The following is a 57,671-nucleotide window of genomic DNA, read 5'->3' on the forward strand; positions in this document are numbered from 1 at the left end:
TAACTACTACCATATTTTATGTTTATTAATTTTTTAATAAATAAAATTTCTTTCATTATTTATTATCTTTTATATTTTTTTGTTTTTTTTAATTTCTATGAATTATCATGAAATATTCACTTAAGCGTATTTTATAGAGGGAGGAAATTTAATGACAGGTTTAACCCCTATGATAAAGCAATATTTAGATATAAAAGAAAATTATAAAGATTCTATACTATTGTTTAGATTAGGAGACTTTTATGAAACTTTTTTTGAAGATGCAAAAATTATAAGTGAAGTTCTTCAAATAGTATTAACCAACAGAAATGGTCATCCTATGGCTGGAATACCTTATCATGCATTAGATAATTATTTAAAAAAAATACTTGATAATGGATATAAAGTTGCTATATGTGAACAAATGGAAGATCCATCTCAAGCAAAAGGTATAGTTAGAAGAGAAGTAACGAGAATAATAACTCCTGGAACTATAATAGAAGATAATATGCTTGATGAATACAATAAATTTTCTTGTTTAATAGACAAAAAAGATGATAAATATATCATAGCTATATTTGATTTTTCAACAGGAGAAATATATCTTGACTCTTTAGATTTAAATGAAAATGAATTGATTGATTTTATAATAAATTATGGGTTTGTCCAAGTTTTAATATCTTTTAGAGTAGAAAATATAAACAAAAAAATAAAAGAAATAAGCAATAGGCTTTATACAGAAAAACTCGATGAATGGTATTTTTCTTCGGATTATAAAAATCATATAAAAGAAAGTTATGATATGCTTAGCATAGATCATTTAGAATACACAAAAGATGAATTAAAAGTTTTAGATGCTGTATTAAAATACCTTGAAATAACCCAATTTCAAAAAATAAAACATTTCAAAATACCAAAGAGATTAAAAAATTTAGAATATATGTTTTTAGATAGTACAACAATATATAATTTAGGTATAGTTCCAAGTCCTGATATAAAAGGAAAAACTCTTTATGATGTATTAAAATATACAAAAACTCCCATGGGAAATAGAAAACTCAGCGATATACTTATAAGGCCTTTAAAAGATAGAAAAAAAATAGAAAGAAGGCTAAATATAGTAGAATCTTTAAAAAATGATGAAATATTGATAAGAGAATTAGATGAATATTTATCATCTATAAGAGATATTGAAAGAATATCTTCAAGAATAGCATTACAAAAAGCTACGCCAAAGGATATTGCTGCTTTAAGAGATTCATTATCTATAATACCTTTTATAGATGACCTTTTAAAAACTAATAAAATATTAAAAGACTATTTTTTAAATGTAGATCTTTTACAGGATTTAAAAGATATGATCGAAAAGACAATATTTGATGAACCTTCATTAGAAATTGGAAAAGGTGAAGTTATAAAACAAGGAATATCTGAAGAACTTGATGAGTATAGAAATCTTACAAAAGATATAGATAAATATTTAAAAGAAATAGAAAATAAAGAAAAATCAAAAACTGGATTAACCTCTTTGAAAATAGGAAGAAATAAAGTTTATGGTTTTTATATAGAAATATCAAAAGCTCAGGCTAAAAATGCTCCAATAGAATATACAAGAAAACAAACTTTAACAAATTCAGAAAGATTTATAACAAAAGAATTGAATGAACTAGAAAAAAAGCTTATAATATCTGAAGAAAAAATAAAAAAAATAGAAAAAGAAATATTTGAAAAATTTATATCAAATATTTCAAGATATGTAAAAAAAATAAAACATCTATCTGAGAAAATAGCAGATGTAGATTATTTTAAATCTTTTGCTATAGCTTCTAAAAAATATAATTATGTTAGACCTATTTTTTCTGATGAAAAAACACATATAAAATCTGGTAGACATCCAATAGTAGAAAATTTTGTTTCAGAATTCACATCGAATGATTTCAGTTTAGACTTAGAAAAAACTTTTATAGTACTTACAGGTCCGAATATGAGTGGTAAATCTACTTATTTAAGACAGATGGGACTTATAAGTATTATGGCCCAATCGGGTTGCTTTGTTCCAGCTGATTATGCAGAATTAAAAATACATGATAGAGTATTTACAAGAATAGGAGCTAAAGATGATATAATAACTGGAAAATCTACATTCTTGATGGAAATGATGGAGATGTCTACAATTTTGAATCAAGCAACTGAAAAATCACTTGTTTTACTCGATGAAGTGGGAAGAGGGACTAGTACTTTAGATGGAATATCCGTTGCTTGGGCTATATCAGAATATATATTTCAAGTTTTAAAATCAACTACAATATTTGCCACACATTATACAGAATTGACTTTATTATGTGATATATATCCAGAAGTTATAACAAAAAGAGTAAAAGTTATGGAAACAAATAATGGAGTAGTATTTCTTCATAAAATAGAAGATGGAGTAAGTGATAATTCTTATGGTATAGAAGTTGCAAGATTAGCAGGATTTCCTTCAGAAATAGTAGAAAGATCAAAAGAGGTACTTGGAAAACTTACCGATAAAGTAGATATAGAAAATAAAATAAAAAGAATGAGAAACATAAGTAAAAAAAAGTATAAAAGGCCTGAAGGACAGTTAAAAATGTTTTAGTTTATGATATAATTAATAAATGAAATTACTAAATGAGGAGGGATAAAATGCCAATAAAAGAGGATAACAATTTTGGTGAAATTACAATATCAGAAAATGTTTTAAGGGATATAACATATAAAACAATAGAAAATTTTCTTATGGAAGAAAAAATATATACAAATAAAGTTCAAAAAGAACTCATGAAGAATATAAAAATAGCAAATAATGATGATGGAAGTTTAAGTGTTTTCTTAAGAATACCCGCAAAATATGGAGAAAATATAGTAGAATTTTCTAAAAAAGCACAAAAAATAATAAAAGAAGAGCTTGAAAAAATGTCTGAAATATTTATAACAAATGTTGATATAAGTATAGAAAATCTTGAATATCCTATGACAGAAGAAAATGAATCCGAGGAAGTTGTAGAAGAAAATAAAGAGAAATGGGATGAATAATATTGAACTTCGAAAAAACTAAAATAAGAGAAGCAATAATCGAAACAATTTTTCAAATAAACTTTTTAGATGTTAGCCTTGAAGAATTAGAAGATACATTTAAAAAAATATCTGATAAAAAAAATATTTCTGAAATACATAAAAAACTTGGCTTAGAATATATAGAAGATATGAATGAATCTATTGAAGAAATAGATAAGAGTATAAAAAGATATTTAAAAAATTGGAAATTTGAGAGAATAGGAAATATAGAAAAAAGTATATTGAGATTATCAATATACGAAATGTATTATAGAGATGACATACCATTTAAAGTTTCAATAGATGAGTCATTGAAGATACTTGAAAAGTATGGAGATGATAAATCCATAAAGTTTGTTAATGGAATACTCGATTCTTTTGCAAAAGAGAATATAGTCGGAGCTGATAATGATGAATGAAGAGCATCTATATCATGACCTATATAAAATGGATTATGAACAATTAGACCTTCTTGCTCAAAAAATGAGAAAATATATAATGGAAACAGTATACTCAAATAATGGGCATTTAGCTTCTAATTTCGGGGTTGTTGAGTTAACTTTGGCACTCTACAGAGTATTCAATCCAGAAGAAGATGTTGTGATATGGGATACCAGTCATCAATCGTATGTACATAAATTATTGACTGGCAGATGGGAAGAGTTTAAAACTCTAAGAAGAATGAATGGAATAAGTGGTTTTACAAATATACATGAATCAAAATATGATAAATTTGGCGCAGGGCATGCTGGAACATCAATTTCAGCTGCTCTGGGCTATTTTATTGGTGATAAGTGTAATGACAAAAAACGAAATATAATATCAATAATTGGTGATGGTGCTTTTACATGTGGCATGGCTTTGGAATCTTTAAATCAATTAAAATATATGAACAGTAATGTAAAAATAATATTAAATTCAAATGATATGTCTATATCTCCAAATGTTGGAAGTTTATCAACTATGCTATCAAAAATAAGAATGAAAAAAAATTATAAAGATATAAAAAAGAATATGAAAGATATGCTAAATGATTCTGAAATAGGTCAAGATCTTGAATTGGTTTTAAAAAGATTAAAAGATGCAGTGAAATATACTATATATAGTGAACCCATAGGTTTTTTTGAAGATCTTGGAATAAAATATTATGGACCAGTTGATGGACATAATATTAGAGATTTAGAGCTTTTTTTGAGACTTTTAAAAGATCATGAAGATGGTCCAGCTGTTCTACATGTACTCACAACAAAAGGCAAAGGTTTTGAAAATGCTGAAAAAAATCCAGATAAATTTCATGGAGTTTCAAAAAAGACTAATAATCAAAATCTTAGTTATTCTAAAATAGTTGGGCATACATTAAGTTATATTCAAAAAGAAAATTTTATTACTTTTACTGCGGCGATGAAAGATGGAACGGGATTAGACATATTAGAAAAGACGAATCCAAATAAAATAATTGATATGGGAATAACAGAACCATCAATAGTTACAACAGCAGCAGCAACTTCGCTTGCGGGAGTTTATCCAGTTGTTGATATTTATTCAACATTTATGCAAAGAGCTTTTGATTCAATAATACATGATGTTGCATTACAAGGAATTCCAGGGTTATACCTTCTGGATAGAGCTGGTTTAGTTGGAGAAGATGGCCCAACTCATCATGGAGTTTTTGATATTTCATATTTAAGATTAATTCCACAAATAGAAATATTGACTCCATTAAATGGTCAAGATCTTGCCAATATGATTTATACATCTGTAAAAGAAAAACCTTCTAAACCAAGATTTATAAGATTTCCAAAAGAATCAACTACAAAAACTGTAGATGAAATATTGTTAAATTTAAAAAATATAAATTTAAATTGGAAATACATAAAAACTTCAAATAATAATACTTATGTACTTGCAGTTGGAACTATATCAAATACTGTAAAAAAAGCTTTAAAAGATTATGATTTAAATATAATAGGTGTTAGAAGTATAAAACCTTTAGATCAATATGTAATAAATGATTTAAAAGAAAATGCTGATAAAATAATAATTTATGAAGAAAATGCTGAAAAGGGTGGTTTTAATGAAGAAATATACAAACTTTTAAAAGGCAAAGATATTTATAACTATGGAATAAAAGATGAATTTATAACTCATGGTTCAAGAAAAGAGTTATTATCATTATGTGGACTTGATGAACAAAGTATAAAAAATCAAATTGAAAGTATTATGAATATAAATAATAAGAAGGTGAAATGATGAAAAAAATAATAGTTTTCACGATACTTAGTTTATTAGCTTTAGTAACATTCTCAAATGAAATATTTTTCAATGCTGATTATTCTTTAACACATCAGGCAACATCTAGCTCTAATCAAGAATTATACCAAGGAAAATATAATTTCGACTATATGGGTGGAAGAGTATCATATCTTTTTAGCACAGATGATACAAATGAAATAAAATATGGCCCATATTTAGGACTTTTTTATAATTATAAAATTGCTGATGGATCTCCATTAAGTATTGTTAATGAAAATATAGAAATGATAGGATTAGAATTAGGTTTAAATGTAAAATATTCGGCAACATTATTTAAAGATATAAATTTTTCTATAATAGCCTATGGAGGTGTAAATTCTATAGATTATTTAAAGACCTTTTCAACTGAAATACTTGTTGGCGCAGGGTTAAATTATAAGAATTTTTATATAAGTTCTGGATATGAGACGAGATATTATAAAAACGGGAAAGATAATTCTTATACAGTAGTTAATTATTTTCCCATACAAATAGGGGTGACTTATACATTTTGAAAAAAGAATTTCTTGATTTAGAATTAAATAAAACATTAGAAAAAATATCTGAATATACTCATACAAAATATGGTAAAGATTATTTAAAAAATGAAATCAAATTTTATGATGATTATAAAATATTAAAGCGGGAAATAGAAATTTCCCGAAGTTTTTTTATATTATATCAACAAGGTTTTTTAGATTTAAGAGGTACTGATTATATAAAAGAGATAATAGAAAATATAAAAAATAATTTAAATATAGAAATAAGAGATTATAGAATAATTGCTAATTTTCATTCTAAAATAAAAATATTTATAAAAGAAAATAAAAATTATTTAGATCCGATTACAGAAGAAATATTATCGAAATTAAATCCAATGGATGAGTTTGTTAATTATATATATGGAATAATAAATGAAGATGATCAAATTGATGATAATGCTACTTCAACATTATCATCAATAAGAAAAAATCTTAATAAAACAAAATCAAGAATAATACAAAATTACAATAAATTAAAAAATCAATATTCTAAATATTTAAGTTTAGATCAACCAATATATAAAAATGGAAGACTTTGTTTATGTGTAAGTTCTACATACAGAAGAAATGTAAATGGTATAGTTGTTGGTAGGTCAGATTCTGGGAATAGTTTGTATATAGAACCATCTATAATAGCGCAATTAAATGAAGAAATAATAATACTTGAGAATGAAGAAAAAGCAGAAATATCAAGAATTTTAAGTGAATTAAGGTTTAAAATTAATAAAAAAATGAAAACGATAGAAAATAATATATTTTGGATTTCTTATATAGATTATCAAATAACTAAAACAAGATATGCTTTAGATAATTATGGCGATTTTTTCTTACCATCTGAAAAAACAAGAAATATAAAATTTAGTGAACTGAAACATCCATTAATTTCAAAAAATGATATGATACCTATAAATATAGATTTAAAAAAGAATGGAATTATAATAACTGGACCAAATACAGGTGGAAAAACAGTAACATTGAAGTCAATAGGCTTAGCATTTATAATGGCTCATATGTCTTTACCTGTTTTAAGTGTAAAAGCAGAAATGCCCTTTATAAAAAATATATTTACTGATATAGGTGATGAACAAAGTATATCTCAAAATTTATCAACTTTTTCTTCACATCTAAAAAATTTAAAAATAATACTTGAAGAAGCAGATGAAAAATCTATTGTAATAATTGATGAACTTGGAACTGGAACAGATCCTATAGAAGGTGCTGCATTAGGAATATCCATAATAAAAAACTTAATAGAAAAAAACTCACTTATATTTATAACTTCTCATTTATCTGAAATAAAAACATATTCATTAAATCAAGAAAATTTAATATCTGCCTCGATGTCTTTTGATATAAACTCATTAAAACCAACCTATGTATTACAAGTAGGTGTTCCAGGAGCTTCACATGCAATTGAAATAGCTCAAAGGATGGGTTTTCCAGATGAAGTAATAGAACAGGCTAAAAATAATCTTGGAAATGAGTACAAACAGACAGAAAATGTTTACAAAGAACTTGGAGATATATATTCTGAAATAGAACAAGCAAGAAAATTAAAAAATGAAGAATTAAAAGAATTGAGTAAATTAAAAGAAGAATATGAAGAAAAATATGAAAAAGTAAAAAATAAAGAAATAGAAAAAATTGATAAGGAAATAAAAAATTCAAAACAAATTTTAAAAGAAACAAAAAATGAAATAGAAAAAATTCTTTCTAATATAAAAAAATATAAAGAAAAAGATTATCAAGAAGTGAAAAATAAATTAAAAGAAATAGAAAAAATGAATGAAAATTTAAACAAAATAGGTAAAAAAGAAAAAATAGAAAATAAAAAATATTCTTTTAAAGAAAATATGATAGTACTTGCTCCAGGAAATAATAAGGCAAAAATAGTAAAAATAGAAAAAAACAAAGCTAGGTTAAAATTTTTTAATCTTCCTGTTGAAATGACTTATGATTTAAATGAACTAAAACCTATCAAAAAAGAAGAAAAAAGTAAAGAATATACATCATCCATAAGTACAAATGTAAAAACTTTTAAACCTGAAATAGACATAAGAGGATATACAGTATTAGATGCCATTCCAGAAATAGAAAATTTAATATCTGATTTATTAACATATAGAATGGAACATGGATATATAATACATGGAAAAGGAACTGGAAAACTTGCAGAAGGAATATGGGAATATTTAAGAAAATGCAAAGATATAAAGAGTTTTAGAATAGGTAAAGCAGGAGAAGGCGGAACAGGTGTAACTGTTGTGGAGGTGTAATAAAAATGATATTCAGTTTAGATGTCGGAACAAGAACCCTCATAGGAGTAATTGCTGAATTAGATAAAGATGAAAAACTAATAATAAAAGATAGTATAATTCAAGAACATGAAAATAGAGCTATGATGGATGGGCAGATTCATGATGTTCATAAAGTGGCTAAAGGTGTACAAAAAATAATAGAAAAATTCAAAGAAAATGGATTTACAGATCTTAAAAATGTAGCTGTAGCTCTTGCTGGAAGATTTTTAATTACATCTACTGGAGAATATACGCAAGATATTTCTACAGAAGGATATATAGAAAAAGAATTAGTTAAAAAAATGGAATTAGAAGCCGTAAAAAGAGCAACAGAAAATCTTGATTATTCAAAAGGAATGTATTGTGTTGGTTATTCTGTTTTATATTATGAATTAGATGAAGAATGGATAAAACATTTAGAAGGCCAAAAAGGAAACAAAGCTAATGTAAAAGTGATATCAGCTTTTTTACCAAAAAATGTAGTTGAAGCTATGATGTCTGTATTAGAAAAAAACAGTTTAAATCCAGTTCATATAACCCTTGAACCTATAGCAGCTATAAATCTTGTAGTTCCAGAAGATCTCAGAAATCTTAATATAGCGATGATAGATGTAGGTGCTGGTACTTCAGATATAGCAATATCTAATGAAGGAACCATAAAAGCATATGGGATGGTGCCTATAGCTGGTGATGAAATAACAGAAGCAATATCAAAAGAACTATTAATAGATTTTTCAACGGCAGAAAAAATAAAAAAAGAACTTTCAATTAATGAAGAGTTTACATATAAAGATATATTAGATTTTGAACAAAAAACAGATAAAAAAAATATAGAAAAAATAATAAATCCAATTATAGAAAATGCTGCAGTAGAAATATCTGAAAAAATAATAGAACTTAATGGTAAACCACCAGTAGCTGTAATGATAGTTGGTGGTGGTGGAAAAGTACTTGGTTTCAAAGAAAAAATAGCAGAAAAACTAGGATTGCCAGAAAATAGAGTTGCTTTAAAAGATATAGAAACAATAAAAGATATAATATATTTAAAAGAACCACTTATTGGAAGTGAATATATAACGCCAGTGGGAATTGCAAATTCTGCTTTAAAAAGAGAAGGAAATGTATTCAATCATGTAAAAATAAATGGAACTACGATAAATATGATGATGATAGGAACAGATTTAAATGTGATGCAAGTTCTTTTACAATATGGATATTCAATATCTCAATTAATAGGAGTTCCTTCAAATGCAATAACGTACGAATTAAATGGTGAATTTAAAATAAAAAAAGGTAATATGGGAAAAGAAGCATTGATAAAAATAAACAATCAAATAGCAAATTTAAAATCAAAAATTAAACCTGGAGATGAAATAGAAGTAGGAGTTCCTGAAAAGGGAGAACCTTTAGAACTCAAAATTAAAGATATAATAAACCCAATAAACATTACAATAAATGGAATAAAAAAAGAACTATATCCAAAAGTAAAAATAAATGGAAAAGATTTAAATATGAACGAAAAAATAAAAGATGGAGATAAATTAGAAACTAAAAATCCCAAAGTGTATGAAGTTTTAGATGAAAAAAGTTCAACCATTATATTCACAATAAATGGAAAAACTTATGAAACATCATCTAATATTGTTATTATAAAGAATGATGAAATTATAGATGAAAACAATGAAATAAAAAACAATGATAGTATAATATTAAAAGCTGTGGACATGCCACAGATAAAAAAATTCTTAGATATAAAACTTAAAAGTCGAAAAATTATATTCAATGAAGAATTAATAGAATTGAATGAACAAAAAATATTAATAAAAAAATCTGGAAAACAAATTTCAGAAAATTCTAAAATAGAAAATAATGCAAACTATACGGTTGATATACAAGAAATACAACCAAATATAATAAGCTTATTTTCACATCTTTCAATGGATGTAAAAAATGTAAAAAATTATCGACTCATGATAAATGGAAAAGAAGCTAAATCATTTATGACAATTCTGGAAGATGGAGATAAAGTTAGGTTTGATTATAAATGATAATTTCTATAGGAACAGACATAATAAAAATAGATAGAATGAATACAAAATTATCTGAAAAAATTCTTAGTGAAAATGAAAAAAAAATATATATTAAAATAAATTCTGAGAAAAGAAAAAAAGAATTTTTAAGTGGAAGATTCTCTTTAAAAGAGTCTATAATAAAAGCTATAGGTCATTCTTTAATTATGAAAGATATTAGTATTTTAAATGATGAAAAAGGCAAACCCTATCTTGAAAAACAATCTCAAGAAATAATAAAATTACAGGATTTTAATGTTCATTTAAGTATAAGTCATGAAAAAGAATATGCAGTAACTTTTGTAATAATAGAAAAGCAATGAGGTGAAATATGAATAAAAAAGAAAAATATGAAGAATTAAAAAATAAAATAAATTATCATAATAATAAATATTATATAGAGAATGATCCTGAAATAACAGATGAAGAATATGATAAAATATTTTCTGAACTTTTAAAAATTGAAAAAGAAAATCCTGAATATAAGACATTAGATTCACCTTCTCAAAGAGTGGGAGGCTTAAAGAATGAAAATTTTGAAAAAATACAACATACAATTCCAATGTTATCCCTTGACAATACTTATAATAGTGAAGAAATAATTGATTTTGATAGAAGAATTCAAAAAAATTTAAATGAACAATATGAGTATATATGTGAATTAAAAATAGATGGTGTATCAATATCATTAAAATATGAAAATGGTATATTAATAAGGGCATTAACAAGAGGAAATGGAAGTATAGGAGAAGATATAACTCAAAATGTAAAAACTATAATGAGTATACCATTAAAATTAAAAGAAAATATAAATATTGAAGTACGTGGCGAAATATTTATGAAAAATTTAGAATTTGAGAAAATAAATAAATTTAGAGAATCAAGAGGATTAAATATATTTGCTAATCCAAGAAATGCAACAGCTGGAACTTTAAAACTATTAGATACTTCTGAAGTTGCAAAAAGGAAAATGGATTCTTATATATATTATATAGTAAACAAAGAAGAGCTTGATATAAAAAATCAAGAATCAGCATTAAAAAAGCTCGAAGAACTTGGATTTAAAGTAAATGAAAATAATAAAAAGGCTTTAAATATACAACAAGTTATAGAATATTGGGAATTATGGAATAAAAACAGAAAAAAACTTGAATACGAAGCTGATGGTATAGTTGTAAAAATAAATAATTTTGATCAGCAAAGGAATTTAGGAGAAACAGTTAGATCACCGAGATGGGCAATAGCTTTTAAATTTCAGGCAGAAACAAAGACAACAAAAATAAATGAAATAAAATTACAAGTAGGTAGTACAGGAATAATAACTCCTGTAGCAGAATTAGAACCTATTAAACTTGAAGGTACAATAGTAAAAAGATGTTCTTTACACAACTTTGAATATATAAAATTAAAAGATATAAAAGAAAAAGATACGGTAGTAATTCAAAAAGCGGGAGGAATAATTCCTCAAATAGTTAATGTTGTAAAAGAAAAAAGAACTGGAAAAGAAATAAAAGTAGAAGAACCTTTAAGATGTCCTGTATGTAATTCCGAAACAGGAAAATTAAATCCTAGTGAAGTAGCCATAAGATGTTTAAACCCATTGTGTCCTGAAAAACTTGCAAGAAGTCTGGAAAAATTTGTATCGAGAGAAGCCATGAATATTGAAGGATTAGGTCCAAAATTAATAAAAAGAATGGTAGAAGCTAAAATAATAAAAGATATATCAGATATATATTATATAAAAGATACAGACCTCTTTTCATTGGGTGAAGGGATTGGAGAAAAAACTGTAGAAAATCTTTTAAAGGAAATAGAAAAATCAAAAAATCAATCTCTTGAATATGTTTTAAATGGTCTTGGTATACCATTAGTAGGCAAAAAAACAGCTAAAGATTTATCAAAATATTTCAAAAATATAGATAATATAAAAAATTCTAATACAGATAAATTAAAAGAAGTTGATGGTATTGGAGAAGATATTGCTAAATCTTTAAAAATATTTTTTGAAGAAGAAATAACACAAAAAATATTAAATAAATTAAAAAATGCAGGAATAAACTTTGAATACAAAAATGGACAAGAAAATGGAATACTAATAAATACAATAATTTCTCAAACTGGAACTCTAAAAAATATGTCAAGAAAAGAATTTTCAGATTATATAGAAAAAAAAGGTGGAATATTTTCATCAAGCGTAACTAAAAAAGTAGATATACTTGTGATCGGAGAAAATCCAGGTTCGAAACTTGAAAAAGCCAGAAAATATCAAATACCTGTAATGGAAGAAGATGAATTTTTTAATAAATATTAAACTCAAACTACAAAAAATGAGATTATAATATAAATAGAAAATATCAAATAAAGATGGAGGTAATAATATGATAAAAAAACAAATAATGGAAGATCTAAAAAAATACATGAAGGAAAAAAATAAAATAGCTTTAAATGCTGTAAAACTTTTAAATAATGAAATTAAAAATTTAGAAAAAGAAAGACAAGAAGAATTAAAAGAAGATGAAATAATAAAAATAGTACAAAAACAAATAAAAATGAGAAATGATTCAATAGAACAATATAATAAAGCCGGAAGATCAGAACTTGCTGAAAATGAAGAAGAAGAAATTAAATATATTTCAAAATATATGCCGGAACAATTAGATGATGAAGAACTTGAAAAAATAATAAAAAATTGTATAGAAGAACTTGGTGGAGAAATTACACCTAAAGAATTTGGAAAATTAATGGGAAAAGTAATGCCAAAAGTTAAAGGAAAGGCAGATGGAACTAGGGTAAATAAAATAGTAAAAAAGTTGGTGGGTTAATTAGATGAAAAAAACTTTAATTTTTATATTATTTATTTTATTCTATTCTATGGTTTATTCTTCAGGGGTAATAAAAGCTAATTTAGGGATTAAAACATTAACAAATACTTTTATAGAACGATCAATAATAGAAAAAATATCAAATCTAGCTCAAAAATCATATAATATAAAATTAATAAATAAAAAACAAAAAGCAAATCCAACTAAAGATGCAACAAATACCTATGAAGAAATTAAAAATGATTATTATGGAGGATATGATGCATTTATAACTCTTAGTACAGATTCTTCGATGACTTTTATAAATTATTCCATAGAAATAAAGAATAAAAATTTTCAATATATAAAATCTATAGAGGATAATAAAGAGTGGGTTGAAAAATTTAGTGTTGATATATTAGAAGAACTTGCAGTAAAAAGATTTTATTTAGATAAATCATGGAATATACTTCAACTGACATATTATGAAGGGGTGGATGAATACTCATATTTTGATGATGATAAATTATATTTTATAAGTGACAGATATATAAAAAATAGAGAAGTTTATATATGGGATTTCATGAAATCAAAAAAAGATAAAATAAAATTAGAACTTTCATCAGAATATTTTCCTCAAGCTTCTATAAATCATAAAAAAATAGTATTTCAATCGACAATGTTTGGAAAATGGGATATAGTAATATATGATTTAGAAAATGAAGAATTTAAAAGAATAACATCTGAAAATGAGAATGGATATTCTCCATATTTTTGGGATCAAAACACGATATTATACACAGCAAATGATAAAAAATCAAAATATACACAAATTTGGAAATATGATATAAATACAGGAGAAAAAACTCAAATAACAGATCAACAAAAACTTGTTATTTTTAGACCAACAAAATATGAAGAAAATAAAATACTTTTTTATGCGACAAATTTAGAAACTGCTAACTCAAGTATATATTATATAGAAAATGGTGAAATAATAAATCTATTTAAAAATGATAATAATCAATCCGATAATTGGTCAAACAAAAATGGAGAAATAGTATATTCCCAATTTACTGATGGGAATTATAAAATATTTTATCATTATGAAAACATGGAAAAAAATCTAACATATACAATAAAAGATGATTGTTATTATCCTATGATAACAGAAAATGGTGAATATGTTTTTTTTAGTTTATATTATGGCGATAGTGAACCGGACATATATATAATAAGACTATAACAAATAAAAGCCGGAATGGCGGAATTGGTAGACGCGTAAGATTCAGAATCTTATAGATAATAAAGTCTGTGCGGGTTCAAGTCCCACTTCCGGCACCAAACAATGGCAGACATCGATAAAAGTCTGCTATTTTTTATAAATTTTATATAAGAGGTGAAAATATGAGAAGTGTATTCAAAGATAAAACAAATACTTTTTTTGAAATACTCACATATAATCTTTTTGATTGGGATAAAGCATGGCAAAAATATAAAGAAAATAATTATGAAATAATAAATTATTATCAAAATAAAAATAAAATAAATGATATAGAAGCTTCAGAAAAACTAAAAAAGATGGGAAGAAGATATTTAGATAAAGCTTTTTGGTTTAGAGAACCAATAATAAATGAAATAAAATCAAATATAATAAATATGATAACTCAAAATACAGAAAAATTTGAATTAAATAGAGCTGATTATACAATAGAAATTTTGGGATTATTTGGTGAAAAACCTCATCAATTTATAGAAACCTATAAGGGAAATATAATAGTAATAGACTTTATGTATTTCTATAATCATAAAGATGAAATAACTCTCGAAGAAATAATAAAAAATGCAATAAATGATTATTTAAAAAATATAAAATATGATGAAAAAAGGAAAATATTTTGGGTTTTAATAGATAATATAAAAAAAATAATAAACGATAATCCAAAGAATATGAAAAATGCAATGGAAAAGATTTGCAAAATAATAGATAAAAAATTAGACTATTACAATTGGATAGGTTTTTACATGGTTGGAAAGCAAAAAGACATATTAGAACTGGGACCATATATTGGTGAACCAACAGAGCATTTAAATATAAAATTTGGTGAAGGGATATGTGGACAAGCTGCTTCAACAGAAAAAACATTCATAATATCTGATGTAAACAAAGAAAAAAATTATTTATCTTGTTCAGAAAAAACAAAATCAGAAATAGTTGTTCCCATATTTAATAAAAAGGGAAAAGTTGTTGGTGAAATAGATATAGATTCACACAAAATATCACCTTTCGATGAAAAAGACAAACAATTTTTGGAAGAAGTTTCTGACATGATAAAAAAACAGTATTTTTAGGTGAAAATATGAAAAAAAATGAGTTCATTAATAAAATAAATAATTTTCAATCAAAACATTTGGGAATAAAAAATAAATATGCTGTTTTAATTCCTTTGATAGAAATAAATGAACAACTTCATATAATATATGAAATAAGATCAAAAAAATTAAAAACTCAACCAGGAGAAGTATCATTTCCTGGAGGAAAAATTGAAAAAGGAGAATCTCCTTTAGAAGCAACTATTAGAGAAACTCAAGAAGAGTTGTTAATAAAAAAAGAAGATATAAGAATAATATCAGAAGGGGATATTTTAATATCGCCATATAATTTTTTATTATACTCTTATATAGGTATAATAGAAAAAGATTTAAGAGATATAAATCCATCAAAAGATGAAGTAGATCATATATTTACAGTACCAATTGATTATTTTATAAATGAAAAACCTCAAAAATATATTATAAATATAGATACAAATACTGAAAAAAATTTTCCATATCATTTAATACCAGAAGGTGAAAAATATAATTGGAGAAAAGGCATATATCCTGTATATTTTTATAAATATAAAAATTATATAATATGGGGAATGACTGCAAGATTTACAAAAGAGATGATAAAAAGAATAAAATAAACAGGAATATATTATTCCTGTTTATTTTATATATTTAATAACATAATTAAATATTTCATTTGATATATCTTCTTGAGATCTTAAATTATTGTTTTCAACACAATTTATTATATGCCAATTATATTTTTTTGCTATATATTTAGAATTATCATAAGTAATTTTCAAATAATCTAAATTTTTTTCATGGATATCTTCAACTTTAGATTTAGCTTTTCTTTCTTCTAATAATTTAAATGAAAATTCTATAGGAACATCTAAAAATATAACTAAATCTGGTATAGGAAGTTTCATTTTATTGAACTCTAAATCCCATAACCAATTTAAAAACAAATTTTTTTCATCAAGATTATCATATTTAGAACCTTGATGAACCATATTAGACGTAGTATATCTATCAGCAAGAACAAGACCTCTATTGACATAAAAAGACTCCCATTCTTTTTTAAAAGAAGCATATCTATCAACAGCAAAAAAAGTTGAAGAAGTATAAGGATCTACATCATTTGGATTTTCTCCAAATTCACCATTTAAATACATTTTTACCAAAGCTGAAGAATTACTATCATAATTTGGATATTCAACTTTCATACAATTAAAATCAAAATCCTTGAGTTTATCAAAAAGTAACTTTGTTTGAGTAGCCTTTCCACTAGAATCTGAGCCAGATTCAATAACAATTAATTTGCCTTTCAAAGAAAATTCCTCCTCCAAGATCATTTTAAAAAATAAGGTGGTTTTATATAAAAATGAGTTCCACCATTTTTTCTACATAAAATACTTATAAATTGGGCATTATTATTTTTATTACCATAAGCGGTCATCATTGAATGAGGCTCAAGTTTATTATTTTTCATCATTGAAATTACAGGAGAAAATATTGAAGGATGAATGACAAAATTTGCCATTTTTTTATTTTTTAAAGCATATTTAGTTGCATAAAAAAAACCATTTAAAGATTCTAAATCATCAAAAGTTCTTGCAGTAAATCTGCTTTTATCATCGCTTGATCTTCCACCAAAATAATGTGGAGGATTGGAAATTATTAAATCAAAAGAATCACTTTCAAAATAATTTTTAATATTCTTAACATCATCATTTATAGCTTGAATATTGTTGCAATTATTCAAATTTAAATTTATTTTTAAAGAATCAAAAATAGATTTTTGAATTTCAATACATGAAATAATAGAATTTTCAAACATTTTAGAAATAGCGATTGAAACATGTCCTGAACCGGCTCCTAATTCAAGAATTTTTAAATTATTTTTTAAAGGACTTGATTCGATTAAAAATAAAGAAGCAGAATTTGGCATATGAGTTTTCTCTACATTACTCAATTTCATATTTATATAGGTATCTTTAATTCTATTCATCATTATTCGTTACAACTCCTGAATTATTTGAAATATTCTCAGAAAAAGATTCTTCTATTCCAGTAATTAAAGAAAAATTATTTATCTGAGCATTTAAAATTTTATCATTAAAAGATTTAAAAAAACTGAAGTTATTTAAATTTAAGTTTTCAATATTTGAATTTTCAGAAGCAATTTTGCTCTTAAAATCTATATTAAAATTTTTAACAGTTAAATCTTTAATTAATCCATAAAAAAGATTTTTAATATTTAAAACTTCAAATTTAGAATCAATAGAATAAAAATCAAATAAATTTTCTAAATTAACAGTAGTATTAGAAAAATTATTATTATAAGAAATAAATCTTGAAATATTTGAAATATCTAATAAAGAATTTTCAAAATTAACATCTTCTAAAAAAATTAATTTTCCTACTTTACCAGTTATATTAATATTGTTAAAATCAGCTTTAGATATTATTAAATTTCCGCCATCCATGATGATACTTCCAGAACCAAAAAAAAGAGTTTTTGCCGCTCCAGGCATAACAAAAAGATTACCTCTTATAATAAGTCTTGAATCAGCAAAAAATCTAATACTTGTACCAGATTCAACAAAAAGTGAACGATTTTTTTCCAATAAAAGATCAGAAGAAATAATAAAAGGAGAATTTATTTGTGTTAAAAGAGTATTTTCACTTATGTCTTCAAGAATACCAGAAGCATAAGGTAAAAAAGATGATGAAAATTTAAAGACTGGAACAGAAGGAAACCCTCTTGTACCATTTTCCGAAACCTTTCTAACAAAAGTAATTTCACTATTACCAATTTCAACAAAAGAAGAACCAGTAATAATAGAACTTTTCCATCCAAAGTTCTTAGTGAAATATTCTATTTCATATTCATTAAAAAAAGGATCAAATTCCCAAGAAATAAATCCAGAATCTTTTGAAATCAATCTTGAAGAAATATCAACCATTTCAGGAATTTTGTTATCCATATTTATATCAACATTTTTTGTAGAAAAATTATTATTAGAATCATATACTAAGATTTCTGTATTAAAATTAGATGAAGGATTAATTTCATATGGAAAGAAATAATCTCCATCTTTTTTTATAAATAACTTTAATTCAGAATCCCAATCATCTGTAAAATCAAAATTAGCATCTCCAAAAATATTTATTCTAATTTTATCAGAATTTACAACTGGAGCTGAATCTTCATCTGTATTTATACTAATTTTTTTTTGAGTATAATTCATAAAATCATCATAAAATTTAAATGAAAGATTAATTATACCAGAATCTTTATATAAAGGAAATTCAATATTTTTAGAATTTGAAGTGGCTATAATGGTATCATTATTGTATAATTCTATAAAGTTGACATCATCTTCATCAAAATCAAAAGAAACTTTTAAAATTCCTTTATCTAGATAATTTTTAATTATAGAAACTTCAGGAGCATCTCCATCATAAAAAAAGTCTGTTGCATAAGAAGTAATTTCATCACCTGAATTTTTAAATAAAAGTTTCACATCATGCTTGCCAGATTTTAAATTTTTAATATAAAAATCCCCCGGTGAAATAAAATCATTCACCGGAGAATTATCAATATAAATATTTACTTCATCATAATCAAAATTTGTAATAAATTCAAAAGGAATATTCGGAGAAAAAACATTTTCTGTCAATTTTACTTCATAATCTATAGATTTATTACAAGACACAAAAAGAAAAGATATTATGAATAAAAATAAAGCGTAAATATATTTCATTAATCCACCTCATGGAAATATTTCAAAAGAGGAGAATCCTCTGGAATTGTTATTATACTATCCTTAAAAGAATTTTTATAAATATCAGTTAATTTATCGAGTTCAAAGAAAGATTCATCTAATGAATAGGCATCTGAATAAATTTTTATAGAGCTTGCATCCGCAGTTCCTCTTATTATTTCAGATTCTTTTCTTGCATCAGATAAAATTATTTTTACTTGTTTATCAGCTTCAGCTTTAATTTTTTCAGATTCTCTTTTACCTTCAGCTCTTATTTGAGCAGCTATAGAAAATCTCTCAGCATTCATTCTATTGTATACTGCTTTAGTATTTTCTTGAGGTAAATCTGTTCTTTTAACTCTAACATCTACGATATTGATACCAAATTCTTTTAATGAATTTTCACTTCTATTTTTTATTTCATCTAATAAATTAAATCTTTGTTTAGATAAAATTTCTTCAAAATTATATTTTGCAATAACATCTCTAACATGAGAGTATATGATATCATCAATTCTTGTTAAAGCAGTGGACACCGTTCTCATACTTTCAATAAAAACTTTAGGATTAGATATTTTCCATAATGCATAAGTATCAACAACTATAGTTTTTTTATCAGCTGTTATCAATCTTTCAGGATTTATATCATATATCATTATTCTCTTTTCAAATTTATCAACATTATCGATAAAAGGAGTTTTAAAATGGAGTCCTGGTTCAGTTTCAATTTTTTTAATTTCTCCAAATCTTAAGACAGCAGCTTGTTGAGTTTGATCTAAAATATAAAAAGAAGAAAATAAAATAAATATTACAGTAAATACAATAATTAAAGATAAAATCAACATTATTTTATTTTTCATTTTACATCACCACCAAGAACCTCATCGAGATTCAACAATTTTAGAGTTCCACCATTATCCGAAATTATTTTTATTTTAGATGATTCGAGCATTTCTTTTATTGAATCAAGAATTAATCTCTTTTTAGTGATATTTTCAGCAGCTTGATACTCTTTTAAAATTGATTTGAATTTTTCTGACTCACCTGTTGCGATGGCAACTTTCTCATAAGCATAAGATTCAGCTTCTCTGAGTATTTTCTGTGCTTCACCTTCGGCATTAGGAATAACATCATTAGAATATCTTTGAGCTTCATTTATGGATTTTTCTTTATCTTGTTTTGCATTGTTAACATCATTAAAAGCTGCAACAACAGGATCAGGAGGATTAACATCTTGTAAATAAACATTTTCTATTAAAATTCCAGCATCATATTCATTAAGTGTTTCTTGAACAATTTTTGCTGTTTCCATAGCAATTTCATCTCTTTCAGCAGTTAAAACATCGTCTATTTCTGATAAAGCTACTCTTTCCCTTAAAATACTTTCTGTAGTAAATTTTACAAGATCATAATCACTTGTGAGATTAAAAACAAATTTAACTGGATCATTAATTCTATATTGAACAACAGCTTCAACACTTAAAATATTTTCATCACCAGTTATCATATTTGATTCATCAACATTTGAAGAATATGATGCTTGTTTTGTAAAACCATCAGTATCAAATCCAATTTCAATCTTTTTAACAGATCTTATATCCAATATAGTTCTTGATTGTATTGGTAAAGGGAGATTATAATGAATACCAGGACCTGAAGTATAAGTATATTTTCCAAAAGTTTTTACTAAAGAAACTTCAGATGGACCAACCTGATAAATTCCTGTTAAAAAATAAATACCAATTCCAATAATAATAAGAATTATAATGAGCTTTTTAGGGTTAAAATTTTTCTTTTTCTTTTCTTCTTGTGAATATTCAGGATTATAAACTTCATAATCAGCCATATTACACCTCCTCTTTTGCAATTATAACATATATAACTCGTATAACCATAAAAAAATTCAAATAAAATATGATTTATAATCAATAAGATATTTTTTTAATTCTATCATAGAAAAATTTCTTACCCATCTTTTAATTTCTAAGTTATCATTAAAAAGAATCAAAACCGGAACAGTAAAAATTAATAATTGACCAGATATTTCTTTGTTCTTAGAAATTTCAAAAACTTCAAAATTGATTTTAAGTTCTTCAGCTATTTTTTTGATTTTAGGTTCCATAGCATGACAAACACCACAATTTTCAGAAATAAAATATTTTAAATTCATAATACCCCTCCTATGTATAATTAAAGAAATTTTACATTTAAAATATTTCTATAATATTAAAAAATATACTAAATTATTGAAAATAATTGTCCATGTGTTATTATATATAATATAAGATATAAATCAGGAGAATATATATGAAAGATCAAACGCCATTATATGAAAAAATAAGGCCAAAAAATTTAGATGAAGTTTTGTCTAATAAAATTTTAATAAATATAATAAAAAAATGGGTGGAAAATTCTACTCTAAAATCTTTTGTAATATCAGGAAAACCTGGAAGTGGAAAAACGACAATAATAAGAGCTTTATTAAATCAAATTGAAAATGATTATGAAATATATTCAATATCTGGAGCGATAGAAGGATCAAAAACTTTAAAAAAAATAATAAATATAGAAGAAAATTTATTTTCAAAACAAAAAATACTTTTTGTAGATGAAATACACAGATTAAATAGATCTGAACAAGATACCTTATTATTAGCCCTTGAAAAAGGAGATATAATATTGATGGGAGCTACAACTGAAAATCCAGCTATAAGTCTAAATCCAGCTCTTCTATCAAGATTATTACTTTTTAAAGTGCAAAATCTTTCAGATGATGATTATGAAAAAATATTCCAAAAAATAAAAGAATGTTATCCAAATTCAATAATAAGTAATGAAGTAAAGAATTTATTAAAAGATTATTTCGGAGATGATATAAGAAGATTAATAAACCTTCTCGAGGCTATTTTTGAAAGTGGTGAAAAAGAAATAAATAAAGAAATAATATCAAATTTTATATCTACTAATTTGACATATAATATTGAAGATAAATATAACTATATATCAGCATATATAAAAAGTATAAGAGGTTCAGATCCTGATGCTGCATTATTATATTTATCATATATGCTTGAAAATGGAGAAGATCCTATGTATATTGCAAGAAGAATTGTAGTACATGCCAGTGAAGATATAGGACTTGCAGATCCAAATGCTTTAAATATAGCTGTTTCAGCTATGATTGCTACAGAACATATAGGGTATCCAGAATGTTATTTAGCTCTTTCTGAAGCAACGATATATTTATGTTCAACTTCTAAGTCAAACTCAGTACTCAATGCATATAATAAAGCAAAAGAATTTATGATAAATAATAAATTTGAAATTCCAAAAAAACTATTAAATCCATTAAATAAAACTATGAAAAGCCAAGGTTTTGGCAAAGGATATAAATATCCACATGACTATGGAGGATTTTATAAATACAATTATATGCCTGATAAATATAAGGATAAAATTTTTTATGAACCTTTAAACAAAGGATTAGAAAAGAAAATAAAAATAAAATTACAAAATTTTTGGAAAGATATAAAAAAATATAACGAAGAATGATCTTCGTTATATTTTATTTAATTCTTTGATGATTTCAAATGATTTTTCATCTATGACCTTGATTAAAATTTCTTTTTTACCAAGATCGATATTGATTTCATCATTGGGTTTTACTTCATAACCTGGTTTTAAAGAATATGAATTTTTTGTTACTTTTCCATTTGAACATAAATCATGAGCTATAATTCGTCTCTTAGCTATTTTAATGTTCTTTAGATACTTATCCAATCTCATAGAATCACTCCTTATGTGAAAAATATTTCTTACAATATTAAACTTTGTAAGATATTTGAAATATATTTCAATATAACTGATTAAATCCATTTTACTAAAATTAATTTACAATACTTCAATTTTTAACACTTGACATTTAAAGTTCATATTTATTATAATATAGATTAGATGAATTTAATACATTGGGGTGAGAATATTGAACGAACCAGTTCTGATCGTAAAAGATTTAAGAACATACTTTGATATTGCCGAAGGAACAGTAAAGGCAGTAAATGGGGTTTCATTTGAATTAAACATGAATGAAGCTCTTGGAGTAGTTGGTGAAACAGGTTCTGGTAAGAGTGTTACCATGAAGTCGGTCATGGGAATGATCAGAAAACCAGGTTATATTCCTGAAGGTAGTCAAATACTCTTTAAGACAAATGAATTTAGCAAAGATGGTTCAAAAGAATACATCAACTTGGCTAAATTAAGCACCAAAGCATTTACGAGAATTAGAGGAAAACATATAGGTATGGTTTTCCAAGATCCAATGGCATCTTTAAATCCTATGTATACAGTTGCAGATCAGATGATAGAGACTATAGTATATCATCAAAATGTTTCTCTTGAAGAAGCGAGAGAAAGGGCAATAGAACTTTTAACAAAAGTAGGATTACCAAATGCAAAGGAAAGAATAGATGATTATCCTTTCCAATTTTCTGGAGGACAAAGACAAAGAATTATAATTGCTATAAGTCTTTCATGTAATCCTGAAGTATTAATAGCTGATGAACCTACAACGGCTTTAGATGTTACAATACAAGCTCAAATACTTGAATTAATGAAAGATTTGCAAAGGGATTTTGAAACAGCAATGGTTTATATAACACATGATTTATCTGTTGTTGCAGAAATAGCTGATAAAGTTATGGTTATGTATGGTGGAACTCAAATGGAAATGGCTGATGTATACACCATATTTGATAATCCAATGCATCCATATACACATGCTTTATTATCATGTATTCCAAGACATGATTTAAAGAAAGATGAATTAGAACCTATAAAAGGGCAACCACCTATAATGTTAAATCCTCCGCCATTATGTCCATTTTTACCAAGATGTCCAAGAGCAACTGAAAGGTGTAAAAAAGAATGGCCAGAATTACAAGAAGTTGAAAAAGGACACCTTTTAAGATGTTTCAATCCAGTATTAAACAAGAAAGGAAAAAAAGTTAATGATGGTGTTGAAATGGGTAAATTGGAGGATGATAAATAATGTTGCTCAGAGTTAAAAACCTAAAAAAATACTTTCCCGTAAAACAAGGATTTGTTGTAGAAAAAACTGTTGGTTATGTAAAAGCTGTTGATAATGTTTCATTTGAGCTAGAAAGAGGAGAGACTTATGGACTTGTTGGAGAATCTGGATGTGGAAAGACTACCATAGGTAAAACCATATTGAGATTACATGATCCAACTTCTGGAAGTATTTTCATAGATGATAAAGAGACATCCCATTTATTTATGAAAAGAGGAGAAGCGAAAAGATTTTTAAAATCAGAATATATAGATAAAGCTGAAAAATATATCTCTGAAATGAAAAAAGCTGACAAAGTTCTCGAATCTTTAGAACCATATGAAAGAAATTATTTTGAATATTATTATAAAAATGGAGAAAATAAGTTTTATGAATGGATGATGTCAGATCTCAATAAAAAAAGACTAAATTTCAGAAGAAATGTTCAAATTGTTTTCCAAGATCCAACATCATCTCTAAACCCAAGAATGACAGTTGGACAAACACTTATAGAACCTTTGATGTTCCATAATGTGGTTAAAACTAAGCTAGAAGCGAAAGAAATTGCACTTGAATTACTCAAAAAAGTTGGATTAAAAGCTTATCATGCTGATAGATATCCTCATCAATTTTCTGGAGGACAAAGACAAAGAGTTGCAGTTGCAAGAGCTATAGTTTTAAAACCAAAATTAATAATATTGGATGAACCAACTTCAGCTTTAGATGTTTCTGTACAGGCTCAAATAATAAAACTTTTAAAAGATTTACAGCAAGAATTAAATGCAGGATTTCTTTTTATATCGCATGATCTTGGTGTTGTAAGATATATATCTAATTATGTTGGAGTTATGTATCTTGGAAGAATGGTAGAATATGGTGATGGAGATTCAGTATTTGATAATCCTTCTCACCCATATGCAAAAGCTCTTTTAAATGCGGCACCTGTACCAGATCCTAAAATAAGAAGAGATAGAAAACAGTTTATAATAAAAGGTCAAGTACCATCTCCAATAAACAGACCTAATGGATGTTTTTTTAATCCAAGATGTAAATTTGTGATGGATGAATGTAAGAAAAATTATCCAGAATCATTCAATTTAAACAAAAATCACAGAGTTGCATGTTATTTATATAAAGATAAAGAGGGTAATAAATAAATTAAGAGTTTAAAGGTAATATTCCAAATATAAAGAGAAGAGAAGTCCGAAATTTAAAACACAGAGGGGAGGGCATATGCATGAAAAAATTTTTTGTTATCATGCTAGTTATGGCTGCAGCATTATTTATGTTTGCAGAAGAAACAGAATGGTTGATAAGAGATGTTGAAGGTGGAGTCAAGGGAGGTACGCTTTATCTTGGAACTACATCTGGACCTAAAACACTCAATGCTTACTGGTCGCAAGAATCATCTTCAAGAGATATATATAAATATATGTATGAATCATTGATGGGAAGCGACAATAAAGCACAAGTTAATCAACCAGCTTTGGCGAAGAGATTTTGGAGAGAAGAAACAGCTGATGGTGGAACAGCTTATTATTTTGAATTAAGAAAAGGTTTAAAATGGTCAGATGGTCAACCTTTAACAGTTGAAGATATTGTGTTTACATATGAAAATATCATAAAAGGTGATGGTATGACTGCTGATGGTGTTGAAACATATCAAGACACTGAAGGTAATTTGCCTGAATTAACTGTTGATGGAAATATTTTGAAGTTTAAATATCCAACAAAATATAGATTTGGATATGATTCTCTTGGTGGAATCACAATAATGCCAAAACATATTTTCAAAGATAAAGTAGATTCACCAGAATCATTTGCTCAAATGTGGACTATAGAACAAATAGGAGATATAATTTCTTCAGGTCCATATATTGTTACAGAATATAGAGAAGGTGTAAGGGTAGTATTAGAAAGAAATCCTTATTACTTTATAAAATCAAAAGATGGTGTACAATTGCCATATCTTGATAAATTAGTATTTTTAATAGTTCAAGATACAAATACTATGAGATTAAAATTTGAAGCAGGAGATATAGATCTTCTTCAAATAAGTGCAGCGGATTATCCAGCAATAAAAGCACAACAAGCTGAAAAGAATTGGAATATAATAGTTGGTGGACCAAATGCAAGTTCACAATTTATAGCTTTCAACTTCAATGCAAAGGATCCAATACATAGAGAATGGTTTAGAAATGATAATTTTAGACTTGCAATGTCATTTGCTTTTGATAGAGAAACTATAATAGATACATTGTATAACGGCCTTGGTGAACCTATGTATGGACCAAGAAATAGAACATCTGCATTCTACAATCCTGAAATAGAAAGTTTTGGATTTAGATATTCAATAGCAAAAGCAAAGAGATATTTACAACAAGCTGGTTTTACATGGAATTCACAAGGTCAACTTCTTGATTGGGATGGAAATGTTGTTGAATTTGAAATTACAACAAACTCTGGTAGTAATGCAAGAGAAGAAATAGCAAATATTTTTGTTGATTCCGTTCAAAAACTTGGAATAAATGTAAATTATAGACCTGTACAATTCAATACATTAGTTCAGAACTTATATTCAGCTAATTGGGATTCTTTAATACTTGGATTACAAGGTGGAGACGATCCAGCTTGGGGTACAAATGTTTGGTCATTAAACGGTGGACTCCATTTCTGGAACTGGTCACCAGAAGTACAAGATTGGGTAGATCCTAATGAATATTATGTATCAGATGCTGAAAAGAGAATAGATGAAATAATGAAGATAAACAGATCTATCATGGATCCTGCAAAAGTTCAAGACCTTTGGGATGAATGGCAAATGTTAGCAGCAGGTAAACAAATACTTGTTTATACAGTTTCACAGAATTATTTAGTTGCAATGAAAGATGATATAGTAATATTCAATCCAGAACCAAGTCCATTATATGGTGCGGGAGTTCTTTGGAATATAGAAGCAATATACAAGAAATAATTCAATATAGAAGGCGGGAAGGGAAGCCTTCCCGCTTTTTAAATTTTTAAGGAGGTAGAAAGAGTTGTTAAAGTACATACTCAGAAGACTCATACTGTCTTTACCTGTACTATTGGGAGTATCAATAGTAGCCTTTCTTGTTATTTCTCTTGCTCCTGGGGATTTCTTGGATACTTATAGATTAAGTCCAAGTATTTCAAAGGAACAGATAGATAATCTTGAAAAACAGTTTGGTCTTGATAAAGAACCAGTTGTTCAATACTTTATATGGTTAAAAAATATTGTACAAGGAGACTGGGGTTACTCATTTACTTATAAAGTACCTGTTTGGAATATTCTCTTTAGAAGATTGGAAGCTACTCTATTACTGAGTATTACCACATTCATTTTTACCTGGGGGATAGGTATCCCGCTGGGTATAGTAAGTGCTTTAAAACAATATACATTTACAGATCAGGCTTTATCAGTTTTTGGTTTTATAGGAATATCAATACCTAATTTCTTTTTTGCTCTTTTATGGCTTTTTATGTCGGCATCCACTGGAATATTTCCTATAGGTGGAATAATATCGAATAATTTTGATAGTTTAAATTGGTTTCAACAGATGGGAGACTATTTTTGGCATGTTATAGGACCTATGGTTACTCTTGGAACATCAGGTTTGGCAGGAACTATGAGAATTATGAGAGGACAATTACTTGATGAATTAAATAAAGATTATGTTGAATTTGCAAGGGCAAAAGGTATGCCAAATAGAGTTGTAATCTATAAACATGCTATGAGAAATGCCATAAACCCTGTTGTAACTTCATTGGGATTTTCTATATCAGGACTTTTGGGTGGAGCGGTTCTTACAGAAAGAGTTTTCTCTTGGCCTGGAATGGGAAGTCTTATAATTGAAGCTTTAACACAGCAGGATATATTCCTTGTTATGGCCAATCTTATGTTGAGTGCATTATTGTTGGTATTTGGTAATTTGATTGCCGATATATTACTCGCAGCGGTTGACCCAAGAGTTAGACTTAGATTATCATAATGGAGGGATATGAAAAATGGCTGAAGAACAGAAAAAAATAAATACTCAAGCTCAAGAAAATTCATCTAATGAAAATAATGATGATGTTTTTGAGAATGAGTTTCTCTCTATGCCACAATTGGTTTGGAGAATATTAAAAAAACATAAACTTGGCTTAATAGCAATGTGGATACTTGCAATATTATATATATTGGCTATATTTGCAGACTTTTTTTCACCTATGAATCCTTATAACAATCATATAAAATATAGATTTTTAAGTCCTCAAAAAGTATATTCAAAAAATTTGGTAACTGGAGAGAAAGTCGGTTCACATGTTTATTTATATGAACAAACGAGAGATCCTGTAACCAGAAGAGGTACGTTTTTAGAAGCAACACATCTTGATAAAATCGTAGGATTTGATGAATTTCAAGATAAAGATGTTTATTTTGAACTTGGAACTTATAATGAAACATATGATGCAACTGTAAATAATATTCAATATTATTATAAATCTATAATAAAAGCAAAAACAAAAAATGGAGAATATATACAACTTGAAAATAAAACAGATTCTCCTTCAAGTTTAATACCTGTTGACTGGCTTACTGGAGAAAATGTTAATTCTCAACCACAAAAAGATGGAGAATTATATTCAACATCATTTTCAAAACTTTTAAATGGTGAAGAAGTTGTAGAAAGATTAGATAATAGACCTTTAACTATAAATGAATTTAAAGAAAACTTTAGATATTCATCAAAATTAAAAGATAAAGAAATAGAATCGATAGATTTTTACAAAAAACTCGATTTTGTATTGATAACTATAGGAGATTTTGATGAAGTTGAATTATATCCAGAAAATTTAAAAGCAGTTAATTTTAAAGAATATAAAATAAACTGGTTCGTTAAATCATGGGAATATAAATTACTTGGATTTATTCCAGCTTCACATCATTTATTTGGAACTGAAAAAACATTATTACCAGAATACAATGATTACTTATCAGATGAAGGTCTTTTATTCCTTTGGGGTGCCGATCAATATGGAAGAGATATGATAAGTAGAATAGTTCATGCATCGAGAATATCATTATCTGTAGGTCTTGTTGGAATACTAATAACATTCACTATTGGACTTTTCCTTGGTGGTCTTGCTGGATTTTATGGAGGATGGACAGATGAAATACTTATGAGATTTACAGAAATACTAATGTCCATTCCAAGTTTTTACTTAATAATTTCTCTTGCAGCTGTTATGCCGCCTAAAATGGATCCTGCTATAAGATATTTGTTTATAATAATAATACTGTCATTTATAGGATGGCCTTCAATGACGAGGGTAATAAGAGGTATGACACTCGGAATAAAACAAACAGAATTTGTTGAAGCTGCTATTGCAATGGGATATCCAGGAAGAAAAATAATATGGGGTCATTTAATACCTAATACAGCAACTTATATAATAGTATCTGCTACATTACAAGTTCCTGGTTATATACTTGGAGAAGCCGGGTTGAGTTTCCTTGGTATAGGTATTACAGAACCATCTGCATCATGGGGACTTATGCTATCTCAGGCACAAAACATAGAGGCCTTAACAAATTACCCTTGGCTTATGTTACCAGGATTATTTATATTCATAACAGTTATTTCTTTCAATCTTTTTGGAGATGCTGTTAGAGATGCATTAGATCCAAGATCTTTGGGAAGATAATAATATAAAATACCTTTTAAGTTAGGTCTTAACAGAGGGAAGAGGCAAATATAACTTAGGAGGGTTTATATGAGAAAGTTAATTACTTTACTTGCTGTTATCACTTTATTTATAACAGCTTTTGCTGCAGAAGTTGATTGGCTAATTGAAGACACAGAGGGAGAAAAAGGTGGAACAATGTTTTGGTCTACAACTACAGATCCAAAAACATTAAATCCAGCTTGGGCTTCAGATAATAATTCTAATATGTTCATAAACATGTTCATAGCATCACTTTTGAGCAAAGATGAAGAGGCATTTTACAAAAAACCATATTTAGCAAAATCATATGAAGCAGTTAATGCTGCTGATGGTGGTATGGATTTAACCTTTAATTTGAGAAAGGGGTTAAAATGGTCAGATGGAACACCTTTAACATCTGAAGATGTTAGATTTACATTCGAAGATATATACTTTAAAAAAAATATGTCTGTTAATGGTAATGATGGATTTACCGATGAAGATGGAAATCTTCCAACAATAAAAGTTATCGATGATTACACAGTTGTTTTTCATTATAATAAACCTATGAGAGTTGCAATTGGAAGTATAGGTTCAACAGGGATTTTACCTAAACATAAACTTGGACAATATGCAGATGATCCTGTAAAATTTCCTCAAATATGGACACTTGAACAGATGGATGATTTAGTTGCTTCAGGACCTTTTATTTTCAAAGAATATAGAGAAGGGGTTAGATTAGTATTTGAAAAGAATCCTTATTTCTTTGCAAAAGATAAAAATGGAGTTCAACTACCTTATTTAGATGAACATATATGTGTAATAGTTCAAAATGCTGAAACTGAAGTATTGAAATTCCAGGCTGGAGAATTGGATTTCATATCTGTTTCTGCACCTACATATGTTTCATTGAAGGAAAAAGAAAGCTCTTTACCATATCATACAGTAATTGGAAGTTATGTACCAGGACCAACATTTGTATCATTTAATTTTAACTCTCCAAAAAAAGAACAAAGAGTATGGTTCAGAAATGTACATTTTAGAAAAGCTGTTTCTTATGCTTTAAATAGAGAAGCAATAATTGATTCTATGTTGAATGGTTTGGGAACACCTACATATGCACCAAGAGTTCCAGGAGAACCATATTATGATAAAGAATTTATAGATTCATTGGGTTATAGATATTCTTTATCTAAAGCTAAGAGAGAATTAAAAGAAGGCGGATTTACATGGGGAAATGATGGAAAATTATATGGACCTAATGGAAATCTCGTACAATTTGATATGGTTACAAATGTTTCAACTACATCTTGGGTTGAAGTAGGTAATATATTAACAGATTCATTAGCTAAATTGGGAATAGAAGTTAATTTTAGACCTTTACAGTTCAATACAGTTGTAAATAATTTAATGGGCGGAAGTTTTGAATCTGTAATATTGAGACTTTCTGGAGAAACACCAGATCCAAATGATGGATGGAACACATATCTTTTAGATGGTGGATTACATTTTTGGAATTGGTCACCTGAATATTTAAAAGATGTAAATCCAGATCTTTTAGACCCAGCTGATTATGAAGTTGCTGAATGGGAAAGAAGAATAGATGAAATATACAGATTACAAAAATCAGAATTAGATGATGAAAAATTAAGAGATATGTTTGAAGAATGGAGTAATCTTGAAGCACAATATATGCCAATGATTTATACATTTGCACAAAATAGCCTTCTCGCAGTTAGTGATTCATTACATCTAACTTCAGAGGAACTTGTTCCATATAGAGGTGTACTTTGGAATATATGGACAGTTTGGAAAGATCAATAATAAGATAATTAGTCCCCCAAATTGGGGGGCTTTATAATATAATTTTATAAGATTAATAATTTTATAAAATTATATTATAAAAATAGTATTGATAAGTATAAAAATAATTATATAAGAGGAGAGTGTTAAAAATGAAATATATTATAATAAGTGATATTCATGATCCAGATAAAGGAATAAATCATAATTTAGAAAAAATAGATTTTAAATCTTATGATGGAGTGATAATTTGTGGTGACTTAACTTCTGATACAGTGCTTTTCTATATTCAAAATTTGAATTCAAATGTTCATGCTGTATATGGTAATATGGATGAATTCTACCTTAGAAATAAGTTGCCAGAAATGAAGACCATTGAAATAAATAAAATAAAAATTGGATTATTACATGGGCATCAAACTGGTAGGGCATATACTGATAGATTGATTAAAAGATTCAATGATAAAATTGATATTATGATTTATGGTCATTCTCATATACAAAATAGAGAAAATATAGATGAAATTGATATAATAAATCCAGGTGCTTTCTGTGATGGAGAATATGCAATAATAAAATTTAATGAAAATTCTTATGAAATTGATTTTTGTAAAATTTAAAAATTGTTTTGAATTTTAAAGAATTTGGGTTATAATTTAATTGTAGAAAGATATTATTAATAGATGGAGGGGATAAAATGGCTAGTAAAGTTTTAGGAATTTTAGATTATGCTTTAGCTAAAGAAATGGAAGGAATGCAGTTTTATAGATCGAAATCAAAAACAGTTAATCACCCAGAAGTAAAAAAAGCTTTTGAAGAACTAGGAAATATGGAAAAGGACCATGTAGACTATATAAATAAACTAATAAATACCATAGAAGAAGATGAACCTATAAGGTACAATGTTGAAGATATAGGTAAGGTATTTAATGAAAGACAAAAAAATGAAATAGTTTATGGAGGAGATTTCAAAGCTTTAAGAACTGATATACCAGTTTTGAGAATGGCGTATTTAATTGAAGAAGATTTTATGAATTTTTATGAAAAAGCTGCAAATTCTATTGAAGATGAAGAAGTAAAAAAGGTATTAAACCATTTAGCAGATTGGGAAAAAGCTCATAGAGATAAGATTAAAGAACTTTATGATAAAATATCTAAAGATTATTGGGAACATATGGAAAGCGATCCTATATTCTAATAAAAAAGGTATCGATATTTAAAATATCGATACCCTTCTTTTTTCTTTGATCTATGGGTCAATTTATAGATCGAGGAATTTAAAATAATTTTAAATTTAATAATTTTTGTTTTTCATCAGATTTATTAAGATTAACAAATTTTTCATCGCCATCTAAAGATTTAATCCTTATAGTCTTTGTATCAAGATTATGAACAGTAGATATTTTTCTAATGGTAGCACTTGAACTTCTCATAGAAATTGATTCTGTTATTGCTTTTCCTTTTAAAAATTTTACGCCACTTAGAAAATCTCCTTCAGTAACACCTGTTGCAGCAAAAATTACATGTTTTCCTCCAACTAAATCATCCGTAAAATAAACTTTATTCAAATCCCAACCTTCACCTAATGCTTTTAATTTTTCATCTTCATCTCTTGGCCAAATTTTGACTTGAATTTCCCCATCAAGAGTTTTCAGTGCACCAGCTGCTAATATTGCTTCTGGAGATCCCCCTATTCCAATATAAATATTTACACCGCTATCAGGCATACAAGTTGCTATGGCGCCTGCTATATCGCCATCTCCAATTAATTTAATCCTTGCACCTATAGATCTAACATCATCTATTATATTTTTATGTCTATCTCTATTGAGTATTACCACTGTAATCTCAGAAATTGGAACACCAAGTACTGCAGCTGCAACTTTGATATTTTCTTTTATCGGAGAATTTATATCTAATTTACCTTTTAATTCTGGACCAACAACTAACTTAGATGAATAAAAAGTAGGTAAAGATAAAATTTTACCTTTTTCTGCAGCAACCATAACACTTATAGCATTTGGAAGTCCATATGCAACAAGACGAGTACCATCAATTGGATCAACTGCAATATCCATTTCATAAGAATTATCATTCCAATTTCCAACTTTTTCTCCATGATAAAGCATTGGTGCTTCATCTTTTTCACCTTCACCGATTATAACTGTACCTTTGATATCTATATAATCCAACATCCCGCGCATTGCATCAACAGCTGCACCATCAACTTTTTCTTTATTTCCAAATCCTAAATAAATACTACTCATCAATGCTGCAGCTTCTGTTACTCTCACTAAATCAAGAGTAACCTCTGGGTATAACTCTTTTTCCACTTTGACAACCCCCTATCCATGATGATATAATTTTAATATAGTTAATTTTATTAACTTTACTAACTAATTATTTTTCTGATGAAAATAATATAAGTTGCTTCTTAATTATATTATAGAATATTTTTTAAAAAAATGAAAATAATATAAAAGTTAAATAAAAACAAATAAACAAACTTATTTCTAATGGAGGTGTAAAAAATGGACTATAAAGAACTTAGTAAAAAATTAACATTGAATAGAAAAAATGTTTGGGAAAAAAATGATTTTAAAACTGTGGATGATTATACAGAAAACTATAAAAAATTTATGGATTATTCAAAAACAGAAAGAAAGGCTATAAAATATTCTAAAAAATTATTAGAAGAAAATGGTTATAAACCACTTGAATTTTTTGAAAAAGAAGGAAAATTAAAAGATGGAGATAAGGTTTACTATATAAATAGAGATAAATCATTATTTGCAATTGAAATCAAAGGAAAAATAAAAAATGGTGTAAATATAGTTGGATCACATGTTGATGCACCAAGAATAGATTTTAAACCAGAACCTTTGATAGAAGATACAGAAATAGCAATGGCAAAAACACATTATTATGGAGGTATCAAAAAATATCAATGGCTTAATATACCTCTTGAATTACATGGTGTTATTATAAATTCAAAGGGGGAAACGGTAGAAGTATCTATAGGAGATGATTTAAAAGATCCTGTATTCGTCATATCTGATCTTTTACCTCATTTAGATAGAAATAAAAAAGCGATAAGTGAAGCAATAGATCCAGAAAAAATGAATCTTTTATTGGGAACTATATCTATAAATTATGATTCAGAAGAAAAAATAAAAGACTCAGTTAAATTAAATATATTAAATATATTAAATGAAAAATATGGAATAATTGAAGAAGATCTCATAAGTGCTGAATTAGAAATAGTTCCATCGTTACCTTCACGTGATGTTGGACTTGATAGAAGTTTGATAGCAGCATATGGTCATGATGATAGAATTTGTGCATATACAAGTTTAACAGCATTGATAAATTCAAAAATTAATTCAAGATCTTCAGCTATACTTCTTGTTGATAAAGAAGAAATAGGTTCAGATGGAAATACTGGAGCAAAAAATCATTTTTGGATACCAATGTTAAAAAAATTATTGAAATTACAAAATGAAGATGTTGCTATAGCAATAGAAGATGCTATAAACAACTCAATTTTATTATCTTCTGATGTATCAGCTGCATTTGATCCGAATTATAAAGATGCACATGATATAAATAATGCTCCAAAACTAAATTATGGAATTGTTTTAACTAAATATACTGGTGCAAGAGGAAAAGCAGGAACTAATGATGCTAATGCTGAAGTAGTTGGAAAAGTTAGAAAAGTTTGGAATGAAAATAATATATTGTGGCAAACTGGAGAATTGGGAAGAACAGACTTAGGTGGAGGAGGAACTATAGCAAAATTCTTTGCTGAACAGGGTTTAGATGTAATAGATGCTGGAGTAGCATTATTAGGAATGCATGCACCTTATGAAATAGCTTCAAAGGGAGATCTTTATGAAACATATCTTGCATATAAAGCATTCATGGAAAATTATAAATAAAAATGAATATTTATGCTGGAAATCCAATAAATTCAATGGAATTTTTTAGTATAAATTTAATTTTATCAACAGAGCCGTGGTCATTAAATGACCATAGCTCTTTTAATATTATATATAGAAACAATGACTTTAAAGTTTTTAACAAAAATAATCAAATAGAAGAAAAAAATATATTAAAAGTATATGGATTTAATATCTTTATTGGAAAGTTAAAAGAAGCTCTTGATTATAATCATTATATTTTAAGTAATCTAGAACAATGTGATTTAAACATTTTTTATATAGATGTTGACTATTCAAATATTGAAAAATACTTAAATCATATTAGTTCTTGTTCAAATTTTTCTGGAATAGATTCTATAATAATTCTTTATAACAAAAAAGTTTTTTCAGGAATTTATTATTACAGTAAAGACAAAAAAGAATACATAGAAAAAAACTCAATATATACTTTTTTTGAACTCAGAAAAAACTTTAATAATAAAAGAATAAATATAAAAAAACTCAAAGAAATTGTATATAAAGATTTTTTGATAAAAAATAAAACTTTTAAAAGGATATAAAAATGAAAATATTAAAAAAATTTTATATGAGAAAAATCTATAAATATATAAAAAATAATTATTTTGATTTAAAAATAGAATCTTCAAATGGAAAATTTAAAATAATAGAAGAAAAAAATTATATAAAAATAACAGAACAGATAATAAAAGGATTAAATGAAGGTATATACCTTTATCTTTTATATTATAAAGGGAAAAAAATAGATTTAAATATTTTATTTGAGATTTCAAATATCTTTGGGATAAAAATCATCGTGTTTGAATCTGAAAAAATTATATATTTGTTTGAAAATGAATTAAAAATTTATAATAAGTATCAAGAAACTTTTAAAAGAATAATTCTATATAAAGAAATAAAATATTTTTTTGGATATTATGAAGAAATATCCAAAAATGAAAATATATTCTATTTTTTAAATAAAAAAATAGATATATTTATTTTAAATAATAAAAAAATAAACTTTGAAAATATTAAAGATTTGAGTAATATATATATATCACCTATATTTATGGATAAAATGATGTTTTTTCCAACATTATATGAAAAAGCTTTAAAAATGAATAATCATATAGATATAATCAATGTAATAGAGAATTTAAAAATTTATAAAAAAAATATACAAAATGAAAAAATAATAAAAAAAATAATAAAAAAAATAGAATAGGTTAAACCTATTCTATTTTGTATTAGCAATATCAATTTTTGTCATATTTCTTTGAATTTCAGATTTTAATTTAGTTTTTTGCATAAAATCATCAGATTTTTTTAATTGTTCTTCTGCTTTTTCAACAGCTTTTCTTGCCGATTCCACATCGATTTCATCTGGTTTGAGTGCTTCTGTTGTTAGAACAGTAAAGTTTTTACCATCCATATCCACAAGACCTCCAAGAACAGCATAAACAAGTTTCTTTTCATCTTTAGATATTATTTTTAATGGGGCAAACTTCAACTTTGCAACAATTGGAAGTCTATCTTGTAATACACCAATAGAACCATCTATTGTAGTAAATTCGACATATCTTGCATCAATATCTTCTTTAATGCCTTCAGGGGTTACTATTTTCACATTAAACATCGTTTATCCCCCCTACAAATTCTTTGCTTTTTCAACAGCCTGTTCAATAGTTCCAACCATGTAAAAAGCATTTTCTGGAAGATCATCATATTTACCTTCCAATATATCTTTAAATCCTTTAACAGTTTCTTCTACTTTTACATAAGCACCAGATATATTAGAAAATTTTTCAGCAACAAAGAAAGGCTGAGATAAGAATTTTTGAATTTTTCTGGCCCTTGAAACTGTTAATTTATCTTCTTCAGAAAGTTCTTCAATACCGAGAATAGCTATTATATCTTGTAAATCATTATATTTTTGTAAAATTGCTTGAACTTCTCTAGCAACAAAATAATGATCTTCTCCAACAACATTAGGATCTAACATTTTTGAAGTAGAATCTAAAGGATCAAGAGCTGGATATAATGCCATTTCAGCTTGTTTTCTTGATAAATTTATATTTGCATCAAGATGTGAAAATGTTGTTGCAGGTGCAGGATCAGTAAAATCATCGGCAGGAACGTATACAGCTTGTACAGAGGTTATAGAACCATCTTTTGTAGATGTTATTCTTTCCTGTAATTGTCCCATATCAGAAGCCAAAGTTGGCTGATAACCAACAGCAGAAGGCATTCTACCGAGTAAAGCAGAAACTTCAGAACCTGCTTGAACAAATCTAAAAATATTATCTATGAATAATAAAACATCTTTTTTTTGTTCATCTCTAAAATATTCAGCCATAGTTAAAGCTGTTAAAGGAATTCTAAATCTTGCTCCAGGTGGTTCATTCATTTGACCAAAAACGAGTGCAGTATTCTCTATAACTCCGGAATCATTCATATCAAGCCATAAATCATTACCTTCTCTCGTTCTTTCACCAACACCAGCAAAGACTGAAATACCTTTATGCTCTTTAGCTATATTTCTTATAAGTTCCATAACGAGAACTGTTTTACCAACACCAGCACCACCAAAAAGTCCTATCTTACCACCTTTAGGAAAAGGTGCTAATAGATCTATACACTTTATACCAGTTTCAAGAATTTCTATTTCTGTATTTTGTTCTTCAAGAGTAGGTGATTCTCTATGAATAGGCCAATGGTCTATATCAGAAACTTCACCTCTTTCATCTATAGGATCACCCAATAAATTGAACATTCTTCCCAATGATCCCATTCCAACAGGAACTTTAATAGAAGTTCCAGTGTTAATAGCATCTAATCCTCTTTTAATACCATCAGTTGAATCCATTGCTATACATCTGGCAGTATCATCACCGATTAATTGTTCTACTTCTAAAACTAATTTGGTATTTGTATAAGGATTATTAACTTCTAAAGAATCATAAATTTCAGGTAATTGACCTTCTGGAAATTTAACATCAACAACAGGTCCAATTACACTTATTATTTTACCAACCGTTTTATCCAAGTTTTTCACCCCCATTAATCATCCTGGAGTGCCTGGGCTCCATTAACTATATCTATAAGTTCTGAAGTGATTGAAGCCTGTCTCATTTTATTATATTCAAGATTTAAATCAGAAATGAGATTTTCAGCATTTTCAGTTGCATTTTTCATAGCATTCTGTCTTGCATGAAGTTCAGAAATCTTTGTTTCATAAATAAACAAGAAAATCTGAGAGAGCATATATAAATAAGATGCCTCTTCAAAAAGAACAGATGAATCAGGTTCATATTCATATCTTGGATCCAAAGAATTTTCATATTGAATAGGCAAAAGATCTACAATTTTAGGTTTTTGAATCAAAGCATTTTTAAGTTCTCCATAAATGACTTTAACCTTAGATATATCTTCTTTTTCAAGAAATTCTAATATATCATCTAAAATATATTCTGCATGTTCTTTTTTTGGTGTATCGAATAAATTCACTCTCGATAACAATATTTTATTCGTTTTCTTAAGTTCAACGGATCCTCTATTACCTATAACGAGAAAACCTTTAAAATCATCTATTTTCTCAGATTCTTTCTTTGCAAAAGTACTAATATCGGAAGCAAAGGAGCCACCAAGTCCCATATCTGGAGTAATTACAACTAATAAAGTTCCAGATCCATCTTTTACGAATGGTGAATTTATATCTGGTTCAATTTTTTCTATAATATTTTTAGCATATTTTGCATAATCTCTTATTGGTTGCATACCTTTTTTTATTTTATTTAATCTTGCGGAGGCTACCATTTGCATAGCTTTAGTTATTTGCATGGTAGATCTTGTTGAATCAATTCTCTTTTTTATAATTCTTAATTTACCTTTACTCAACTAAACCACCGCCATTAGGCTTTATACGTTTTTAAGAAAGATTCTATAATACTTTTCAATTTATTTTTTAAATCATCTGAAAGATCTTTAGTATCTTTTATTTCACTCAATACCTCTTGATTTTCTCTATGCATAAACTGTAAAAAATCCTTCTCGAAAGCCAAAATTTTGTTTGTTGGAATATCTGAAAGATATCCTTCAGTTCCAGCGAAAAGAATAACTACTTCTTCTTCAACATCCAATGGTGAATATTGTTTTTGTTTTAAAAGTTCCATTAACTTTTCACCTTTTATGAGTTGTCTCTTTGTAGCTTCATCAAGATCTGATGAAAATTGTGAAAATGATTCTAATTCTCTATACTGAGCTAAATCAAGTTTTAAACTACCTGAAACTTTCTTAATAGCTTTAGTTTGAGCTGCACCACCGACTCTTGATACAGAAAGACCAATATTAACGGCAGGTCTAATACCAGACATAAATAGAGAAGACTCAAGATATATCTGACCATCTGTTATTGAAATAACATTAGTAGGTATATAAGCAGAAATATCATTAGCTTGAGTTTCTATTATAGGTAAAGCAGTCAAAGAACCTCCACCAAAATCATCGTTTAATCTTGCAGCCCTTTCAAGCAATCTTGAATGTAAATAAAAGACATCACCAGGATATGCTTCTCTTCCAGGAGGTCTTCTAAGAAGTAAAGAAAGCTCTCTATAAGCTTGTGCATGTTTGCTCAAATCATCATATACAACGAGTGCATCTTGACTATTAAACATGAAATATTCTCCTATAGCTGCTCCAGCATAAGGTGCAAGATAAAGTAAAGATGCTGGGTCAGAAGCACTTGCAACTACAATAGTTGTATATTCCATAGCACCGTTCTTTTCAAGCTGATCAATAGATCTTGCTATAGATGATGATTTTTGACCTATAGCTACATAAATACATTTAACATTTTTCCCTTTTTGATTTATAATCGTATCTATTGCGATTGCAGTTTTACCAGTTTGTCTATCGCCTATAATTAATTCTCTCTGACCTCTTCCAATAGGTATTGTACTATCTATAACTTTTAACCCAGTTTGAAGAGGAGTATCAACAGGTTTTCTTGAAATAACTCCTGTTGCTTTTCTTTCAATTGGATAATTTTCTTCTGATTTTATCTCACCTTTACCATCAAGAGGAATTCCAAGTGGATTGACTACTCTTCCTAAAAGGGCATTTCCAACGGGAACTTCTATAATTCTATTAGTTCTTATAACCTTGTCGCCTTCTTTTATGTTTTTGTAGTCGCCTAAAGAAATAATTCCGGCATTATCTTCTTCAAGATTCATGGCAATACCATAAACTATATCGCCTTGTTGAGTATGAATTTCAACTAATTCATTAGCCATAGTTTCTTTCATCCCATAGGCTCTTACTATACCGTCACTTACCTGCATTACCCAACCTATTTCTTTAATTTCACCACTCTCGTAGCTTTTGATACGCTCCTCTATAACTTTTGTGAGCTCATCTGGATTTATGCGCAAAATTAATCACCCCCGGTTTGAGCATATGAGCGTTTTATACTGTCTAAATACCCTTTAATGGAGTAATCATAATACTTATCTTCAACATAAAGTTGAATACCACCAATTAAAGATTCATCAAGAGATGTTTTTAAAATAACATCCCTACCAGTTTTATTTTTTAAAATATTCTTTAAATCTTCTGAATTTTTTGAATCTATGGGTTTTGCTGTTATAATTTCAGCCTTTATAAGTTTTTTTAATTCAAGATTATAATTATTTAAAATTTTAACTATAAAAAACAGAAGTTCTTGTCTTGATTTTAAAACCAATGAATGAATAAATTTTTCAAACAATGTATCCTCAATTTTAGATGATTCATATATTTTTTTTGTAATATAATCTTTTGGAAGTAGAGGACTATTAATCATATCATGAAAAACGCTATCAGAATTAATCTTATCGATTATATTCTGAATAGCTTCTATATAATTTTCTAAATTACTCATTTTATCATTTTTCTGTAAAATTTCTAAAAAAGCATCGGTATATCTTGTTGCTAAAGAATATGAAAGCTTCATAACTGATCACCTTTTTCATTGAGATTAGATAAAGCTCTTCTTATTAATTCTTCGTTGGCTTTTTGATCTAATTTTTCTTTTAAAATCATAGATGAAACTGTTAAAGCCATAGTAACTACCTTAGCTTGTATATCTTTCATAGCTTCATTTTTTATTTCCACCGCAGAAGTTTCAGCTTTTTCAATTATTTTATCTTTTTGAATTTCAGCTTCATCCTTAGCTTCAGAAATAATTTTTTTTGCTTGTTCTTCAGCATCTTTTAAAATTTCACTTTTCTGATTTTTGATATCTTCATATTCTTTTTCAGCTTTTTCTTTAGCTTCTTGAGCATTAATTCTAAGTCTTTCAGCTTCGTTTAAGTTTTTTTCAACCTCATTTTTTCTTTTATCAGTCATATCAAAATAAGGTTTATAAAGTAACTTATACAAAAAAAGCATAAAAACTAAAAACCCGATTAAATTTACAATAGAAGTCAAATTAAACGAAAGCACTCTTTTACCCCCTTTCCGGGTTAAAGTGTAAAATGTTTCATTATGGTAACACGAAAATCATTACAAGAGAAATAACCAAAGAATAAAGACCAGTAGATTCAGTAACGGCCATAGCTAATAACATTCTTGTGGTTATAGTTCCTGACATCTCAGGTTGTCTTGCTATTGAATCCATAGCATGAGCACCAACTTGACCTTCTCCAACACCCGGTCCGATAGCACCGATACCCATTGCAAGACCTGCACCTAAAAGTTTACCTAAATAATATAAACCCCATCCTAAAGCTCCACCGTTTGAAACTAACTGTTGTAACATCTCTTTTAAATCCATATAACTTCATCCTCCTTTATTATAGAAGATAATTTTTATTCTAACAATGAACCAATATAGGCTATTGAGAGTAAAGCGAAAACGAAAGCCTGAATAAGGCCTACAAACCATCCAAAAAATCCCCATAAGAAAATAGGGATAACAAAGTACTTCAACATATAACTAATTATTAAAACAAGAATTCCACCACCCATTATATTACCAAAAAGCCTCAAAGAATGTGAAACAGGTTTAGCAATTTCACTTATGAGGTTCAACGGAAGCATAATAGGATTAGGTTCTATAAAACTTTTGAGCCATTTTCCAACACCTTTAGATTTTGCAGCAAAAACATGACTTATTATAAATACCATTAATGCAAAAGTCAAATTTGTATTCAAATCAGATGTAGGCGTATACCAAGTATCAGTAAAAAGTTGTACAGACAAACCTGAATCAGTAGGAAGTACACTTATACCAGGCATGCCACTCAAAATATTTGCAAAGCCAATGAATAAAAATAAGCTCATTGAAATCACAAATGTAGGTTTTCTATACTTTTGGTCAGGTACAGAATCTTCAACTAATTCCCAAAAATAATCAAGCATTAATTCAACAATACTTTGTTTTCTTCCAGGAATTCTTTCAAACTTTACAGATTTTGCGAATAAAATAATAATTAATATTATTAGACCTGACATCAATACAGTCATAGGATTTATCTGACCAAGAAAACCGCCGTTCCCAAACTCTACAATCCATCTCTGGCCAACACCTTCAAGTTCAGACTTAGAAGTAAATACATTTACTATTCCAAGTATCACATAAAGGGCAAAAAAAAGGATTATAGTGTTCTTAAGCTTTTTTTCTTTCAGCATTAAAACACCCCCACTAAATCATTTTTGTGAGATGAAAGGTACTATTTTCAAATTAAATAAACCTAAAAAAGTAATTAATAAAGCTTTTTCAGAGAAAATACCAGATATAATAAGAATTATACCATACATTAAATACCTAAAAAAATATCCTGCAGGAATTTTTTTTTTCTTTAAACTAAATATATTTTGTTTCATTTTATTTATATCTTCATACATCATATAAAATCCTAAAATAACTCCTAAAGTACCCCAAAAAACCCATAAAGCTTGAAAACCAACAAAAAATAGCAATACGATAACTTCAATAATCGATATCGTTATTGCTTTAATCATCATCTCTATTAATTTTCTTTTCAATTGAGTCATATCTTTCGGCCTCTTTAAGTAATTCTTTTATACCACTATATAAACCTGATGCAACACCAAGTAGCAAAAACAAAATCAAAAATAGTTTTGAATCAGTTTTGCTATATATAAACCAACCTATACCGAGTCCTACAAAGATATTTGCTAAGACTGTTACGCCAAAAAGTATAACAAGGTTCATTTGATTAAAAGCTCTTAAATCGAGTTTTTTCATAATAATCCTCCATAAAAAGGATAAAACAGGAATCAATAACTATTATACTCTTATTTTCAAATATTTTCAAATTAACTCCCTATTACTAATATAATAAACTAATGTTTCATGATATAATCGAAGTGAGGGGGTGATTTTATGAGAGAAAAACACTTTTTTTGTCAGTATGCAAGGGAGATTATACAAAATTATATCATAAAAAATGAGATTCAAGACATAAGATATAAATACTTTCAAAAAGAATTTGAAGATAATTATTCATGTTTTGTAACTCTTCATACTTTAGAAGATGAACTTAGAGGTTGTATTGGAACTATAATTCCACAATATAAAAATCTTTATGAAGAAATAAAACATAATTCTATTTTAGCTTCAATAAAAGATTATAGATTTCCTCCGCTGAAAGAAGAAGAGTTAAATAATATTTATATAAGTATAGATATATTAACTCCGTTGAAAAAAATAGAAAATATAAAAGAACTCGATCCTGTAAAATATGGAATTATGGTTGAACACGATTATAAAAAAGGTGTATTACTTCCAAATCTTGATGGAATTAATACGATTGAAGATCAGATAAGAATAGCAAAATTAAAAGCTGGACTAAATTATGATGAGAAAGTTGATATATATAGTTTTGAAACAAAAAGATACTTTTAGGGAGGGATTTTATGAATATGAATGCTTTATTTTCTTCTCAAAAAGAAGAAGGAATTTTATGCAATTTATGTCCTCATGAATGTATCATTGAAGAAAATAAAACTGGTTTTTGTAAAACTAGAAAGAATATTTCTTCTGAATTGAATAGTATAAATTATGCCGAAGTTACAGGATTTGAAATAGAACCCATAGAAAAAAAACCATTATTTCATTTTAAACCGGGTAAAAATATTTTATCTTTAGGAAGTTGGGGATGTAATTTAATATGTCCTTATTGTCAAAACCATGAAATTTCACAAGAAATACCTGCATATAGCAAAAAAATATATCCGAATGCTATTCCGAATTTAATAGAAAAATATAAAGTCGGTGGAATTGCTTTTACATATTCTGAACCAATAGTTTGGTTTGAATATGTTTTAGATGCGTGTCGTGAAATAAAAAATTATGATCTTGATATATATACAATTATGGTTAGTAATGGATATATAAAAAAAGAACCACTTGAATTGTTACTTCAATACATAGATGCTTTTAACATAGATTTAAAAACTTTTGATAGTGAAACTTACAAAAAAATTTTTAATGGCGATTTAGAGAAAATAAAAGAGAATATAAAAATAATTTTTGAAAAAAATGCTCATATAGAAATAACAACTCTTATAGTACCAGATATAAACGAAAATTTACAAGAACTTGAAGAAGAATTCAAATGGATATCAAGTTTATCGAGTAAAATTCCATTACATATAAATAAATATTTTCCAAGATATAAATATTCAAAAAAAGCTACAGATATAGGAAAATTGATAGAAATATATCAAATAGCAAAAAAACATCTTGAATTTGTTTATATCGGAAATATATGGGATCCAAAGTATGAATCTACTTATTGTCCTGAATGTGGAGAACTATTGGTAGAAAGAAAGGGATACAATATAAAAATTGTAAATCTAAATGAAAATGGAGGATGTATCAAGTGTGGAAGAAAGGTAATGGAAATGTAAAAAATATATTATATATAACATTTTTTCTTATAGCGGTATTTTTATTAGCGTTCATTATATTTTATAAACCTAAACCAACATATTCAGATAAACAAATGGATGTTCTAGGAACAATAGTTCGTGTTAGAGTGAGTGGAGAAAAAGTTAGTTCTTCTACACTATTAGATATAGCAGAAAAAGAATTTCAAAGATTACATAATAAATTTTCGGCAAATATAGAAGAAAGTGTTGTTAATCAATTAAATGAAAAAAGAGAATTAATAATGGATGAAGAATCTTTATTCTTGATAAAATCCTCAATAAATATCTCAAAAATGACAGGGGATGCTTTTGATCCAACACTTAGACCTGTATTAAAATTATGGGGATTTGATGATGTAGAATCACCAAAACAAGTTCCAAATTCAGAAGAATTGAAAAAAACTCTAGAACTTGTTAATTATAGGTATATTGAAATAGAAGGAAATAAAGTAAAACTCACAAAACCAGGAGTAAAAATAGATCTTGGTGGCATCGCAAAAGGATATTCAGTGGATATGGTTATACATAGAATAAAAGAATTAGATCCAAAAGCAACGGGCTTTATAGATGCTGGTGGAGATATAGGAATAATAGGCCCAAAATATGGAAATTTACCATGGGCAATTGGAATAAGAGATCCTTTTAATACAACTCAATATACAAATATAGATATAATTTATTTATATGATGGAGCTATAGCAACATCTGGAGATTATGAAAGATATTTTATAGAAAATGATAAAAAATATCATCATCTCATAGATCCAAAAACGGGGTATCCAGCAAATGATGCTGTTAGCACTACAGTTATAGCTGATGATTTGATGAATGCAGATGCTTTTGCTACTGCGGCATTTATACTTGGAATAAACAATCCTTCATTAGATTATTTTACAAATTTTGGACTTCAAGTTTTTATAATAGGCAAAGATAAATCTACTAAAGAAACTCAAGGTTTTGATTATTTTAGGGAGAAAGGAAGATAATGAAATTAATAAATAAAAAAGATATAATAATAATAATTGGTATTATTATTATATCTTTAGTATTCATTTTAATAAATAAAAGTGATAAAAAAATAAGGGGTGCTGATGTTTATATAAAAAATGAAAAAGTAATGGAAATAACGAAAGAAGGAACATATACATTATTTGATGAAAATGAAATACCAATAATGAAAATAGAATATTTAAATCAAAAAATTAGAGCTGTAGAATCGAATTGTCCATTACAAATATGTGTGAATATGGGATGGGTTGACAGTCCAAATCATGAAATCATATGTATACCAAATAAAGTTATAATAAAACCTATTGGAAAAGATGAAACTGGAGTTGATCTATTGACATGGTAAAATCAAAAAGTATATCTTATATTTCAATATTAACAGCTATGGCATCTGCAATATATTATGTTGAAACATTTTTACCTTTACCTGTAGGTGTACCAGGTGCTAGATGGGGATTTTCTAATTTTCCAATAATAATATCTGTTATTGAAAATATGGGATTTGTTAATATAATGATGATAGCTTTATTAAAGACAGTTATAGGTTCTATATTAAGCGGGAAATTTCTTGCTCCAACATTTTATTTGGGATTAAGTGGAGCATTAGCTTCTGCTTTGATGATGTATTTAATGAATAAAATATTTAAAAAACTTTCTATACTTGGAATAAGCGAAATAGGAGCTTTTTTTTCAAATACTGCACAAATAATAGTTGCAGGAGTTTTTATAGTAAAATCTAAAGGAATAGTGTATTATTATCCATATATGATACTATTTGGAGCCTTAACGGCATTTATAAATGCATATGTCGTAAAAATAGTGAAAAGGAGTGTAAAATTTGATAACAACTAATAATAATATAGTATTAGGATCAAAATCTCCGAGAAGACAATCTTTATTGAAATTTATAGTTAATGATTTTAAGATAAGAACTTCAGATATAAATGAAGAATATTGTAGCAAAAATGCAGATGATATAGTTGAAGAAATCTCAGAGAAAAAAAGTAAATCTATAAAAATACAAAAAGAAGAAATATTGATAACTTCTGATACAATGGTTTTTTATGAAAATTATAAACTTGGAAAACCTCGAAATAAAGATGAGGCTTTTAAAATGTTATCAATGCTTTCTGGCAAAAAACATTATGTTTATACTGGAATAACATTTAGAACTTTAAGTAATATAACAACTTTTAATGAAAAAACAGAAGTATATTTTAGAAAATTGGATGAACAAATTATAGATTATTATATAGAAAATTTTAATGTATATGATAAAGCTGGAGCATATGGAATTCAAGACTTTGGAGCTGTTTTAGTAGAAAAAATAAATGGTGATTATTACAATATAATGGGGTTTCCAATTTCAAAAATATATTACAATCTTATTGATTTCATGCGGGGGGATGGAATTGAATACAGAATTATTACCAAGGGAAAAATTACTTAGTTATGGATCGGAAAGACTTACTGACCAAGAACTCATTGCTATAATCTTGAGAAGAGGTGTAAAAGGGGCAAATGTTTTTGAAGTATCAAAAAAAATTATAGAAAAATATGAAAATTTTATTCAATTATATGATATAAGTATAGAAGAACTTCAAAAAATAAAAGGGGTAGGTCAAGTTTCAGCTATAAATTTAAAAGCCTCTTTAGAAATGGGAAAAAGATATCATATACAAAAAATGAGATATAAAAGCAAAAAAATGGAATCTCCATTGAATGTTTATAACTATTGTGAAGATCTTATACATTCAGACAAAGAGATAGTAAGAGTTTTAATATTAGATTCGAAATTAAATCTTATAATACATGAAGATGTAAGTATTGGTACAGCAAATGCTTCTATAGCCCATCCAAGAGATATATTTAAAAAAGCAATTATACATAATGCTGTATCTATAATTCTTGTTCATAATCATCCTTCGGGAGATCCAAGGCCAAGTATGCAAGACTATGATCTTACAGAAAAAGTAAAACAATCTGGAGAAATCCTGGGAATAAAATTACAAGATCATATAATAATAGGTAAAAATAAATATTATAGTTTTAATATATCCAGGATGGTGGAACTTGATGACAGATGACAAAAAATTTGAAAATATAATGAAATTAAAGAGAGAATTCGAAAAAGATCTCATAAAACAAGGGAAAAAAATAGAACCAAAAAAAGAAAAAACTAAACCTACTATATATAAACCAGATATAGATCAAATATCAATAAATGTTCCCGTGCAAAATATTAAGACATGGGTTGATTTTGTTTTATATGATATAGAATTAGAAGATGAAAAACTTTCATTGATATTTGAAAATAGATTGAGTTCAAAATCTCCAATGCAATATTATAATCAATTTGGTTTAATGCATATGTTAAGAAATGATTATGATAAGGCTGAAAACTTTTTTTTAACTGGAAATGATATCGAATCAAGATTTAATTTAGGAATGTTAAAGATATTTAGAAAAGATAAAGACATATTAAATTATACTAAGAGTTTTTTAGATAATCACAGAAAAAGTCCATATCCTTATTTATTATTATGTACATTATCTTTAGTACAAGAAAAGTATTCAATGGCAGCAAAATTTTTAAAAATAGCTAATGACTATTTAAATTATTCTTTTATAAGTATGGCAACAGCACTTTATGATAAAGATATACAAAAAGCATCAAGTTATATATCAAAAGCATTCCTCGAAGGAAAAGCTAAAAAAACTATAAATATATTAAATTTTTATATAGGACAATATTCTAATGATATAGAAAAATCGATTTCAGCATTGGCCTCATTGAGAAAAGATAATTTTCCTTGTGTATCCTGTATAAAAGATTTCAATAATAACAAAGCTAATTCTAAAATACCTGATTATTGTTCATTTTCAAAAACTATATATTCTTATGTAGATCAAAATAAAATAATACCTTATTCTGTGAATACAATAGCTGCTGAAATAATTAAATCTTTTAATATGAAAGATGAAGAAAAAACTAACAAATTAATTCAAAAACTTATAAATTCATATGATGGTATAAATGTTTTATTTTTCAAAACTAAAACGAATGAATTGAAAAAGGGATTAAAAACTAATGGGTTTTATCATGAAGAAAATACTTATAGAGTTGGATTAACCGATGGAAAAAATTATTATAAAGAAATAGTTCAAGTTATAGAAAACCTTTATGAAAGATATCATACTTATTTTGATTTTATGATAGATATACCATTTTATGAAAGTTTAAAAATAGTTTTAGGTTGGAAAACTTGCAAAAGAATATATTAAAAATAGGAGGATAAAAATGGAAAATAAAGAATTAAAAGAAATGATAGATCAAGAAATAAAAAGAGTTAACAATGATTATATTATGCAAGAAAAAAATATAACAATTGAACCTAAAGACATGGCAAAATATATAGACCATACAGTCTTAAAAGCCGAAACAACTCCACAAGATATAGTAAAACTATGTAAAGAAGCGAAAGAAAATCATTTCTTTTCAGTATGCATAAATCCTGCATATGTTTCATTAGCTAAAGAAGAACTTGAAAATAGTGAAGTGAAAATAGCTACAGTTATAGGATTTCCTCTTGGTGCAAATGATACAACAGTAAAAGCCTATGAAACTCAAATTGCTCGTGAAGATGGTGCAGATGAATTTGATATGGTTATAAATGTTGGGATGCTTAAAAATAAATATTATGATTATGTATTAAATGATATAAAATCAGTAGTAGAAGCTGCTGATGGAAAACTTGTAAAAGTTATAATAGAAACATGTTATTTAACAAAAGAGGAAAAGATAGCTGCATGTTTATTATCAAAATTAGCTGGAGCTCAATTTGTAAAAACTTCTACAGGATTTGGAACGAATGGGGCAACAAAAGAAGATGTATCATTGATGAAATTTGTAGTTGGTGATGAATTAAAAGTAAAAGCCTCAGGAGGAGTTAGAGACTTTGATGGAGCTTTAACTATGATAAAAAACGGTGCAGAAAGAATAGGTGCAAGTGCAGGAATAAAGATAATAAATTCATAAATAAAAAGGGTCGTTAAAAACGACCCTTTATCTTTTGAAACCCTAACGGGTGATTATGGTTAAATTAGTCAGCGAGTGTAACGTTTGAAGCTTGTGGTCCTTTTTCGCCTTCAACAATTTCAAATTCTACATTCTGATTTTCTTCTAATTTCTTGTAACCATCCATAGTAATTGCTGAGAAATGAACAAATACATCATTTCCATCTTCTGCTGTGATGAAACCATAACCCTTTTTTGAATCAAACCATTTTACTGAACCTTTCACTATTTTACCTCCAAATTAAACTGAGCCACCCACTGCAGACATCAGTTTTGATACTATACATATATTATATATAATTTTAGAAAAAATATCAAGTAAAATAATTGTAACGAACTCAATGTGTTTTATTTTTTTATATTAAATATCTTACCTTTCTTTTAATAGATTAAGTATAAAAAACATAAATATCTTCTTTTATAAACGAATAAATCTTAAAAGAGAAATAAAATTAACTTTAATTTAAATTAAAAGTGATAAAATATATTAAGAAAAATTAAATAAAAAACAGGGGAGCTCAAATGCTGAGAGGATGTAAAAAACATCGACCCTAAAACCTGATCCAGATAATGCTGGCGTAGGAAGTTAAAAATAAAACTCTTATACCAGTCTTGGTATAAGAGTTTTTTTTGGAGGTGTAGTATGAAAAAATTGGGATTATTATTTATGACTGTCATTTTATTAGGTGTTATAACATTTTCAAATGGGTTAACTATTTATACATATGAAAGTATGAGTTGGATAGAAGATAATCTTGTACAAAAGTTTGAAAAAAAGTATAATACTAATATAAGAGTTATAAAATTAGGTGATGCAGGTGGAATAGTATCAAGATTAATACTTGAACAAAGAAATCCAAAAGCTGATTTAGTTATTGGTTTGGATCAATCACTTGCAGTAAAAGCTTTAGAAGAAGATTTATTAGTACCATATAAATCCAAAAATTTATCAAAAATAAAAGATAAAAATCTTTTATTTGATAAAAATTATTATTTAACTCCTTTTGATTATGGAGCTATTGCATTTATATATGATCCAGAAAAAATAGATCAAGAATTAAAGACATTTGAAGATTTAAAAAAAATGAATAAATCTATAATTATACAAAATCCTTCTATGTCAAGTACAGCACAATCACTATTATTATGGACAATAGCGATATACGGTGAAAATTGGAAAGAATTCTGGAAAAGTTTTAAAAATAGTATATTAACAGTAACTCCGGGTTGGAGTGAATCTTTTGCAAAATTTGAAGCGGGAGAAGCTCCTATGATGTTATCTTATGCAACAGATGGAGCTTATTCTTATGAATATTATAAACAAGTCAAATATAAAGAATTTATTCCAGAAGAAGGTGGATATGTACAAATAGAAGCAGCAGGAATAGTAAATAAAACTAAAAATCGAGATTTAGCTGAAAAATTTATAGACTTTATGCTTGAAGAAGAATTTCAGAAAGAAATTCCATTGAACAATTGGATGTTTCCGGTAATAAATACAGAAATGCCAGAATCATTTAAATATGCAAAAGAACCAAATAAAATATTAAGTATTGATTCAAAACAAATAAGTGAAAATCTTGATAAATGGTTAAAAGAATGGGAGGAAATAATGTATTAAAAATATGAAAAAAAACTACATAATAATAATATATTCGTTGATATGGATAATTCCAATATATATACTCATGAAAGATTTTTTTAAAATCGATTCATTAAATTATATAAAGGATTCGTATTATTTACGAATCCTTTTGAATACTATTATTCAAGCATTATTATCATCTGTTTTTTCTTTTATTGTTGCTATAGTCCCAGCAATATATGTTTCAAAGTCAAAGAGTATTTTATCAAAAATATTAGAAGCATCAATATTTATACCATTCTTTTTTCCACCTATATCAGCGGTAATTGCATTTAGTTTAATATATTCAAATTATGGAATACTTAATAACCTCGGTATGAACATAAATATAATGTATACTTTAAAAGGTGTGGTAATGGCACATATATTTTATAATTCTCCAATTTTTGTAAAATATATATCTTCTTCTATAAGATCTATTCCGAATAATATAATAGAAAATGCTGAACTTGAAGGAAGCAATAAAATAAAATTATTTTTAAAAATACAAATTCCTATGATTTTTCCATCTATTTTAAGGGCTTTTTTTCTTGTGTTTACATATAGTTTTACGAGTTTTGCAATTGTAATGAGTATAGGAGGTCTTAGATATTCAACGCTGGAAGTTGCAATTTCTAATGCTTTAAGGGGGAATCTTGATTTTTCTAAGGCGTTAAGCTTAGCGATATTACAATTTATAATACTTTTAATATTAAATATTTTTACAACAACAAATGAAAATTATGAAATAGAATATAAAACATATGATAAAAAAGTTAATAAAATACTTTTAATAGGAGCATTAATTTATTTTATATTTGAATACTCGATAATAATAACAGGAATATTATCTTCTGTATATGATTTTATAAATATGAAATTTGATATTGAAGGACTAAAAAATATATTTTCAACAGAATTTAATAATAAATATCCTGTTATAAAATCTATAATAAATTCTTTATCAATATCATTTATTTCAGCAATAACAAGTACTTTAATAGCCTATATAATTTTGAAAAATTATACGAAATTTAGTAATATAATAATACTTTCAACACTTGGAATATCTTCAGCATTTTTAGCTACATCATTATTGTATATGAATATACTATACAACATAAATTATGTTATATTATTAGTAATAGGCTTTATATTAATAACTATTCCAATATCTTATTCATTTTTATATCAACATGTATTAGGATTTAAAAAAGAAATACTTGAAGCTGGAGCTATCGATGGTGCAAATAAATTAAAAATATTTACAAAAATAGAATTACCAATATTATTTCCAATTTTAATCTCGACTTTTATGCAAATATTTGCAATAATATATGGAGAATTTACCATAACTTATACAATGCAATTGAGAGATTATTTGCCTCTTGTAAGTGTTGTAAATTTTACAATTTCATCTTCAAGATTAATTAAGGAATCATCTGCATTATCTGCAATAAATGTATTAATAATTTTTATGTTATTTTTAATATCAAATAAAATTCAAACAAAATATATAAAAAATTAGGATGAAAAATTCATCCTAATTTTTTAATCTATTATAGCGATTGAAAATTCTGTAATTAAATAAGCTTTCATAAGTTTAAATTTTTCACTTTTATCTTCTATTAAATCATCAAACATATCTTCAAAAGAATCATAATGTTTTGGTTTGAGTCTAACAACAAAATTAAATTCTCTTAATTCAAAAATATCAATATCTTCAGAAAATCCAAAAACTTTTAAATATTTATAAACAATATCTTCTAGATAATTTTTTAATTTATTTTTGAAATATAAAAATTTCATAAAATGTTTCCTTATGATTGTAGCTATATCCATAGCAACAATACGTTTAATAGTTATAAGTTCAAAAATATCATCATATTCAAATGAGATTTTATTTCCAAAATAAAATCCTTTATATATACCAGAAGTCGACTCATTATTTAAAATATCTTCTCCAACGGCTAAAGCAAAAGGAAAAGAAATAATAGTTTTCAAATAAGAGTCATAATCTATTACTAAATCTTCATCTTTAAAATCAATAATTTCATAAGCTTTCTTTGTAGCTTTTTGTTCAGACTTAATGAATTTTTCTGAAGCTATTTTTAGTTTGTCAAGTATTTCATTCACATCATCTTCATTAATATCTTTTAAAAAATCAAGATTAAAATTTTTAAGTTCAGGATTATCTTTTAAGATTCTATCTATAAATTTTTTAAAATCATCATTATTATTCATAAAAACTCCTCCAAAAACAAAACTTTCATAATCCCAATGATATAGTAATAAAATTAAAAAAAGTTTAATTAAATGTATTAATTAATAAATCAATACTTTATTCCATAAAAAGCCCAATGATTAACAGTATCCCCGTCTATTATAAAAGGTTCGGTATAACCTGTTTTTTTAGAATTTCCAAGATAATAAGACTCAATTTCTTTCAAATTATTAATATTAAAAGAAGCTTTAATATTCTCCAATAAAAATTTATCTTTGATTTTAGAGTCAAGTTTTTTTAATGTTTTTGAAGATTCTTTAAAATAAAGATAACTACCGAGCCAATAACCATTAATTTTTAAGAAATTTTTTGTTCCTTGTATTGGAGAAATATCATTCTTTAAATTTCTACTTGAAGATCCGTAAACATCTAATATAATGTCAATAATTCCTTTTTTTATAGGAATTTTAGAAAATTTTGAAGAAACAAAAATTATGTTACCTGTTTTTCCCATAGACTCCATATAGTTTTTAGATGATTTAATTACTTCATATTTATCATCACATGCGATATAAAATGAAGATTCAGGAATATTACCTATTATTTTTTTTAAAAAAAATCCAGAACCAGTCCCTAATTCAAGAATAAATTTATTAGATAGATCAAATTTATTAAATCTCTTATATATCCAATCCATACCTTTATATACAAGATTAACGAAAGATTGATTAGATTTTTTAACATAATTTTCTCCAGGTTTTTCAACTTCTTCTATTTCAGGTTTATTATAATCGGCAGAATCAGTTATAATAATACCATTATCAATATTAGCTTTATATCCACATTTGCAAGAAATCTCTCCCTTAAAAACTTGATTGTCTTCTATAGAACCTTTAGATAAATTAAGCTTTGAATCACATTCAGGGCAATATAAAAAGTTTATAAAAAAAAGAGGTACACCAATTTTAGTATAATTATCATTAAAATTTTTTCTTATAGAAATTATTTTTTCGTTAATATCTTTTATAGCTTTAGTAATAAGGTCTTTTTCGTTCAAAAGTTCATGTTTCTTATTATCAAAAAAACTAACATAATAATCCAATCCATCTTGATTTGTAAGATTAGTAAACCTTTTAATAGAAAAAATTTTTTGAATTTGAGAAACTGTAAAACGCATAGACTTAAGTTCTAAAATTTCTTCAAGATCTTTTTCGCATCTATCATCAAAAGTATATTGATTATGAATTTTCTCAGGCGTCAATAAACCTATTTCTATATAGTACCGAACTGTATCTATAGTTAAATCAAATTGTTTTGCAAATTTACCTATTTTCAATGAAAATCCCCCCTTGAAACCTTTCAATAATTATTATATCATAAATTAAAAGTTAAAAAATAAATGGAGGTAAAAAAATGAATTATAAGAAAATTCAAACTAATGTCAATCCAAAAGCAAAGCAGAAATTTTTAAAAGGGGAAAAATATAACGAAGTTGTACTTTTAATTCATGGATACAATGGAATTCCAAATGATATGTATTATCTTGGTGAAAGATTAAATGAAGAAGGATATAATGTTTTTATTCCAAGACTTCCTGGGCATGGAACAAATAAGGAAGATTTTATTAATTCAAATTGGAAAGATTGGATAAGATACTCTTATGAATCATATTTGAATTTAAAGTCACAATATGACAATGTATATATAGGCGGATTATCAATGGGAGGAGTTATAACTGCAATACTAGCTTCTAAATTTCAACCTAAAAAAATATTTTTATGTGCACCAGCATTTATTGCAAAAGATAAAAGATTAAAATGGACACCTATATTGAAATATTTTATAAAAGAAAAAGAAAGAAAAAATCCTCCAACATTTGAAGACAAAGATCTGAAAAAACTTGCCGAAGAATATTGGAATTTTAATATAATATCCAAAGTATCAGATCTAAAAAAAGTGCAAAAAATGGGAATAAAAAATTTAAAAAATATAAAATCAAAAACATTAACAATAATCTCTAAAAAAGATGAAGCAGTACCTTTCGAAGTAAAAGAAATAATAGATAAAAATATAAAAAGTGAATATTTAATACTTGAAAAAAGTAATCATATAGTAGTAAATGACACAGAAAAAGAAATAGTTGCTCAAAAAATAATAGAATTTTTAAAATAAAATTAAAACACATGATTACTAATACAAAAAAATATAGAGTAATCATGTGTTTATATAATTTTTATAGAATATGATCAAATTTCATTATAAATATCTAAAAATTTAAATTCCACATCAAACTTATCAGATAAAAGTTTTGAAAGATTTTTAACTCCAAAAGTTTCAGTAGCATAGTGCCCAGCATTTATAAAGTTTATACATCTTTCTTTAGCAATATTTCTTGTATATTCTTTAACATCACCAGTTATAAAAGTATCAATATCATCATCAAGTTTATTTAAAAAATCGCTACCTTCACCTGATACAATTGCTACGTTTTTTACATGAGGATTATTTTTATAAACAAGCAATTTTTGTCCTTCAAATAAAATTTCGACTTTATTCAAAAATTCTTCAAAATCCATTTTAGAATCATATTCACCTAAAAAACCAACTTCAAATCTTTTAGCATTTTTCAATTTCAAAGAATTTAAAATTGAAATATTATTACCATATCCAGAATGAGCATCTAAAGGTAAATGATAACCTATAAGAGTTAAATCATTTTTTATTACTTTTTCAACCCTTTTCTTCATAAATCCAGATAAATTAAAAAAATTTTTTCCAAAAATACCGTGATGAACTAAAAGCATATCTGCATTATAGTCTATAGCTTTATCTATAAAGTCTTCATTAAATGATACTCCACAAGCAATTTTTTTAACCTCTTCTTTTCCTTCTATTTGAATGCCATTATGACAAAAGTCGTTGAAGTTCCAAGGTTCAAGTATAGAATTTAAAAATTTTTCACATTCAAAAATATTCATAGAATCACCTCTTATAATTAGTGACTTTTCTTAAAAAATCATATCTTTTTTGAATATCTTCTTCTTCTTCAATACCTTTAGGAGTAAATCCATCAATAACACCCATTATACCTCTTCCTTGATCAGTTTCAGCTATAACTAATTCT

At 26.4% G+C, this 57,671-nt stretch carries 60 protein-coding genes, 1 tRNA gene and 1 riboswitch (1 of these 62 running past the window's edge); of the genes, 38 read left to right on the forward strand and 23 right to left on the reverse strand.

Translation table 11 applies throughout. The features are described 5' to 3' along the window. The first annotated feature begins 151 nt into the window (after nt 1–151). The 14 genes from mutS (at nt 152) to C7380_RS05345 (ending at nt 16,027) form a co-directional block, all read left to right on the forward strand. Nucleotides 152–2,599: a DNA mismatch repair protein MutS gene (mutS, locus tag C7380_RS05280; protein ID WP_109604447.1), complete on the forward strand. Its 2,448-nt coding sequence runs from the start codon at nt 152–154 to the stop codon at nt 2,597–2,599. Nucleotides 2,600–2,646: 47 nt separating this feature from the next. Then, nucleotides 2,647–3,036 (forward strand): Asp23/Gls24 family envelope stress response protein, encoded by a 390-nt coding sequence (locus C7380_RS05285; protein ID WP_158274786.1) that lies wholly within the window; start codon nt 2,647–2,649, stop codon nt 3,034–3,036. Between the two features lie 2 nt (nt 3,037–3,038). Next, a complete protein-coding gene (nusB, locus tag C7380_RS05290) occupies nt 3,039–3,476 on the forward strand; it encodes a transcription antitermination factor NusB (protein WP_158274787.1) in 438 nt (145 codons plus the stop codon). After that, a complete protein-coding gene (dxs, locus tag C7380_RS05295; RefSeq protein ID WP_240597513.1) occupies nt 3,469–5,307 on the forward strand; it encodes a 1-deoxy-D-xylulose-5-phosphate synthase in 1,839 nt (612 codons plus the stop codon). Before nusB ends, dxs begins: the two co-directional genes overlap by 8 nt. Then, the gene (locus C7380_RS05300; RefSeq protein WP_109604451.1) at nt 5,307–5,864 is read left to right on the forward strand and encodes a hypothetical protein; all 558 of its coding nucleotides are present in this window, start codon (nt 5,307–5,309) and stop codon (nt 5,862–5,864) included. Before dxs ends, C7380_RS05300 begins: the two co-directional genes overlap by 1 nt. Continuing rightward, a complete protein-coding gene (locus C7380_RS05305; protein ID WP_109604452.1) occupies nt 5,861–8,167 on the forward strand; it encodes an endonuclease MutS2 in 2,307 nt (768 codons plus the stop codon). The genes C7380_RS05300 and C7380_RS05305 overlap by 4 nt, the downstream gene beginning before the upstream one ends. A gap of 5 nt (nt 8,168–8,172) precedes the next feature. Then, entirely contained in the window at nt 8,173–10,236 is a 2,064-nt protein-coding gene (locus tag C7380_RS05310; protein ID WP_240597516.1) for a cell division FtsA domain-containing protein, read from the forward strand. Further along, nucleotides 10,233–10,580: a holo-ACP synthase gene (acpS, locus tag C7380_RS05315; RefSeq protein WP_109604453.1), complete on the forward strand. Its 348-nt coding sequence runs from the start codon at nt 10,233–10,235 to the stop codon at nt 10,578–10,580. Before C7380_RS05310 ends, acpS begins: the two co-directional genes overlap by 4 nt. A gap of 8 nt (nt 10,581–10,588) precedes the next feature. After that, nucleotides 10,589–12,568, forward strand: a complete 1,980-nt coding sequence (gene ligA, locus C7380_RS05320; RefSeq protein ID WP_109604454.1) for an NAD-dependent DNA ligase LigA — start codon at nt 10,589–10,591, stop codon at nt 12,566–12,568. 67 nt (nt 12,569–12,635) lie between these two features. Next, a complete protein-coding gene (locus tag C7380_RS05325) occupies nt 12,636–13,079 on the forward strand; it encodes a GatB/YqeY domain-containing protein (protein ID WP_109604455.1) in 444 nt (147 codons plus the stop codon). A 4-nt stretch (nt 13,080–13,083) separates the two neighbouring features. Continuing rightward, the gene (locus C7380_RS05330) at nt 13,084–14,304 is read left to right on the forward strand and encodes a TolB family protein (RefSeq protein ID WP_109604456.1); all 1,221 of its coding nucleotides are present in this window, start codon (nt 13,084–13,086) and stop codon (nt 14,302–14,304) included. A 9-nt stretch (nt 14,305–14,313) separates the two neighbouring features. Then, nucleotides 14,314–14,402, forward strand: a tRNA-Leu gene (locus C7380_RS05335). Between the two features lie 63 nt (nt 14,403–14,465). Then, nucleotides 14,466–15,410 carry a GAF domain-containing protein gene (locus tag C7380_RS13665; protein WP_109604457.1) on the forward strand — a complete coding sequence of 315 codons (945 nt, stop codon included), beginning with the start codon at nt 14,466–14,468 and terminating at the stop codon, nt 15,408–15,410. Nucleotides 15,411–15,418: 8 nt separating this feature from the next. After that, on the forward strand, nt 15,419–16,027 hold the full coding sequence (locus C7380_RS05345) for an NUDIX hydrolase (RefSeq protein ID WP_109604458.1): 609 nt from the start codon (nt 15,419–15,421) through the stop codon (nt 16,025–16,027). 21 nt (nt 16,028–16,048) lie between these two features. Here C7380_RS05345 and C7380_RS05350 read toward each other — a convergent pair whose 3' ends face one another. The 6 genes from C7380_RS05350 to C7380_RS05375 are packed head-to-tail and all read right to left on the reverse strand — an operon-like array spanning nt 16,049 to nt 21,329. Continuing rightward, nucleotides 16,049–16,720: a dTMP kinase gene (locus C7380_RS05350; protein WP_109604459.1), complete on the reverse strand. Its 672-nt coding sequence runs from the start codon at nt 16,718–16,720 to the stop codon at nt 16,049–16,051. A 20-nt stretch (nt 16,721–16,740) separates the two neighbouring features. Next, complete coding sequence (locus C7380_RS05355) at nt 16,741–17,403, reverse strand: methyltransferase (RefSeq protein ID WP_109604460.1); 663 nt, start codon at nt 17,401–17,403, stop codon at nt 16,741–16,743. Beyond that, the gene (locus C7380_RS05360; protein ID WP_109604461.1) at nt 17,393–19,159 is read right to left on the reverse strand and encodes a hypothetical protein; all 1,767 of its coding nucleotides are present in this window, start codon (nt 19,157–19,159) and stop codon (nt 17,393–17,395) included. The genes C7380_RS05355 and C7380_RS05360 overlap by 11 nt, the downstream gene beginning before the upstream one ends. Beyond that, entirely contained in the window at nt 19,159–20,019 is an 861-nt protein-coding gene (gene hflC / locus C7380_RS05365) for a protease modulator HflC (protein ID WP_109604462.1), read from the reverse strand. Before hflC ends, C7380_RS05360 begins: the two co-directional genes overlap by 1 nt. Beyond that, nucleotides 20,016–21,005: an FtsH protease activity modulator HflK gene (hflK, locus tag C7380_RS05370; protein WP_109604463.1), complete on the reverse strand. Its 990-nt coding sequence runs from the start codon at nt 21,003–21,005 to the stop codon at nt 20,016–20,018. The genes hflC and hflK overlap by 4 nt, the downstream gene beginning before the upstream one ends. Nucleotides 21,006–21,062: 57 nt before the next feature. Then, nucleotides 21,063–21,329: a thioredoxin family protein gene (locus C7380_RS05375; protein ID WP_109604464.1), complete on the reverse strand. Its 267-nt coding sequence runs from the start codon at nt 21,327–21,329 to the stop codon at nt 21,063–21,065. A gap of 137 nt (nt 21,330–21,466) precedes the next feature. On the opposite strand from C7380_RS05375, the gene C7380_RS05380 reads away from it, so the two are divergent. Next, nucleotides 21,467–22,711, forward strand: a complete 1,245-nt coding sequence (locus C7380_RS05380; RefSeq protein WP_109604465.1) for a replication-associated recombination protein A — start codon at nt 21,467–21,469, stop codon at nt 22,709–22,711. 6 nt (nt 22,712–22,717) lie between these two features. Here C7380_RS05380 and C7380_RS05385 read toward each other — a convergent pair whose 3' ends face one another. Beyond that, entirely contained in the window at nt 22,718–22,945 is a 228-nt protein-coding gene (locus tag C7380_RS05385) for a S4 domain-containing protein (RefSeq protein WP_109604466.1), read from the reverse strand. A gap of 196 nt (nt 22,946–23,141) precedes the next feature. Between C7380_RS05385 and C7380_RS05390 the strand changes: the two genes are divergently transcribed. The 8 genes from C7380_RS05390 (at nt 23,142) to C7380_RS05425 (ending at nt 32,934) form a co-directional block, all read left to right on the forward strand. Then, complete coding sequence (locus tag C7380_RS05390; protein ID WP_109604467.1) at nt 23,142–24,206, forward strand: ABC transporter ATP-binding protein; 1,065 nt, start codon at nt 23,142–23,144, stop codon at nt 24,204–24,206. Then, on the forward strand, nt 24,203–25,381 hold the full coding sequence (locus C7380_RS05395) for an ABC transporter ATP-binding protein (protein WP_371682080.1): 1,179 nt from the start codon (nt 24,203–24,205) through the stop codon (nt 25,379–25,381). The genes C7380_RS05390 and C7380_RS05395 overlap by 4 nt, the downstream gene beginning before the upstream one ends. A gap of 80 nt (nt 25,382–25,461) precedes the next feature. Further along, nucleotides 25,462–27,198: an ABC transporter substrate-binding protein gene (locus C7380_RS05400; protein ID WP_109604469.1), complete on the forward strand. Its 1,737-nt coding sequence runs from the start codon at nt 25,462–25,464 to the stop codon at nt 27,196–27,198. A 64-nt stretch (nt 27,199–27,262) separates the two neighbouring features. Further along, nucleotides 27,263–28,234 (forward strand): ABC transporter permease, encoded by a 972-nt coding sequence (locus C7380_RS05405; RefSeq protein ID WP_109604470.1) that lies wholly within the window; start codon nt 27,263–27,265, stop codon nt 28,232–28,234. Between the two features lie 16 nt (nt 28,235–28,250). Beyond that, the gene (locus C7380_RS05410; RefSeq protein ID WP_109604471.1) at nt 28,251–29,933 is read left to right on the forward strand and encodes an ABC transporter permease; all 1,683 of its coding nucleotides are present in this window, start codon (nt 28,251–28,253) and stop codon (nt 29,931–29,933) included. 69 nt (nt 29,934–30,002) lie between these two features. Then, nucleotides 30,003–31,757 carry an ABC transporter substrate-binding protein gene (locus C7380_RS05415; protein ID WP_109604472.1) on the forward strand — a complete coding sequence of 585 codons (1,755 nt, stop codon included), beginning with the start codon at nt 30,003–30,005 and terminating at the stop codon, nt 31,755–31,757. A gap of 131 nt (nt 31,758–31,888) precedes the next feature. Further along, complete coding sequence (locus tag C7380_RS05420; RefSeq protein ID WP_109604473.1) at nt 31,889–32,356, forward strand: metallophosphoesterase family protein; 468 nt, start codon at nt 31,889–31,891, stop codon at nt 32,354–32,356. Between the two features lie 77 nt (nt 32,357–32,433). After that, entirely contained in the window at nt 32,434–32,934 is a 501-nt protein-coding gene (locus C7380_RS05425) for a ferritin family protein (RefSeq protein WP_109604474.1), read from the forward strand. Between the two features lie 79 nt (nt 32,935–33,013). Here C7380_RS05425 and glpX read toward each other — a convergent pair whose 3' ends face one another. Next, nucleotides 33,014–34,069: a class II fructose-bisphosphatase gene (gene glpX / locus C7380_RS05430; protein WP_109604475.1), complete on the reverse strand. Its 1,056-nt coding sequence runs from the start codon at nt 34,067–34,069 to the stop codon at nt 33,014–33,016. Between the two features lie 198 nt (nt 34,070–34,267). On the opposite strand from glpX, the gene C7380_RS05435 reads away from it, so the two are divergent. The 3 genes from C7380_RS05435 to C7380_RS05445 are packed head-to-tail and all read left to right on the forward strand — an operon-like array spanning nt 34,268 to nt 36,902. Then, nucleotides 34,268–35,674 carry an aminopeptidase gene (locus C7380_RS05435; protein WP_109604476.1) on the forward strand — a complete coding sequence of 469 codons (1,407 nt, stop codon included), beginning with the start codon at nt 34,268–34,270 and terminating at the stop codon, nt 35,672–35,674. 2 nt (nt 35,675–35,676) lie between these two features. After that, a complete protein-coding gene (locus tag C7380_RS05440; RefSeq protein ID WP_109604477.1) occupies nt 35,677–36,237 on the forward strand; it encodes a hypothetical protein in 561 nt (186 codons plus the stop codon). Nucleotides 36,238–36,239: 2 nt separating this feature from the next. Next, nucleotides 36,240–36,902, forward strand: a complete 663-nt coding sequence (locus tag C7380_RS05445; RefSeq protein WP_109604478.1) for a hypothetical protein — start codon at nt 36,240–36,242, stop codon at nt 36,900–36,902. A 12-nt stretch (nt 36,903–36,914) separates the two neighbouring features. Here C7380_RS05445 and atpC read toward each other — a convergent pair whose 3' ends face one another. Genes atpC through C7380_RS05495 form a run of 10 tightly spaced genes read right to left on the reverse strand, consistent with a single transcriptional unit; the run spans nt 36,915 to nt 43,925 of the window. Further along, nucleotides 36,915–37,313, reverse strand: a complete 399-nt coding sequence (gene atpC, locus C7380_RS05450) for an ATP synthase F1 subunit epsilon (RefSeq protein WP_109604479.1) — start codon at nt 37,311–37,313, stop codon at nt 36,915–36,917. Nucleotides 37,314–37,325: 12 nt separating this feature from the next. Further along, nucleotides 37,326–38,738, reverse strand: a complete 1,413-nt coding sequence (gene atpD / locus C7380_RS05455) for a F0F1 ATP synthase subunit beta (protein WP_109604480.1) — start codon at nt 38,736–38,738, stop codon at nt 37,326–37,328. Continuing rightward, nucleotides 38,738–39,574 carry an ATP synthase F1 subunit gamma gene (gene atpG, locus C7380_RS05460; protein ID WP_109604481.1) on the reverse strand — a complete coding sequence of 279 codons (837 nt, stop codon included), beginning with the start codon at nt 39,572–39,574 and terminating at the stop codon, nt 38,738–38,740. The genes atpD and atpG overlap by 1 nt, the downstream gene beginning before the upstream one ends. 14 nt (nt 39,575–39,588) lie before the next feature. Continuing rightward, the gene (gene atpA, locus C7380_RS05465; RefSeq protein WP_109604482.1) at nt 39,589–41,106 is read right to left on the reverse strand and encodes a F0F1 ATP synthase subunit alpha; all 1,518 of its coding nucleotides are present in this window, start codon (nt 41,104–41,106) and stop codon (nt 39,589–39,591) included. Between the two features lie 2 nt (nt 41,107–41,108). Next, on the reverse strand, nt 41,109–41,666 hold the full coding sequence (gene atpH, locus C7380_RS05470; RefSeq protein WP_109604483.1) for an ATP synthase F1 subunit delta: 558 nt from the start codon (nt 41,664–41,666) through the stop codon (nt 41,109–41,111). Next, entirely contained in the window at nt 41,663–42,157 is a 495-nt protein-coding gene (atpF, locus tag C7380_RS05475) for a F0F1 ATP synthase subunit B (protein WP_109604484.1), read from the reverse strand. The genes atpH and atpF overlap by 4 nt, the downstream gene beginning before the upstream one ends. 40 nt (nt 42,158–42,197) lie before the next feature. Next, nucleotides 42,198–42,488, reverse strand: a complete 291-nt coding sequence (locus C7380_RS05480; RefSeq protein ID WP_109604485.1) for a F0F1 ATP synthase subunit C — start codon at nt 42,486–42,488, stop codon at nt 42,198–42,200. 35 nt (nt 42,489–42,523) lie between these two features. Next, nucleotides 42,524–43,345, reverse strand: a complete 822-nt coding sequence (gene atpB, locus C7380_RS05485; RefSeq protein ID WP_109604486.1) for a F0F1 ATP synthase subunit A — start codon at nt 43,343–43,345, stop codon at nt 42,524–42,526. A gap of 18 nt (nt 43,346–43,363) precedes the next feature. Then, nucleotides 43,364–43,711 (reverse strand): ATP synthase subunit I, encoded by a 348-nt coding sequence (locus C7380_RS05490; protein WP_109604487.1) that lies wholly within the window; start codon nt 43,709–43,711, stop codon nt 43,364–43,366. After that, complete coding sequence (locus C7380_RS05495; protein ID WP_109604488.1) at nt 43,671–43,925, reverse strand: AtpZ/AtpI family protein; 255 nt, start codon at nt 43,923–43,925, stop codon at nt 43,671–43,673. The genes C7380_RS05490 and C7380_RS05495 overlap by 41 nt, the downstream gene beginning before the upstream one ends. Nucleotides 43,926–44,063: 138 nt before the next feature. On the opposite strand from C7380_RS05495, the gene amrA reads away from it, so the two are divergent. The 9 genes from amrA to deoC are packed head-to-tail and all read left to right on the forward strand — an operon-like array spanning nt 44,064 to nt 50,660. After that, nucleotides 44,064–44,585, forward strand: coding sequence for an AmmeMemoRadiSam system protein A (gene amrA / locus C7380_RS05500; RefSeq protein WP_109604489.1), 522 nt, complete (start codon nt 44,064–44,066; stop codon nt 44,583–44,585). A gap of 11 nt (nt 44,586–44,596) precedes the next feature. Further along, on the forward strand, nt 44,597–45,592 hold the full coding sequence (gene amrS / locus C7380_RS05505; RefSeq protein ID WP_109604490.1) for an AmmeMemoRadiSam system radical SAM enzyme: 996 nt from the start codon (nt 44,597–44,599) through the stop codon (nt 45,590–45,592). Next, on the forward strand, nt 45,565–46,599 hold the full coding sequence (locus C7380_RS05510; protein WP_240597520.1) for an FAD:protein FMN transferase: 1,035 nt from the start codon (nt 45,565–45,567) through the stop codon (nt 46,597–46,599). Before amrS ends, C7380_RS05510 begins: the two co-directional genes overlap by 28 nt. Continuing rightward, a complete protein-coding gene (locus tag C7380_RS05515; RefSeq protein WP_109604492.1) occupies nt 46,599–46,967 on the forward strand; it encodes a NusG domain II-containing protein in 369 nt (122 codons plus the stop codon). The genes C7380_RS05510 and C7380_RS05515 overlap by 1 nt, the downstream gene beginning before the upstream one ends. Beyond that, nucleotides 46,961–47,473, forward strand: a complete 513-nt coding sequence (locus C7380_RS05520; RefSeq protein ID WP_109604493.1) for a Gx transporter family protein — start codon at nt 46,961–46,963, stop codon at nt 47,471–47,473. Before C7380_RS05515 ends, C7380_RS05520 begins: the two co-directional genes overlap by 7 nt. Then, nucleotides 47,460–48,071, forward strand: coding sequence for a Maf family protein (locus tag C7380_RS05525; RefSeq protein WP_109604494.1), 612 nt, complete (start codon nt 47,460–47,462; stop codon nt 48,069–48,071). Before C7380_RS05520 ends, C7380_RS05525 begins: the two co-directional genes overlap by 14 nt. Then, nucleotides 48,034–48,708 carry a RadC family protein gene (gene radC, locus C7380_RS05530; RefSeq protein ID WP_109604495.1) on the forward strand — a complete coding sequence of 225 codons (675 nt, stop codon included), beginning with the start codon at nt 48,034–48,036 and terminating at the stop codon, nt 48,706–48,708. The genes C7380_RS05525 and radC overlap by 38 nt, the downstream gene beginning before the upstream one ends. Then, nucleotides 48,698–49,906, forward strand: a complete 1,209-nt coding sequence (locus C7380_RS05535) for a hypothetical protein (RefSeq protein WP_109604496.1) — start codon at nt 48,698–48,700, stop codon at nt 49,904–49,906. Before radC ends, C7380_RS05535 begins: the two co-directional genes overlap by 11 nt. 16 nt (nt 49,907–49,922) lie before the next feature. Further along, nucleotides 49,923–50,660, forward strand: coding sequence for a deoxyribose-phosphate aldolase (deoC, locus tag C7380_RS05540; protein WP_109604497.1), 738 nt, complete (start codon nt 49,923–49,925; stop codon nt 50,658–50,660). A gap of 64 nt (nt 50,661–50,724) precedes the next feature. Here the strand turns inward: deoC and C7380_RS05545 are convergent, their stop codons facing one another. Further along, nucleotides 50,725–50,925, reverse strand: a complete 201-nt coding sequence (locus C7380_RS05545; protein ID WP_109604498.1) for a cold shock domain-containing protein — start codon at nt 50,923–50,925, stop codon at nt 50,725–50,727. A gap of 274 nt (nt 50,926–51,199) precedes the next feature. Then, a riboswitch (TPP riboswitch) is annotated at nt 51,200–51,301 on the forward strand. A 41-nt stretch (nt 51,302–51,342) separates the two neighbouring features. On the opposite strand from C7380_RS05545, the gene C7380_RS05550 reads away from it, so the two are divergent. After that, nucleotides 51,343–52,320 (forward strand): thiamine ABC transporter substrate-binding protein, encoded by a 978-nt coding sequence (locus C7380_RS05550; protein ID WP_109604499.1) that lies wholly within the window; start codon nt 51,343–51,345, stop codon nt 52,318–52,320. A gap of 4 nt (nt 52,321–52,324) precedes the next feature. Further along, nucleotides 52,325–53,851 (forward strand): ABC transporter permease, encoded by a 1,527-nt coding sequence (locus tag C7380_RS05555; protein WP_109604500.1) that lies wholly within the window; start codon nt 52,325–52,327, stop codon nt 53,849–53,851. A 23-nt stretch (nt 53,852–53,874) separates the two neighbouring features. Here C7380_RS05555 and C7380_RS05560 read toward each other — a convergent pair whose 3' ends face one another. Continuing rightward, nucleotides 53,875–54,567: a hypothetical protein gene (locus tag C7380_RS05560; RefSeq protein ID WP_109604501.1), complete on the reverse strand. Its 693-nt coding sequence runs from the start codon at nt 54,565–54,567 to the stop codon at nt 53,875–53,877. Nucleotides 54,568–54,656: 89 nt separating this feature from the next. Next, complete coding sequence (locus tag C7380_RS05565) at nt 54,657–55,883, reverse strand: MerR family transcriptional regulator (protein WP_158274790.1); 1,227 nt, start codon at nt 55,881–55,883, stop codon at nt 54,657–54,659. Between the two features lie 77 nt (nt 55,884–55,960). On the opposite strand from C7380_RS05565, the gene C7380_RS05570 reads away from it, so the two are divergent. Continuing rightward, complete coding sequence (locus C7380_RS05570; protein WP_109604503.1) at nt 55,961–56,719, forward strand: alpha/beta hydrolase; 759 nt, start codon at nt 55,961–55,963, stop codon at nt 56,717–56,719. 74 nt (nt 56,720–56,793) lie between these two features. On the opposite strand, the gene C7380_RS05575 is transcribed toward C7380_RS05570, so the two are convergent. Further along, nucleotides 56,794–57,525: a Nif3-like dinuclear metal center hexameric protein gene (locus tag C7380_RS05575; protein WP_109604504.1), complete on the reverse strand. Its 732-nt coding sequence runs from the start codon at nt 57,523–57,525 to the stop codon at nt 56,794–56,796. A 4-nt stretch (nt 57,526–57,529) separates the two neighbouring features. Continuing rightward, a protein-coding gene (locus C7380_RS05580) for an adenosine-specific kinase (RefSeq protein ID WP_109604505.1) crosses the window boundary here: on the reverse strand, nt 57,530–57,671 show its final stretch. The gene runs 350 nt beyond the window's last position; only the last 142 of its 492 coding nucleotides appear in the window; its start codon lies off the right edge, out of view — the gene reads right to left on this strand; the stop codon is at nt 57,530–57,532.

It is taken from the genome of Oceanotoga teriensis (genome assembly GCF_003148465.1).
Classification (GTDB): Bacteria; Thermotogota; Thermotogae; order Petrotogales; family Petrotogaceae; genus Oceanotoga; species Oceanotoga teriensis.

Coding starts and splice junctions, on each gene's coding strand:
- mutS (WP_109604447.1), top strand. CDS start 152: ATGACAGGTTTAACCCCTATGATAAAGCAATATTTAGATATAAAAGAA.
- C7380_RS05285 (WP_158274786.1), top strand. CDS start 2,647: ATGCCAATAAAAGAGGATAACAATTTTGGTGAAATTACAATATCAGAA.
- dxs (WP_240597513.1), top strand. CDS start 3,469: ATGAATGAAGAGCATCTATATCATGACCTATATAAAATGGATTATGAA.
- C7380_RS05300 (WP_109604451.1), top strand. CDS start 5,307: ATGAAAAAAATAATAGTTTTCACGATACTTAGTTTATTAGCTTTAGTA.
- C7380_RS05310 (WP_240597516.1), top strand. CDS start 8,173: ATGATATTCAGTTTAGATGTCGGAACAAGAACCCTCATAGGAGTAATT.
- acpS (WP_109604453.1), top strand. CDS start 10,233: ATGATAATTTCTATAGGAACAGACATAATAAAAATAGATAGAATGAAT.
- ligA (WP_109604454.1), top strand. CDS start 10,589: ATGAATAAAAAAGAAAAATATGAAGAATTAAAAAATAAAATAAATTAT.
- C7380_RS05325 (WP_109604455.1), top strand. CDS start 12,636: ATGATAAAAAAACAAATAATGGAAGATCTAAAAAAATACATGAAGGAA.
- C7380_RS05330 (WP_109604456.1), top strand. CDS start 13,084: ATGAAAAAAACTTTAATTTTTATATTATTTATTTTATTCTATTCTATG.
- C7380_RS13665 (WP_109604457.1), top strand. CDS start 14,466: ATGAGAAGTGTATTCAAAGATAAAACAAATACTTTTTTTGAAATACTC.
- C7380_RS05345 (WP_109604458.1), top strand. CDS start 15,419: ATGAAAAAAAATGAGTTCATTAATAAAATAAATAATTTTCAATCAAAA.
- C7380_RS05355 (WP_109604460.1), bottom strand. CDS start 17,403: ATGATGAATAGAATTAAAGATACCTATATAAATATGAAATTGAGTAAT.
- C7380_RS05360 (WP_109604461.1), bottom strand. CDS start 19,159: ATGAAATATATTTACGCTTTATTTTTATTCATAATATCTTTTCTTTTT.
- hflC (WP_109604462.1), bottom strand. CDS start 20,019: ATGAAAAATAAAATAATGTTGATTTTATCTTTAATTATTGTATTTACT.
- hflK (WP_109604463.1), bottom strand. CDS start 21,005: ATGGCTGATTATGAAGTTTATAATCCTGAATATTCACAAGAAGAAAAG.
- C7380_RS05375 (WP_109604464.1), bottom strand. CDS start 21,329: ATGAATTTAAAATATTTTATTTCTGAAAATTGTGGTGTTTGTCATGCT.
- C7380_RS05380 (WP_109604465.1), top strand. CDS start 21,467: ATGAAAGATCAAACGCCATTATATGAAAAAATAAGGCCAAAAAATTTA.
- C7380_RS05385 (WP_109604466.1), bottom strand. CDS start 22,945: ATGAGATTGGATAAGTATCTAAAGAACATTAAAATAGCTAAGAGACGA.
- C7380_RS05400 (WP_109604469.1), top strand. CDS start 25,462: ATGAAAAAATTTTTTGTTATCATGCTAGTTATGGCTGCAGCATTATTT.
- C7380_RS05410 (WP_109604471.1), top strand. CDS start 28,251: ATGGCTGAAGAACAGAAAAAAATAAATACTCAAGCTCAAGAAAATTCA.
- C7380_RS05415 (WP_109604472.1), top strand. CDS start 30,003: ATGAGAAAGTTAATTACTTTACTTGCTGTTATCACTTTATTTATAACA.
- C7380_RS05420 (WP_109604473.1), top strand. CDS start 31,889: ATGAAATATATTATAATAAGTGATATTCATGATCCAGATAAAGGAATA.
- C7380_RS05425 (WP_109604474.1), top strand. CDS start 32,434: ATGGCTAGTAAAGTTTTAGGAATTTTAGATTATGCTTTAGCTAAAGAA.
- C7380_RS05435 (WP_109604476.1), top strand. CDS start 34,268: ATGGACTATAAAGAACTTAGTAAAAAATTAACATTGAATAGAAAAAAT.
- C7380_RS05440 (WP_109604477.1), top strand. CDS start 35,677: ATGAATATTTATGCTGGAAATCCAATAAATTCAATGGAATTTTTTAGT.
- C7380_RS05445 (WP_109604478.1), top strand. CDS start 36,240: ATGAAAATATTAAAAAAATTTTATATGAGAAAAATCTATAAATATATA.
- atpC (WP_109604479.1), bottom strand. CDS start 37,313: ATGTTTAATGTGAAAATAGTAACCCCTGAAGGCATTAAAGAAGATATT.
- atpD (WP_109604480.1), bottom strand. CDS start 38,738: ATGGGGGTGAAAAACTTGGATAAAACGGTTGGTAAAATAATAAGTGTA.
- atpH (WP_109604483.1), bottom strand. CDS start 41,666: ATGAAGCTTTCATATTCTTTAGCAACAAGATATACCGATGCTTTTTTA.
- C7380_RS05480 (WP_109604485.1), bottom strand. CDS start 42,488: ATGGATTTAAAAGAGATGTTACAACAGTTAGTTTCAAACGGTGGAGCT.
- atpB (WP_109604486.1), bottom strand. CDS start 43,345: ATGCTGAAAGAAAAAAAGCTTAAGAACACTATAATCCTTTTTTTTGCC.
- C7380_RS05490 (WP_109604487.1), bottom strand. CDS start 43,711: ATGACTCAATTGAAAAGAAAATTAATAGAGATGATGATTAAAGCAATA.
- C7380_RS05495 (WP_109604488.1), bottom strand. CDS start 43,925: ATGAAAAAACTCGATTTAAGAGCTTTTAATCAAATGAACCTTGTTATA.
- amrA (WP_109604489.1), top strand. CDS start 44,064: ATGAGAGAAAAACACTTTTTTTGTCAGTATGCAAGGGAGATTATACAA.
- amrS (WP_109604490.1), top strand. CDS start 44,597: ATGAATATGAATGCTTTATTTTCTTCTCAAAAAGAAGAAGGAATTTTA.
- C7380_RS05515 (WP_109604492.1), top strand. CDS start 46,599: ATGAAATTAATAAATAAAAAAGATATAATAATAATAATTGGTATTATT.
- C7380_RS05520 (WP_109604493.1), top strand. CDS start 46,961: ATGGTAAAATCAAAAAGTATATCTTATATTTCAATATTAACAGCTATG.
- C7380_RS05535 (WP_109604496.1), top strand. CDS start 48,698: ATGACAGATGACAAAAAATTTGAAAATATAATGAAATTAAAGAGAGAA.
- deoC (WP_109604497.1), top strand. CDS start 49,923: ATGGAAAATAAAGAATTAAAAGAAATGATAGATCAAGAAATAAAAAGA.
- C7380_RS05550 (WP_109604499.1), top strand. CDS start 51,343: ATGAAAAAATTGGGATTATTATTTATGACTGTCATTTTATTAGGTGTT.
- C7380_RS05555 (WP_109604500.1), top strand. CDS start 52,325: ATGAAAAAAAACTACATAATAATAATATATTCGTTGATATGGATAATT.
- C7380_RS05560 (WP_109604501.1), bottom strand. CDS start 54,567: ATGAATAATAATGATGATTTTAAAAAATTTATAGATAGAATCTTAAAA.
- C7380_RS05570 (WP_109604503.1), top strand. CDS start 55,961: ATGAATTATAAGAAAATTCAAACTAATGTCAATCCAAAAGCAAAGCAG.
- C7380_RS05575 (WP_109604504.1), bottom strand. CDS start 57,525: ATGAATATTTTTGAATGTGAAAAATTTTTAAATTCTATACTTGAACCT.